This is a genomic window from Arthrobacter sp. Bi26 (assembly GCF_918697925.1).
Classification (GTDB): Bacteria; Actinomycetota; Actinomycetes; order Actinomycetales; family Micrococcaceae; genus Arthrobacter.
Genome location: NZ_CAKKMF010000006.1, coordinates 1 through 55,190 on the forward strand (window position 1 = coordinate 1; position 55,190 = coordinate 55,190).

57 protein-coding genes and 1 pseudogene (1 of these 58 running past the window's edge) are annotated in these 55,190 nt (G+C 65.9%); 35 read left to right on the top strand and 23 right to left on the bottom strand.

The genetic code is table 11. The features are described from left to right. The first annotated feature begins 401 nt into the window (after positions 1-401). The 4 genes from LQV16_RS02360 (at position 402) to LQV16_RS02375 (ending at position 5,845) form a co-directional block, all read left to right on the top strand. Complete coding sequence (locus LQV16_RS02360) at positions 402-908, top strand: sigma-70 family RNA polymerase sigma factor (RefSeq protein WP_229992331.1); 507 nt, start codon at positions 402-404, stop codon at positions 906-908. After that, on the top strand, positions 905-1,630 hold the full coding sequence (locus tag LQV16_RS02365; protein ID WP_229992332.1) for a zf-HC2 domain-containing protein: 726 nt from the start codon (positions 905-907) through the stop codon (positions 1,628-1,630). Before LQV16_RS02360 ends, LQV16_RS02365 begins: the two co-directional genes overlap by 4 nt. 109 nt (positions 1,631-1,739) lie before the next feature. Continuing rightward, entirely contained in the window at positions 1,740-4,445 is a 2,706-nt protein-coding gene (gene hrpB / locus LQV16_RS02370; RefSeq protein WP_229992333.1) for an ATP-dependent helicase HrpB, read from the top strand. A gap of 176 nt (positions 4,446-4,621) precedes the next feature. Further along, on the top strand, positions 4,622-5,845 hold the full coding sequence (locus LQV16_RS02375; RefSeq protein ID WP_229992334.1) for a macrolide family glycosyltransferase: 1,224 nt from the start codon (positions 4,622-4,624) through the stop codon (positions 5,843-5,845). Here the strand turns inward: LQV16_RS02375 and LQV16_RS02380 are convergent. Continuing rightward, positions 5,842-6,531 carry an alpha/beta family hydrolase gene (locus LQV16_RS02380; RefSeq protein ID WP_229992335.1) on the bottom strand — a complete coding sequence of 230 codons (690 nt, stop codon included), beginning with the start codon at positions 6,529-6,531 and terminating at the stop codon, positions 5,842-5,844. The two genes, LQV16_RS02375 and LQV16_RS02380, sit on opposite strands and share 4 nt — an antisense overlap. Positions 6,532-6,702: 171 nt before the next feature. Here LQV16_RS02380 and ligD point away from each other — a divergent pair, with 171 nt between their 5' ends. From ligD to LQV16_RS02405, 5 genes are all read left to right on the top strand, one after another. Then, a complete protein-coding gene (ligD, locus tag LQV16_RS02385) occupies positions 6,703-7,728 on the top strand; it encodes a non-homologous end-joining DNA ligase (RefSeq protein ID WP_229992336.1) in 1,026 nt (341 codons plus the stop codon). Positions 7,729-7,839: 111 nt separating this feature from the next. After that, entirely contained in the window at positions 7,840-8,253 is a 414-nt protein-coding gene (locus tag LQV16_RS02390; protein WP_229992415.1) for a MarR family transcriptional regulator, read from the top strand. A 230-nt stretch (positions 8,254-8,483) separates the two neighbouring features. Continuing rightward, the gene (locus LQV16_RS02395; RefSeq protein WP_229992337.1) at positions 8,484-8,987 is read left to right on the top strand and encodes a GNAT family N-acetyltransferase; all 504 of its coding nucleotides are present in this window, start codon (positions 8,484-8,486) and stop codon (positions 8,985-8,987) included. Positions 8,988-9,218: 231 nt separating this feature from the next. Beyond that, complete coding sequence (locus tag LQV16_RS02400; RefSeq protein WP_229992338.1) at positions 9,219-9,653, top strand: SRPBCC domain-containing protein; 435 nt, start codon at positions 9,219-9,221, stop codon at positions 9,651-9,653. Between the two features lie 281 nt (positions 9,654-9,934). Beyond that, positions 9,935-11,371: an MFS transporter gene (locus tag LQV16_RS02405; RefSeq protein ID WP_229992339.1), complete on the top strand. Its 1,437-nt coding sequence runs from the start codon at positions 9,935-9,937 to the stop codon at positions 11,369-11,371. A 128-nt stretch (positions 11,372-11,499) separates the two neighbouring features. Here the strand turns inward: LQV16_RS02405 and LQV16_RS02410 are convergent, their stop codons facing one another. Both LQV16_RS02410 and LQV16_RS02415 read right to left on the bottom strand, forming a co-directional pair. Beyond that, positions 11,500-11,754 (bottom strand): hypothetical protein, encoded by a 255-nt coding sequence (locus LQV16_RS02410; protein WP_229992340.1) that lies wholly within the window; start codon positions 11,752-11,754, stop codon positions 11,500-11,502. A 243-nt stretch (positions 11,755-11,997) separates the two neighbouring features. Next, the gene (locus LQV16_RS02415; protein ID WP_229992341.1) at positions 11,998-12,666 is read right to left on the bottom strand and encodes an alpha/beta hydrolase; all 669 of its coding nucleotides are present in this window, start codon (positions 12,664-12,666) and stop codon (positions 11,998-12,000) included. Between the two features lie 418 nt (positions 12,667-13,084). Here LQV16_RS02415 and LQV16_RS02420 point away from each other — a divergent pair, with 418 nt between their 5' ends. After that, positions 13,085-13,237, top strand: a complete 153-nt coding sequence (locus tag LQV16_RS02420) for a hypothetical protein (protein WP_229992342.1) — start codon at positions 13,085-13,087, stop codon at positions 13,235-13,237. Between the two features lie 129 nt (positions 13,238-13,366). Continuing rightward, on the top strand, positions 13,367-13,969 hold the full coding sequence (locus LQV16_RS02425) for a glycoside hydrolase family 15 protein (RefSeq protein WP_356815663.1): 603 nt from the start codon (positions 13,367-13,369) through the stop codon (positions 13,967-13,969). Between the two features lie 61 nt (positions 13,970-14,030). On the opposite strand, the gene LQV16_RS02430 is transcribed toward LQV16_RS02425, so the two are convergent. The 6 genes from LQV16_RS02430 to LQV16_RS02455 all read right to left on the bottom strand — a co-directional run bounded on the left by LQV16_RS02430 (position 14,031) and on the right by LQV16_RS02455 (position 18,520). Beyond that, positions 14,031-14,501, bottom strand: a complete 471-nt coding sequence (locus LQV16_RS02430) for a group II truncated hemoglobin (protein WP_229992344.1) — start codon at positions 14,499-14,501, stop codon at positions 14,031-14,033. 184 nt (positions 14,502-14,685) lie between these two features. After that, positions 14,686-15,291 (bottom strand): glyoxalase, encoded by a 606-nt coding sequence (locus tag LQV16_RS02435; RefSeq protein WP_229992345.1) that lies wholly within the window; start codon positions 15,289-15,291, stop codon positions 14,686-14,688. Positions 15,292-15,443: 152 nt separating this feature from the next. After that, positions 15,444-16,079 carry a LysE family translocator gene (locus LQV16_RS02440; protein ID WP_229992346.1) on the bottom strand — a complete coding sequence of 212 codons (636 nt, stop codon included), beginning with the start codon at positions 16,077-16,079 and terminating at the stop codon, positions 15,444-15,446. 112 nt (positions 16,080-16,191) lie between these two features. Next, positions 16,192-16,482 (bottom strand): hypothetical protein, encoded by a 291-nt coding sequence (locus LQV16_RS02445; protein ID WP_229992347.1) that lies wholly within the window; start codon positions 16,480-16,482, stop codon positions 16,192-16,194. 383 nt (positions 16,483-16,865) lie between these two features. Continuing rightward, a complete protein-coding gene (gene ppk2, locus LQV16_RS02450) occupies positions 16,866-17,801 on the bottom strand; it encodes a polyphosphate kinase 2 (protein WP_229992348.1) in 936 nt (311 codons plus the stop codon). A 131-nt stretch (positions 17,802-17,932) separates the two neighbouring features. Continuing rightward, entirely contained in the window at positions 17,933-18,520 is a 588-nt protein-coding gene (locus LQV16_RS02455; protein WP_229992349.1) for a ferritin, read from the bottom strand. 472 nt (positions 18,521-18,992) lie between these two features. Here LQV16_RS02455 and LQV16_RS02460 point away from each other — a divergent pair. Beyond that, a pseudogene (locus LQV16_RS02460) lies at positions 18,993-19,346 on the top strand (transposase); the annotation flags it as partial. Between the two features lie 93 nt (positions 19,347-19,439). Here the strand turns inward: LQV16_RS02460 and LQV16_RS02465 are convergent. After that, positions 19,440-19,874, bottom strand: coding sequence for an SRPBCC family protein (locus LQV16_RS02465; protein ID WP_229992350.1), 435 nt, complete (start codon positions 19,872-19,874; stop codon positions 19,440-19,442). A gap of 184 nt (positions 19,875-20,058) precedes the next feature. Next, entirely contained in the window at positions 20,059-20,421 is a 363-nt protein-coding gene (locus LQV16_RS02470) for a metalloregulator ArsR/SmtB family transcription factor (RefSeq protein ID WP_229992351.1), read from the bottom strand. Between the two features lie 344 nt (positions 20,422-20,765). On the opposite strand from LQV16_RS02470, the gene LQV16_RS02475 reads away from it, so the two are divergent. The 6 genes from LQV16_RS02475 to LQV16_RS02500 all read left to right on the top strand — a co-directional run bounded on the left by LQV16_RS02475 (position 20,766) and on the right by LQV16_RS02500 (position 24,794). Beyond that, positions 20,766-21,230: a DUF1508 domain-containing protein gene (locus LQV16_RS02475; RefSeq protein WP_229992352.1), complete on the top strand. Its 465-nt coding sequence runs from the start codon at positions 20,766-20,768 to the stop codon at positions 21,228-21,230. Between the two features lie 91 nt (positions 21,231-21,321). Next, on the top strand, positions 21,322-21,999 hold the full coding sequence (locus tag LQV16_RS02480) for a PAS and ANTAR domain-containing protein (RefSeq protein ID WP_229992353.1): 678 nt from the start codon (positions 21,322-21,324) through the stop codon (positions 21,997-21,999). Between the two features lie 146 nt (positions 22,000-22,145). Then, positions 22,146-22,763 (top strand): TetR/AcrR family transcriptional regulator, encoded by a 618-nt coding sequence (locus LQV16_RS02485; RefSeq protein ID WP_229992354.1) that lies wholly within the window; start codon positions 22,146-22,148, stop codon positions 22,761-22,763. Positions 22,764-23,061: 298 nt separating this feature from the next. Beyond that, positions 23,062-23,433: a metalloregulator ArsR/SmtB family transcription factor gene (locus LQV16_RS02490; RefSeq protein ID WP_229992355.1), complete on the top strand. Its 372-nt coding sequence runs from the start codon at positions 23,062-23,064 to the stop codon at positions 23,431-23,433. Then, on the top strand, positions 23,430-24,410 hold the full coding sequence (locus tag LQV16_RS02495; RefSeq protein WP_229992356.1) for a TIGR03086 family metal-binding protein: 981 nt from the start codon (positions 23,430-23,432) through the stop codon (positions 24,408-24,410). The genes LQV16_RS02490 and LQV16_RS02495 overlap by 4 nt, the downstream gene beginning before the upstream one ends. A 45-nt stretch (positions 24,411-24,455) precedes the next feature. Further along, positions 24,456-24,794, top strand: coding sequence for a hypothetical protein (locus LQV16_RS02500; RefSeq protein ID WP_229992357.1), 339 nt, complete (start codon positions 24,456-24,458; stop codon positions 24,792-24,794). Positions 24,795-24,946: 152 nt separating this feature from the next. On the opposite strand, the gene LQV16_RS02505 is transcribed toward LQV16_RS02500, so the two are convergent. Beyond that, entirely contained in the window at positions 24,947-25,885 is a 939-nt protein-coding gene (locus tag LQV16_RS02505) for a LysR family transcriptional regulator (RefSeq protein ID WP_229992358.1), read from the bottom strand. 240 nt (positions 25,886-26,125) lie between these two features. Here LQV16_RS02505 and LQV16_RS02510 point away from each other — a divergent pair, with 240 nt between their 5' ends. From LQV16_RS02510 to LQV16_RS02520, 3 genes are all read left to right on the top strand, one after another. Beyond that, positions 26,126-27,244, top strand: coding sequence for a PrpF domain-containing protein (locus LQV16_RS02510; RefSeq protein WP_229992359.1), 1,119 nt, complete (start codon positions 26,126-26,128; stop codon positions 27,242-27,244). Between the two features lie 10 nt (positions 27,245-27,254). Continuing rightward, positions 27,255-28,703 carry an SLC13 family permease gene (locus LQV16_RS02515; protein WP_229992360.1) on the top strand — a complete coding sequence of 483 codons (1,449 nt, stop codon included), beginning with the start codon at positions 27,255-27,257 and terminating at the stop codon, positions 28,701-28,703. Positions 28,704-29,332: 629 nt separating this feature from the next. After that, positions 29,333-30,283: an alpha/beta fold hydrolase gene (locus tag LQV16_RS02520; RefSeq protein WP_229992361.1), complete on the top strand. Its 951-nt coding sequence runs from the start codon at positions 29,333-29,335 to the stop codon at positions 30,281-30,283. Here LQV16_RS02520 and LQV16_RS02525 read toward each other — a convergent pair. Continuing rightward, on the bottom strand, positions 30,280-30,459 hold the full coding sequence (locus tag LQV16_RS02525; RefSeq protein ID WP_229992362.1) for a hypothetical protein: 180 nt from the start codon (positions 30,457-30,459) through the stop codon (positions 30,280-30,282). The two genes, LQV16_RS02520 and LQV16_RS02525, sit on opposite strands and share 4 nt — an antisense overlap. A 171-nt stretch (positions 30,460-30,630) precedes the next feature. Beyond that, on the bottom strand, positions 30,631-30,828 hold the full coding sequence (locus LQV16_RS02530; protein ID WP_229992363.1) for a hypothetical protein: 198 nt from the start codon (positions 30,826-30,828) through the stop codon (positions 30,631-30,633). Between the two features lie 373 nt (positions 30,829-31,201). Here LQV16_RS02530 and LQV16_RS02535 point away from each other — a divergent pair, with 373 nt between their 5' ends. From LQV16_RS02535 to LQV16_RS02555, 5 genes are read left to right on the top strand one after another with little or no spacing between them, the layout of a single operon-like run. Further along, positions 31,202-32,257, top strand: a complete 1,056-nt coding sequence (locus tag LQV16_RS02535; protein ID WP_229992364.1) for an ABC transporter substrate-binding protein — start codon at positions 31,202-31,204, stop codon at positions 32,255-32,257. Then, positions 32,254-33,177: an ABC transporter ATP-binding protein gene (locus LQV16_RS02540; protein ID WP_229992365.1), complete on the top strand. Its 924-nt coding sequence runs from the start codon at positions 32,254-32,256 to the stop codon at positions 33,175-33,177. The genes LQV16_RS02535 and LQV16_RS02540 overlap by 4 nt, the downstream gene beginning before the upstream one ends. Continuing rightward, entirely contained in the window at positions 33,177-34,082 is a 906-nt protein-coding gene (locus tag LQV16_RS02545; RefSeq protein WP_229992366.1) for an ABC transporter permease, read from the top strand. The genes LQV16_RS02540 and LQV16_RS02545 overlap by 1 nt, the downstream gene beginning before the upstream one ends. Before the next feature lie 45 nt (positions 34,083-34,127). Further along, positions 34,128-35,075, top strand: a complete 948-nt coding sequence (locus tag LQV16_RS02550) for a TauD/TfdA family dioxygenase (protein ID WP_229992367.1) — start codon at positions 34,128-34,130, stop codon at positions 35,073-35,075. Next, the gene (locus LQV16_RS02555; protein WP_290369315.1) at positions 35,072-36,463 is read left to right on the top strand and encodes an LLM class flavin-dependent oxidoreductase; all 1,392 of its coding nucleotides are present in this window, start codon (positions 35,072-35,074) and stop codon (positions 36,461-36,463) included. Before LQV16_RS02550 ends, LQV16_RS02555 begins: the two co-directional genes overlap by 4 nt. A 315-nt stretch (positions 36,464-36,778) precedes the next feature. On the opposite strand, the gene LQV16_RS02560 is transcribed toward LQV16_RS02555, so the two are convergent. After that, a complete protein-coding gene (locus LQV16_RS02560) occupies positions 36,779-36,949 on the bottom strand; it encodes a hypothetical protein (RefSeq protein ID WP_229992368.1) in 171 nt (56 codons plus the stop codon). On the opposite strand from LQV16_RS02560, the gene LQV16_RS02565 reads away from it, so the two are divergent. After that, on the top strand, positions 36,948-37,403 hold the full coding sequence (locus LQV16_RS02565; protein ID WP_229992369.1) for a VOC family protein: 456 nt from the start codon (positions 36,948-36,950) through the stop codon (positions 37,401-37,403). The genes LQV16_RS02560 and LQV16_RS02565 overlap by 2 nt on opposite strands. A 382-nt stretch (positions 37,404-37,785) precedes the next feature. On the opposite strand, the gene LQV16_RS02570 is transcribed toward LQV16_RS02565, so the two are convergent. Continuing rightward, positions 37,786-38,697 carry an EamA family transporter gene (locus tag LQV16_RS02570; protein WP_229992370.1) on the bottom strand — a complete coding sequence of 304 codons (912 nt, stop codon included), beginning with the start codon at positions 38,695-38,697 and terminating at the stop codon, positions 37,786-37,788. A gap of 69 nt (positions 38,698-38,766) precedes the next feature. Here LQV16_RS02570 and LQV16_RS02575 point away from each other — a divergent pair, with 69 nt between their 5' ends. The 4 genes from LQV16_RS02575 to LQV16_RS02590 all read left to right on the top strand — a co-directional run bounded on the left by LQV16_RS02575 (position 38,767) and on the right by LQV16_RS02590 (position 41,574). Beyond that, a complete protein-coding gene (locus LQV16_RS02575) occupies positions 38,767-39,651 on the top strand; it encodes a LysR family transcriptional regulator (protein ID WP_229992371.1) in 885 nt (294 codons plus the stop codon). A 134-nt stretch (positions 39,652-39,785) separates the two neighbouring features. Further along, positions 39,786-40,088, top strand: coding sequence for a DUF4193 domain-containing protein (locus tag LQV16_RS02580; protein WP_229992372.1), 303 nt, complete (start codon positions 39,786-39,788; stop codon positions 40,086-40,088). A gap of 94 nt (positions 40,089-40,182) precedes the next feature. Beyond that, on the top strand, positions 40,183-40,935 hold the full coding sequence (locus LQV16_RS02585) for a lytic transglycosylase domain-containing protein (RefSeq protein WP_229992373.1): 753 nt from the start codon (positions 40,183-40,185) through the stop codon (positions 40,933-40,935). 60 nt (positions 40,936-40,995) lie between these two features. Then, on the top strand, positions 40,996-41,574 hold the full coding sequence (locus tag LQV16_RS02590; RefSeq protein ID WP_229992374.1) for a histidine phosphatase family protein: 579 nt from the start codon (positions 40,996-40,998) through the stop codon (positions 41,572-41,574). An 83-nt stretch (positions 41,575-41,657) separates the two neighbouring features. Here the strand turns inward: LQV16_RS02590 and LQV16_RS02595 are convergent, their stop codons facing one another. Genes LQV16_RS02595 through LQV16_RS02610 form a run of 4 tightly spaced genes read right to left on the bottom strand, consistent with a single transcriptional unit; the run spans position 41,658 to position 47,106 of the window. Continuing rightward, entirely contained in the window at positions 41,658-43,316 is a 1,659-nt protein-coding gene (locus tag LQV16_RS02595) for an NAD(P)/FAD-dependent oxidoreductase (protein WP_229992417.1), read from the bottom strand. A 51-nt stretch (positions 43,317-43,367) separates the two neighbouring features. Then, entirely contained in the window at positions 43,368-44,198 is an 831-nt protein-coding gene (locus LQV16_RS02600; protein WP_229992375.1) for a nitrilase-related carbon-nitrogen hydrolase, read from the bottom strand. After that, positions 44,195-45,586, bottom strand: a complete 1,392-nt coding sequence (locus tag LQV16_RS02605) for a M20 family metallo-hydrolase (RefSeq protein ID WP_229992376.1) — start codon at positions 45,584-45,586, stop codon at positions 44,195-44,197. Before LQV16_RS02605 ends, LQV16_RS02600 begins: the two co-directional genes overlap by 4 nt. Next, entirely contained in the window at positions 45,583-47,106 is a 1,524-nt protein-coding gene (locus LQV16_RS02610; RefSeq protein ID WP_229992377.1) for an amino acid permease, read from the bottom strand. Before LQV16_RS02610 ends, LQV16_RS02605 begins: the two co-directional genes overlap by 4 nt. A gap of 184 nt (positions 47,107-47,290) precedes the next feature. On the opposite strand from LQV16_RS02610, the gene LQV16_RS02615 reads away from it, so the two are divergent. Further along, on the top strand, positions 47,291-48,439 hold the full coding sequence (locus tag LQV16_RS02615) for a PucR family transcriptional regulator (protein ID WP_229992378.1): 1,149 nt from the start codon (positions 47,291-47,293) through the stop codon (positions 48,437-48,439). Between the two features lie 74 nt (positions 48,440-48,513). Here LQV16_RS02615 and LQV16_RS02620 read toward each other — a convergent pair whose 3' ends face one another. Then, positions 48,514-49,431, bottom strand: coding sequence for a C2 family cysteine protease (locus LQV16_RS02620; protein ID WP_229992379.1), 918 nt, complete (start codon positions 49,429-49,431; stop codon positions 48,514-48,516). A 249-nt stretch (positions 49,432-49,680) separates the two neighbouring features. Then, complete coding sequence (locus LQV16_RS02625) at positions 49,681-50,412, bottom strand: hypothetical protein (RefSeq protein ID WP_229992380.1); 732 nt, start codon at positions 50,410-50,412, stop codon at positions 49,681-49,683. Between the two features lie 593 nt (positions 50,413-51,005). On the opposite strand from LQV16_RS02625, the gene LQV16_RS02630 reads away from it, so the two are divergent. From LQV16_RS02630 to LQV16_RS02640, 3 genes are all read left to right on the top strand, one after another. Then, entirely contained in the window at positions 51,006-51,638 is a 633-nt protein-coding gene (locus LQV16_RS02630) for a dihydrofolate reductase family protein (protein ID WP_229992381.1), read from the top strand. A 734-nt stretch (positions 51,639-52,372) separates the two neighbouring features. Next, a complete protein-coding gene (locus LQV16_RS02635) occupies positions 52,373-53,089 on the top strand; it encodes a hypothetical protein (RefSeq protein WP_229992382.1) in 717 nt (238 codons plus the stop codon). A 178-nt stretch (positions 53,090-53,267) separates the two neighbouring features. After that, entirely contained in the window at positions 53,268-53,954 is a 687-nt protein-coding gene (locus LQV16_RS02640; protein WP_229992418.1) for a DNA alkylation repair protein, read from the top strand. Between the two features lie 70 nt (positions 53,955-54,024). Here the strand turns inward: LQV16_RS02640 and LQV16_RS02645 are convergent, their stop codons facing one another. Then, on the bottom strand, positions 54,025-55,190 hold the 3' portion of the coding sequence (locus LQV16_RS02645; protein WP_229992383.1) for a VWA domain-containing protein. The gene runs 838 nt beyond the window's last position; only the last 1,166 of its 2,004 coding nucleotides appear in the window; its start codon lies off the right edge, out of view; the stop codon is at positions 54,025-54,027.

Below are 55,190 nucleotides of genomic sequence, written 5' to 3' on the forward strand. Positions count from 1 at the left end.
CTGAGCGGGGGCTGGCGGTGCAACGGCGGGTGGTCGAGCCGGGCTGGGGCTTGCGTGGACGTTGGGCGACGGTGAAGGGCTCCGCGTCGCGGGCGCCGGTGTGACCGTGCCAGGGGCAGGTGCCGGCATTGCTGTGTGCCCGGCGAAGCAGGCTCCGAGCAACAGCGTCGTGCCCAGCGCAGCCGCAGCATACGCCGGGCGGGAAATCTTCATGGTTTCGCTCCTCGGGGAAGGCCGGCCGCGTTCAGCCGGGCTGTCCCTAGAACGGTCCCGGCTGCCCGCGGGTTCAATACGGCCCCAACTTCCGGCCGCGGACGGGACGAAGCCGAGAGCGGGACGATGCCGGCGGGGCCGGTGAACGGAAAGCGGGCCGGCGTCGTAGTACATGCAAGGAGGCGGAAATGTCCGATCAGGAGGCCGAGCTGCTGCGTTCCTTGCAGGAGGCCTACGGCCCGGCGCTGTGGCGATTCGTCATGGGAATGACCGGTGACAGTACCCTGGCCGACGACGTCGTGCAGGAAACGCTGATCCGCGCCTGGCAACACCCGGCGGTTCTGCAGCGCCCGGAGACGGCGGTGCGGGCCTGGCTCTACACGGTTGCCCGCAATCTGGTCATCGATGACCGGCGCAGCGCCCGGCGACGGCACGAGACTCGGACCGAACAGCTCCCGGAGATTCCCGAAGCGGACCGGGTCGACAGGATCCTGGACGGGTGGCTCGTGTCGGATGCACTGGCCGGACTGTCCGCTGAGCACAGGGCCGTCGTCATCCACGCGTATTACCGCCGGGAGACAACGGCCGAAATCGCGCAAAGCCTTCAGCTGGCGGAAGGAACCGTAAAGTCGCGGTTACATTACGCGCTGCGGGCGCTGCGACTGGCCTTGCAGGAAGGAGGCGTGACGCCATGATCCAAGACGCAAGGGATGAGTACCGGAGCTGGGATGCCGCGTATGTGCTGGGAACTTTGGTGTCCTCCGAGCGCCACGAGTTCGAGGAACACCTGTCCGGTTGCGCCGGGTGCAGGGCCGCCGTGGCAGAACTGGCCGGAATACCGTCACTGCTGGCCGCACTTTCACCCGAGGAGGCAACCGCCCTCGGGCAGAGCGACCGCGCCAGGCCGACGCCGGGAGTGCTTCCCGGGTTGGCGAAAACGGTCCAGCGCGGACGCCGGCGCGTGCGCCTGGCCGTCGCAGGACTGATGGTAGGCGCGGCCGCCGCGTCGGGCGCTGTCACCATTGCGGTCACGGCCCCTGCCCCGCAGGCCGTGCAGGCGCAGGCCGTATCCCCGACGGCGCTGAACTTCACCCCTGTGGTCGACAGTTCGCTGGTTGCGAAGGGCTCCCTTACCCTGCAGCCGTGGGGAACACGGATCGACTGGGAGTGCACATACACGGCTGCACCGGCTGACGCGCCAGGGCCGGAGGGACCCGGCGGTCCGCGCTCCCCGGAGGAGTACGGCTTGGTGGTTGTCGACTCGCACGGCGTCACCACACAGGTGGCCACCTGGGCGGCAACACCCGGGACGGTGGCCACGCCGACGGCGACCACCGTCGTCCGGCTTGCCGACATCCGCCGTGTCGAAATCCGAGCCATCGCCAGCGGAAGCACAATCCTGACCGCGAGCGTGTAGCTCCGGGGACGTCGGGCGGCCGGCGGACCGGACTCCCGCATGTTTGCCCAGGAACGCGGCGTGCGGATCAACCGGCGCGCCCGGGGTGAATTGCGGAGACAATGGAGGCGTGACCTCCGCGACCGCACCCCTCGACCCAGCCTACTCCAATGGCCTCTTCGACCTCGGCGTCATCGGGGCTGGCCTGACTTTTGCGGAATCGCTGGGGGCTCTCGCGGCGGCCCTGCAAGGCGGAGGCGCCGGGGCGTCCGCGGTGGTGCAGGCTCCTCCTGGCACGGGCAAGACGACGCTTGTGCCGCCGCTGCTGGCTAACATCGCGAACAGCAACACCGCGACCCGCGGGAGAGATGGGCGCGGGCGCCGTCCGCGGATCGTGGTCACCCAGCCGCGCCGCGTCGCTGCCCGTGCGGCCGCCCGGCGCCTGGCAACCCTGGCCGGCACCCGGCTCGGTGACCGGGTGGGCTACACGGTCCGCGGGGAACGCCAGACGGGTCCCGGAACCGTAATCGAGTTCGTTACCCCCGGCATCCTGCTCCGCCGCCTCCTCGCGGAACCGGGGCTCGAGGGCACCGACGCCGTGATCCTCGACGAGGTCCACGAACGCGGGCTGGAGACCGACCTCCTCCTCGGCATGCTCATCGAAGTCCGCCAGTTGCGCGGTGACCTCACGCTCGTCGCCATGTCGGCGACTCTCGACGCGCCCCGTTTCGCCGCCCTGATCGGAGACACCCTGATCGGTGAAGCGGCGGCCGGAAACGACGGCGGCGGCCCGGCACCGGTTGTCGACTGTCCGTCCGCGCTGTTCCCGCTGGACGTGGAATGGGCCCCCGCGCCGGTGCCGCGGCTGGACGAACGCGGCGTGGCCCGGGCCTTCCTGGACCACGTGGCCGACGCGGCAGCGGCGGGGCACGCCGCCGCGCTGGCCGGCGGACGGGACATTGACGCGCTGGTGTTCGTTCCTGGCGCGTGGGAGGTCTCCTACATTGCCGCGCGGCTGCGCGGCCGGAGCCGCGCTGAGGTCCTGGAACTCCACGGCCAGGCCGGTCCGTCGGAGCAGGACCGCGCCGTCTCCGGGCGTGAACCCGGCGGGGCTGCCCGGATCATCGTTTCCACCGCACTCGCCGAGTCCTCCCTCACCGTCCCGGGCGTCCGGCTGGTCATCGACTCCGGGCTGTCCCGCGAGCCACGGCGCGACGCCGGCCGCGGGATGTCGGGCCTGGTGACTGTGTCCTGCTCCCGGGCGTCCGCGGAACAACGCGCCGGCCGTGCCGCACGCCAGGGCCCGGGCACGGTGATCCGCTGCTATGACCAGAGGGCCTTTGGCGCCGCGCCGGCCCACCCGACGCCGGAGATTGCGGCAGCTGACCTGACCGGCGCCGCCCTGGTTCTGGCGTGCTGGGGAGCCCCCGGCGGCCGGGGACTGGCCCTGCCGGACGCGCCGCCCCAAGCCGCCATGGACGAGGCCGTTGAAGTGCTGCGGGAACTCGGCGCCATCGCTCCGGACGGTCACGCAACCGAACTGGGCAAGATCCTGGCCCGGGTCCCGACGGACCCCCGGCTTGCCCGCGCCCTGCTGGACGGCGCCGCGACGGTGGGCCACCGCACGGCGGCCGAGGCTGTCGCCCTGGTCTCGGGGGACCAGCGTGCCCCGGGCGCAGACCTGACCCGCCTGGTCGCCGCGCTGCGGACGGGCAGGGATCCCGGATCCCGGCGGTGGGCGGAAGACGTCCGGCGGATGGAGTCGATCGCGCGCCAGGAGTCCCCTGGCGTCGGGCCCCAGAAGTCAGCCGGCGTCGCGCCGGCTGGGGCGGTGGGCGCTGCGGAAGCGGTCGGGTTCGTCGTCGCGCTGGCCTTTCCGGACCGCGTGGCGCGCCGTGTACCGGGGGAGGGGCCGGCACAATACCTGCTCACGTCCGGAACGCGCGCCGGATTGCCGGCCGGCAGCCCCCTGTCCGGGCACGAGTGGCTGGGCGTGGCCGAAGTATCGCGCGCGCAAGGGCGCGACGCCGCGGGGACCGGCGCCGTCATCCGCTCCGCGGCGCCGCTGACGGCGGGCACCGCGGAGGCCGCCGCCCGCAACCTCCTCAGCGAAACCCTGCAGGCGCGGTTTAGCCAGGGCCGCGTCTCGGCCCGGCGGGAGCGCCGCCTGGGCGCGATCGTGCTTTCGTCCACCCCGGTACGGCCTCCCGCGGACGAAGGCCGCGCAGCTGTGGCCCGCGCCCTGGCGAGCGAGGGGCTGGCGACCATCGGATGGTCGGCGGCGGCGGATGGCTTGCGCCGCCGTCTTGCCCTCCTGCACCGGGAGCTGGGTGGGTCCTGGCCCGACGTTTCCGAGCCGGCGCTGCTGGCCCGGCTGGACGAATGGCTGGCCCCGGAACTCGCGGCGCTGGCCGGCGGGGCATCCACGGGCGGGATCGACCTCGCCGGCCCGCTGAGCCGGCTGCTGCCGTGGCCTGAGGCGGCCCGGCTCGGTGAACTGGTACCGGAGTCGTTGGCGGTCCCCAGCGGGTCACGGATCCGGATCGATTACCCGGACGCGGGCGACACCACCGGCCGGCCGGTAGTGGCCGTCAAGTTGCAGGAGTGCTTCGGCTGGGCCGAGACGCCGCGGCTGGCTGAAGGGCGCGTGCCGGTGCTGTTCCACCTGCTCTCGCCGGCCCGCCGGCCGCTGGCCGTGACGGACGACCTCGCATCGTTCTGGTCCGGGCCCTACGCCCAGGTCCGGGCGGAAATGCGCGGCCGCTATCCCCGGCATCCCTGGCCCGAAGACCCGTGGACCGCGCCCGCGACAGCCCGGACCAAGCCCCGGAACTGACCGCCGGGACCAGCAGCCCGGCGCTGCCGGCTGACCACTCGCGCCGCCCGGGCAACAGGGGCATGATGAAGTTGCACGACGCCGGCGGAGCGCCAGGCCCGCGAGACGCCGGCAAACAGGCCGGTCAAACGGACCGGCCAAACGGGAATTTAGCCCAGCGATGAAGAGTGATGGCCATGCATCTTGCGTTCGTCTCCATTCCCGCCCACGGACACGTGAACCCGACCCTGCCGCTGGTGGCGGAGCTTGTAGGCCGGGGGAACAGGGTCACGTACTTCACGTCGGCCGACTTCGGGCCGCGGATCCGCAACGCGGGCGCGGCCTTTCACGCCTCCGGCGGGAACTGGATGGCGTCGATGCCGGCGCTGGGGACCGGGCAACGGGCGCAGGCGCAGCTGATGCTGCCGATCATGAACCGGGTTTTCGAGGACCTCAGATCCAGCTTTCCGGCGCTGGTGGATCGCCTGCGGCAGGACCCGCCGGACGCCGTCTGCTTTGACGCGATGACGCTCAGCGGCAGCATGGCCGCAGAAAAAATCGGGGCCCCGGCCATTGCCCTCATGCCCACCTATGCCAGCAACGAACATTTCTCGCTGAGATCGCTGATGCCCGCCCCGCCACCGGAAGGCGCCGACGAGATGGCCAAGGTTGCGCTGGCCATGGGCAAGTTGCTGGCGGAGTTCGCGGCCGAGCAAGGTGTGCGGACGCCCCGGCTGTTCGACGGCCCGCCAGCGCCGTTCAACATCGTGTTCCTTCCCCGCGAGTTCCAGCCCATGGGGGCCACCTTCGATGACCGGTTCCGGTTTGTGGGGCCCAGCGTGGGCGGCCGGGACAGCGACGGTGCATGGGTCCGTGAGGGAACGGGTCCGTTGCTCTTCATATCGCTGGGGACCACTCCACTGAACCGCCGGCCGGACTTCTTCCGGATGTGCCTTGAGGCCTTCGGTGGCAGCGAGTGGGACGTCGCCATGGCCGTCGGGGACCAGACGGTCCTCGCCGATCTGGGGACGATTGCACCAAACGTCCAGGTCCGGCCCTTCTTCCCTCAACTGCTGATACTGCGTCAAACCGCTGTCTTCATTACCCACGCCGGCATGAATTCGACCATGGAGGCACTTTATTTCGCCGTCCCGCTAGTGGCCGTGCCACAGCAACCGGAGCAGGTGGCCACCGCCCGCAGGCTTGAAGAACTGGGTCTCGGCCGGCACCTTGCGGCGGAGGACGTCGGGCCCGACGCGCTCCGGGCCGCGGCCGCCGCGCTCCACACCGACGCCCAGGTCCGGCGGAACGTGACCGCAATGAGCGATATTGTCCGCAGCGCGGGAGGGGCCGTCGCTGCGGCCGACGCCATCGAAGCGCATGTGCGCCACGGGGCGGGGCGGTTCGGCAACGTCGGTTAGGGGAGCACGCTCGCGGGATATTCGCCGTGTGTCTTCAAGAACTCAGCTACCGTGGCCGCCAGGGACGCCCCCGCCTCGTCGGCACTACGCTTCGCGCCGGCAACGGCAAAGGAGTGGTCTCCGCCTTCGCGCCACTCCAAGGTCGCGGAAGGTCCGATTCTGGCGACCACGGCCTCCAGCAGTTCCGGGGTGGCGAACGTATCGCGCGTGCCCTGCAGGAAAAGCATCGGCAGAGTCAGCCCGTAGAGGTGCACGTCGCGGAGTTTTTCCGGTTTGCCCGGCGGGTGCAGCGGATAGCCCAGGTAGACCAACCCGGCAGCCGGCATTCCTTCCGCCACCGCCATTGAGGCCATGCGCCCACCGAACGACTTCCCGGCGGCCCACAGCGGCCGGCCGGCGGACCGGGACGCAGCGGTCTCCATGGCCGCCCGCCAGGCCGCGATTGCCGCCGGCGGCCTGTCAGGGAATTTCCGTCCCGCCTCCCGGTAGGGGAAGTTGAAACGCAGGGTGGCGACACCCAGAGCGTTCAGGGCGCGGGTGAAGCCCACGAGAAACGGATGGTCCATTCCCGCCCCGGCGCCGTGGGCAACAACCAAGGTTGCGTAGGAGCCGTCGGGCTCGGCAAAGACGCCCGACACTGTGGCGTCGCCGACCTCAAAGGTGATCGGGAACTCGGGCGTTGTCATGCGTCCATCATGCCGCTTCCAGGGCAGTTCCGCTTCACGGCCCCTGCCACACCGTTCTCCACTAGGGCCCTCCACTTCCGTGACCACGACGCCGCCCGCCGGTTCGCGCTCTCCGCTCGCTGTGGCGGCTGCGCCCTTCAACTGTCCCCGCCGCCGGGGTAGGTTGTCCCCATGGCCAAGGAAGAAGTCCACCTCACTGTCAGCGGTCCGCACGGCGACCGGGAGTTGCGGGTGTCGAGTCCGGCGAGGGTCGTCTGGCCCAAGCTGGGACTGACCAAGCTGGACCTGGCGCGGTACATGGTGGACGTCGGCGATGCCTTCCTGGCGGCGAACGGGGACCGGCCGGTGACCCTCCAGCGGTTCAAGGACTCGGTGGACGGCGAGCAGTTCTTCTCCAAGAACCCGCCTAAAGGCGCCCCGGATTTCATCCGTTCGGTCGACGTCGTCTATCCCAGCGGACGCTCGCACCCCCAGCTGGTGATCGACGAAATCGCCGCAGCGGTGTGGGCGGTGCAGATGAATACCGTGGTCTTCCACCCTTGGCCCTCCCGGGCCGGCAACCCGGATAATCCGGACGAGTTGCGGATCGACCTCGACCCGCAGCCTGGTACGGGGTTCGCAGAGGCCGTTCCGGTGGCGCTGGAGTTGCGGCGCGTCCTCGCGGAGGCCGGGCTGGACGCCTTCATCAAGACTTCAGGCAACCGGGGGCTCCATGTCTTTGCCCCGATCGAGCCGACCCGGGAGTTCCTGGATGTGCGGCACGCGGTCATCGCGGCGGCGCGCGAACTCGAGCGGCGCCTGCCCGAGGAGGTAACCACCGCCTGGTGGAAGGAAGAACGCGGCGCCCGCATCTTCGCCGACTTCAACCAGGCGAACCGCGACCGTACGATAGCGGGGGCCTACAGCCCGCGCGCACTCGCCAATGCCACGGTGTCCTGCCCGATCCGCTGGGAGGAGCTCAAAGCCGTCGATCCCGGTGCCTTCACGATCGTCACCGTGCCGGAGCGGCTCAAAGCCTCCGGCGATCCGTGGGAGGGCATGCATTCGGGCAGAGCGGGCACCGTCGATCTCCTCCTGGAATGGTGGGACAGGGATGTCGAGGCCGGGTTGGGGGAGCTGCCGTTCCCGCCGGACTTTCCCAAGATGCCCGGGGAACCGCCGCGGGTCCAGCCCAGCCGGGCGCGCAACAGCGGCTGACCACTTCAACCACGAGGCGACCCTAGCGGGGATGATCCCCGGAAATCCGGAGTCGGGCTCCGCCCGCGACCTTGCCCGGGATGAGGCTCCTGCGACGATGGCAAGGTGAACATGCCCATTGGCTACTGGGTCCGGCGCCTGGATGCGTCGCTGCAGGCACAACTCGATTCCACGCTGGCCGGTGTCCATCTGTCCAGAAGGCAGTGGCAGGTCCTCGATACGTTGGGCTCCGCCCCCGTCACACCGGCGGAAATGCGGGATATTCTTCGGCCTTTCAACGCAGCGGACGGCGGCGGAGGGCAGGAACGGGACCTGGCCGCGTTGGTTCGGCGGGGGCTGGTGCTCCTGCTGGATGGGCGCCTGGCCCTGACCGAGGCCGGCGCCGCTCTGCATTCGGAGGCAACCGGGCTGGCGGAAGCTGCCCGCCGTGAGCTCACGGCAGGCATCGGAGCGGATGAGTACGCCATGGCTGTCAGCGTCCTCGAACGCATGAGCAACAACGCGGACCTGCTCGCCTCGCGATAGGAGCGGTTGGATGTGCCTCCGCACACGCTCACTCACGCCCGGCGCCGCCGCCGTCGGGGAGGTCAGGAACCCGCCAGGGTGATCGGAGCCCTGCGACAGGCAGCACTACACCCAACAGTTGGCCCCTCCATCGGTGTGCCTAGGAGGAACTGTCTGAATCCCTGCGGCGGGGCTGGCACCACAGAGAGCATTAGTCGCAAGCCCCTGGACCTTCATGGAATGCTGGGGTCATGACCTCCCGTTCCTCCGCTGTCCCCGCTTTAGTGACTGCCGCCGTCGGCTCTGAAACCTTCAGCCTCCGGCACGCGACCAAAGCTGACCTGCCTCAAATTCTGCAGCTACTCGCCGATGATCAGCTGGGATCAACCCGAGAAAGGGCCGACGCTCCGGACCCGTACGAGCTGGCTTTTGACGCAATCGAATCCGACCCCGCCCACCTTTTGGTAGTGGGAGAACTCGGCGGTGAGGTGGTGGCCACGTTCCAGCTCAGCTTCATCCCCGGCCTCTCCCGCAGGGGATCCTGGCGTGCACAGATTGAAGGGGTGCGAGTAGCCAAGCAGTTGCGAGGCCAGGGAACTGGTGCGGTCATGATGCGATGGGCCATTAAGCATGCTCGTGAGCGCGGCTGCTCCCTCGTCCAGCTGACCACCGACAAATCCCGCCTCGCGGCCCACCGCTTTTACGAGCGCCTGGGCTTTGTCTGCAGCCACGAGGGCATGAAGCTCACCCTCTGACCCATTGCCGGGGCGCCAGAACTTGCGTTCTGCGGCAGCCAGCGCCGCAGCCTTCCGCGCAGCATGCGGTGTCGACATGAGCCGGGCCATCAGTCACCTAGGTTGCCCCAAAGCCACTCGGAGTACGTCTCCCAGGCCTTTGGCCTATGCCGTGGACGTGGGCTGATGTTCACCAGACAGGTGCCCAAATCCTCTGGCGCCTCCCCGGGACGCGGCGGATACGGTAGGTTCATGCATTCCGTCGAGGCTGAGGCACTTATCAAAGCCCGAGACTCCACCGTCTGGGACATCATCACCGATGCAGGGAACTACACAGTTTGGGATTCCGGTATCACGCACGTCACGGGCGAACTGCGCAACGGTGGCACCATCAAAATCCGGACCCGCACCTGTGGGAGCCGCATCTTCCGGCTGCGTGTCCAGCAGAGGCCCGGCGAGGTGATGACCTGGACCGGGGGCCTGCCCCTGGGTCTGATCACCGGCGTATGCACGTTCACGCTTGAACCCCACGACGATGGCAAGACGCACCTGCGCGTGAAGGAGGAGATCACCGGCCCACTGCGCGGGCTAGTCGGGAAGGCCATGCCGGACGCGCGGCAGCCTCTCATCGATTACGTCAACGCCGTCAGGAAACGCTCAGAAATCCTCGGCCGACACGCTCAATGAGGTGATGGGCGGCGCCCCCGAGGCCGGCTCCGGACTTGGACGCGGAGCCGGCCTGTCAGGAAGTCGGCAAGAGGCGTGTGCCGAAGGCCCGCGTTCGCTAGGCGGGCCGCATCCGAGCCTCAAAGTAGACGATAATAAGCAAGCTTGCAATAGTCCGGACCATCGCCGCGATTATGAGGCAGGTCCGGGACTAATTCGGTGACGGGTGCCGTTATGCAGTCGGGGGTGGAACCGGTTCTGCGCACAACGCCGCCTTTGAGCACCGATGGGAATGAGGTCACGTGACGACTACGCCTGCCGAGGGAGTCGGCTTCCGCTCCGAACGCGGACCTGTCCTTATTGCCCTGATGCTCTCTACAGGTCTGGTGGCGATTGACGCGACCGTTGTGGCGACAGCCGTGCCTGCGATCGTGCATGACATTGGCGGGTTCACGTCGTTCCCGTGGCTGTTCTCCGCCTACCTGCTGGCGCAGGCTGTGTCAGTCCCTGTCTACGCGAAGCTCTCCGACACCATCGGCCGCAAGCCGATCATGCTGATCGGAATTGGACTGTTCCTGCTCGGCTCGGTCCTGTGCGGAGTCGCGTGGAGCATGCCGGTGCTCATCACCTTCCGCGTGGTCCAGGGCCTGGGCGCCGGAGCGGTCCAGCCGATGGCCATCACCATCGCCGGCGATATATACACCCTGGCAGAGCGGGCAAAAGTACAGGGCTACCTTGCGAGTGTGTGGGCGGTCTCCTCAGTGGTGGGCCCGACGCTCGGGGGAGTGTTTGCCACGCTCGGCATCTGGCGTGGCATTTTCCTCGTGAACATCCCGCTGTGCCTGGTGGCAGGATGGATGCTGGTCCGGTCGTTTCACGAGAACATCGAGCGCGTGAAGCACCGGGTCGACTATCTGGGCGCGGGGCTGCTCACGGTTTCGCTCACCCTGCTCATTCTCGGGGCCCTCGAGGGCGGCCAGGCCTGGGCCTGGAACTCCGCCATCAGCAGCGCAGTGTTCGCCGGCGGTGCGCTCTTGTTCGCCGCGTTCATCCTCGCCGAACGGAGGGCAACGGAGCCTGTCCTGCCGCCGTGGGTGGTGTCCCGGCGGCTGCTGGCGACGACGGCGATGGTCGCCTTCGGCGTGGGAGCAGTCATGCTTGGCATCACCTCTTACGTTCCCACCTTCCTCGTAGGAGCCCTCTCGACCTCCCCGATCCTGGCCGGGCTCGCCCTGGCGGCGCTGACCATCGGCTGGCCGATCAGTGCGTCCCAATCGGGCCGCCTGTATCTGCGGATCGGGTTCCGGAACACTGCGATGATCGGTATCACGGTCACCGTCATCGGCACGGCGGTCCTGGCCCTCACCGCTTCCGTCCCGAACGTTGCGCTGGTCGCAGGCAGTTGCTTCATCGTCGGACTCGGACTCGGGCTGGTCGCCACGCCGACCCTCATCGCCGCCCAGACGAGCGTCGAATGGAACGAGCGCGGGGTGGTGACCGGCACCAACCTTTTCGCCCGATCAATCGGCAGCTCCATCGGCGTCGCAGTGTTCGGGGCGATAGCAAACGCCGTCTACGCCGGCACTCCGCACGGTGACACGGATCCCGGTACCATCGTGGCGGCCTCTTCCGCCGTGTTCCTGGCGGTAATGATCGTCGCGCTGCTCACCGTCGTCGCCGTTATCGGGATGCCTGCCACAAAACCCGTCAAGCAGGTCCCCGCCGCCGTGCGGGGGTGATCCCAGGGTCCAAGCCCTGGTGCGGCCTTCTGCCATCGGACTGCGGCCTGATGCCGCATTCAGCGTCTAAGCCGCATCGTTCGTCCAGCACGCCGGTCCAGCGGTCCCACCGTCCGTTTGAGGTGCGTTTACGCCAGGTCGGGGGAGCTGTACACGATGTAATCCAACGCGGCGGGACCGGACATGGCCAGAGTGTTGTCGTCAGGCTTGATCCGGCGGCCTTCGAGGGCCGCCCAAAGAGCCTCGGCGGGCTCCGGCTCGGTGTGGTTTATCAGGCACCAGCTGGTGTACAACCCGTACAGCTCTTCCTCGTCCAACCCGCCGTCGGTTTCCCGGTCACTGGTCACGGCCTCTGCGAGGAACCGATCAAAATGCGCGCTCATATCCGTTCCCTTATCTCGTGTGCATCGCTGGGACGCTCAGTCACCGACACTGGGCAGGTGGGTCACCGCCCGACTGCCAACGTTGAATTTATGCCAGGAAGACAACCCTGTCCAGTTCGGCTCAACCCGGCGGGTCAGGTGTTGCTCGGACGCGTGTTGAAGGACCCCGGGGCCGAGATCGTCCACCGTTTCACCTGTCAACGGAACGATCATCGAACCGGCACCCATTCCGGTTCCCCAAATTCAACTGCGCAGCAGGTAGCTGGCCACGCCGTCGGGGTTTGCTAGGGCGAGGAGGTGGCCGCCGGGCACGACGTCGGGCTCCACACCGAGGCGTTCGCGGGCGACCCGTCGTTGGAAATCCAGAGGAAAGAACCGGTCTGCCTCGCCGGTAAGCACGCGGGTTGGGATCTTGGGCCATTGCGTGAAGTTGCATACCGAACCGAAAACCGCGTTTGCTTCCGGGCGCTGATGCGGTTCCCCTTCCGCCGCGATTTCCGGCGGAACATCGTGCAGGAAGTAGGTGTCAATGTCGAACTCGGCACTGTACCCGTGGGCCTTGGCCGCGCTTTGCTGCGCTGCAGCCCAGCCGGTGTTGTCCCACCATGCGCCGGGGGTCTCGCCCGGTATAGGGATCATCGCATTCACCAGGATGAGCTTTCGGACGGAAGCGCGCTCACACACGAGCGGGGCGGTGAAGCCACCCAGCGACTGCGCAACAAGCACGACGTCGTTGCGCCCACCGATGGCGTCGAGAACCAGCCGCGCGTACTCCGGCAGCCCGGCGCTTTCATCGTCGCCGGGCAGATCGACCGCCACGGCGTCGTGGCCGGCCCCCTGAAGCAAAGGAACGACGTGGCTCCAGTACCAGGCTGCGCCGCCCGCTCCCGGGATCAGCACGAACGTATTCACCGCAGTACCAGCCAAACGCCGACGACGGGACCCCGGTTCCGGACCAGCAGGTGGCGGCCGTTGGGCTGCTTTCGCTTCATCACGGATCTCATCTCCCCATCTTCTCCCCGCCCTTATGGACGCCGGCAACCCCGGCAGCCGCTAACGGACCATTCGCATCTCGGGCAGTTCGTTCCAGTCAGGTGGAAGCAGTTTACGTTTCCCGTCGGTAACCGGACGATCGAATTGTCTCAGAGACCGTCGTCCTGGACTCGAACACATGACAGGCTTCGTCCTCGCTTCACCCCATAGATAACGAGCGACAGCAGAGCCGCGGCCACCGCAGGGTCACCGTCCGATGCCCTGGCCAGCGCCAAAGCGGACGTGGAGCGCGGTCCCGATGGCGCCGTCGGCTACTGACGTGGCATAGGCTTCCGGTATGGGACTAATAATCACACTACTTATCATTTGGCTTGTACTTTCGATCCTTGGCTTCGCCGTGAAGGGCCTACTTTGGTTGGCGATCATTGCTCTGGTGCTGCTGGTGGCCACGGCTGTTTGGGGCTGGGTGAAGCGCAAGGCCAAAGCCTGACGCTCAACCTGATCGCTCAACGGCGGCGGCCGGTCCCACACGGGACCGGCCGCCGCTTTCGTGCGCCCTGACTGCTTGAAACCTGAAAACAACTCTTGCCTGTGACATCGAAAAGCACAGATCTGGGTGATGGTCCCACCCATCATCACTAGTGGTTGTCCCGCACCAAGAAGTGTTTGGGGCCACCTGCCTGCAGCCCGGCTCACCTTAACGGGCTCGAGGTTCTTTTTTCACGGCCGCGGGAACCGGGTGGACAAGCAGCTTTGGGCGGCACTGACGCCCATCGTGGAAATGGCGATAAGGAGATGGCGCGTCCCGGATTCGGGCCCTTGGGAAATCCGCACCCCAGGCCGTGCGTACTCGGCGGCGCTTTGCTTCGTCGCCATTGACCGCGCCATCCGGATCGACCGCAGGGACGGGCTTCCGTACCCTAAGCGCCGCTGGGAAACCACAGCCAGAGAGATCCGGAAAGCCGCGTTAACTCAGTCCTGGGACGACGAGAGGCGTACTTTGACAGAGCATCTGGGCGGCAGCAGCCGTGCCGACCCACTGGGATTGCTTCCTGAACAGATCCATCCCGATACCGGGGAAATCCTCGGAAATTTCCCTCAGGCGTTCAGCCATGTGGGCGTGTTGGCCAGCGGGCTGCGGGCTGCGGCTGCTGAAGGCCCAGCGGAGGGACACAAGAAACCAGCTCCCCTCCTGGGAGTCGATCAGATATCTGGCTCATGAAAGGCACCGTCGGCGGAGACAGGGGCTCCGGGTAGGGGACAGACGTTCGGCTCGCATGCGATCAGGAGTCTTCTGAACCCGCCCCTCCGACGGGACCGTCCCACGACCAGTGTTGGATGGGCAGGCCGTTCGGAACGTCCTCTACGGAGCGGTGGTACCGGGACATCGTGGTGGTGGTCGACCACGCGAAGTAGTCGTGCAGCACCTTGAAGAGAGGGTTCTCATCGGTGAGTCCGACGTCGGTCAGTGCCTGATCGAAGCAGGCGATCGCTCTACGGTCCATATCCTCGTGCGGCCCGTTGCCGCTGTGCATCCGCACCACAGATGTCTCGTCGCCGTAGGAGTCTGAATAGGTTGTCGGGCCACCTAAAGCCTCCGCCCAGTAGGCGGCCAGCCGCCGCCTATGCTCGGGATGGAAGCCATGGCTGAACGCGTGGCCGACCACCTCGTCGGCCGTTGCCCTGGTATGCCATGCGCCGGCCAGCGCCAGGAAAAAGGGGGCTCCGCCGGCGGCTTCGTACACCGTCTGCATCCTGCAACGATGGCATGCCCCACCCTTGTACGGAAGGGGCCGGCTCAGCGAAGGACGCGGTAGCGGATGAGGGTCGCCTCCGTGGAAAATTTTCGACGACAGGTGCGGTGTCTTTTCACCCGAACAGCCGCATCACCTGGTGGAACACAAGCGGCTAAATGACCGACGGCCTCCCGGCTCATACTCATGCGGGCTCCCACGCGAACCCGTCCGGGTCGGTGAACGGGCCGGCGTCGCTGCCTATCGTGAGCCGGTGCGAACCGGTGCCCTCCGGAGGGACGCCGGCATCCTTGGCGAGAGCGCGGCGCCCGTAGAGCCCCAGCTTGATGGGACTCGCCGGCATGGCGAACTCGACGTACTTGCCGAAGCTTTTCCCGACGGCGAGTCCGTGGTCGACGTAGAACCGTTTGCTCGCAGCAACGTCGGTGGCCGCTACCAGCAGCACGATCTGGTCAATCTGTCTGGTGGCCGGACCGGTGTCCTTCCTCGCCGACGTCGCGACCTTCCAGATCGCTCCATCGGGAGCCTGAACGACGCCGCCATAGCCCCACAGTGACTTTTGGGCCGGCTTCAGCGTCGTGGCACCAGCCGCCAGAGCAGTGTCGATCAGGCTGCTGACGGTGGACGGCTGCGACACTATGAGCGACATCGTGAACCCGCGGAACCCGGCCGTCGGGGCATCCGAAGTTCGCACGCGCACCTGCGTTCCCAATCCGAAGGCAGCAGTGTAGAAGGCGGTGGCGGCCGCGGGGTCAGGTACTTCGAGGGTGACTGATTCGATGGAGGTCATGGCAGGTCCTTCGGAAGGGTGGGCAGGTCGTGTTGATGACTTTATGCTGTGGCCTCCCTGATCGCTTCTCCGATCCTGATCGATCCGTCCCGCATGTGGCCGAACATCCGGCTCGGCCTGCGGTTACCTTCGGGTTGGATGACCGGCACTGGCTACGAGCTGGTGCTCGATGCCAGCACGCCCAGCCCGAGTGCGGCGATGATGCCGCTGCTGCCGCGTTCGAGCCAGCTGCTCACTCGCGGACGCTGCAGCCACGCCATTGCCTTCGCTGCCGCGATGGATACGGCGGCCAGATAGAGGAAACCGATAATGCTCTCGATGGCACCAAGCACCATCGCGGTGTCCAGAGTGTTGCCGCCGTGCGGAATGAATTGCGGCACGACGGCGAGGTAGAACAGGCCGACTTTGGGGTTGAGCAGTGTGGAGAACGCGCCTGCGCCGAACCCTGTCATTCGGCTGTAGCTCCGGCGGGGAGCGTGTCCGGCCGTTGCTGAGGGTGTTGTGCGGCGGGCCCGGATCAGCGACGAGATGCCCAGGTACAGCAGGTACAACCCGCCCGCGACCTTTAGCCAGCGGAATACTTCGGCGGAGTCCTCCAGCACTGCGGCGAGACCCACCCCCACCAGCCCGGCCCAGACCAGGGATGCCATTGCCGAGCCGAGTGCCGCGGCAAGGCCGGCCACGGCACTCTGCAGCGAGATCCGCAGCACCAGGAACGTATCTGGGCCGGGGGTGACGGAGAGCAGCAGGCACAGGCCGGCAAAAGCCAGCAGGGTTACAGCGGTCATGCGCACCATTGTCCGGGTGCAGCTTGCCTGGTTGCAATTGCAGCGAGGCACGGCCGGGGAGGCAGTCAAACGCGACCCGACTTTCTTTTCGAGGGCAGCGAGCTGCGCTGCATCAGAGGAGGATGGCCATCAGCGCGATCAGGTACAGGATGGTGGCAATGCCAAGAAGGTAAAACCATAGGGTGTCCTTCGGCTCCTCGTCTGGGTCGGTCCGCTGATAATCGCGGTCATCCGGCCCATCTTCGGGCATTTCTCGGGCGTTGCCGGGTTCGACGATCCTGACGGGGGTCACGTCGTTGGTTGCGGGTTGCCGCCGCGGATTCTGGGCGTGTTCATCATCCAGCCCGCGGCGCATAAACCGGTTTCGGAGAGTGAAAGCAACGGAATGTGCCTTGAGCTTCATGATTGGTTCCTCCTTCCTCCCTGGTGGTACCTGAAGGGGCGGCGGCCATCCACGAGGTCGCTTCGGTATGGACACCGGCTCGATATGTCGTTAGCCGCGAGGAGGCCGGGGCCATCTGCAGGCTGGTGCCCCAAGGGCCGCACCGGCCCCAGCCCGGCGGTTCCGCGCGCGCCGTCGGCTCGGTACGAGCCGTCCACGGCCGCGAGTATTGTTGGGGCCCTCTGGCATTGATCCGCCTTAAACGATTACCCCTCTGTTTTGGGTCTATTTCAAGGGTGATCGACGGTCTTTCTGGAGAAGAATCCGTTCAGAGCAGGGATCTGCGCAGCGAGGGCGGCTGCGCCGTGCCCGTTGCGCGGCCTTCGCCGGGCTTGACCGGCCCGCTAGTCGCCGGCGGCGTCGCGGCCGCGGCGCACGATCAGCCGGTCGGGGCCGTGGACCACAGTTGTGTCCTTGTCCTCGTAGTCGAACTGGTTGAGGAAGAAGCGCATGGCGTTGATCCGGCCCCGCTTCTTGTCGTTGAACTTGATGGTGATCCATGGCGCATGGTCCGTGTCGGTCCGCAGGAACGTCTCCTCCTTGGCTGCCGTGTACTCCTCCCACCGGTCCAGGGAGGCCAGGTCTATCGGGGAGAGCTTCCAGCGCCGCACCGGGTCTATCTGCCGGATCGCAAAGCGGGTGCGCTGCTCGTGGCGGGTCACGGAGAACCAGAACTTGGTCAGGTGGATTCCGGAGTCCACCAGCATCCTCTCGAAGAGCGGCGCCTGAATCATGAAAGTGTCGAATTCCTGCTCCGTGCAGAAGCCCATGACCCGCTCCACATTTGCCCGGTTGTACCAGGAACGGTCGAACATCACGATCTCCCCGGCCGTGGGCAGATGCTGGATGTAGCGCTGGAAGTACCACTGGCCAAGTTCACGGTCCGAGGGTTTGCTCAATGCCACGGCCCGGGCCGAGCGGGGATTCAGGTGCTCGGTGAAGCGCTTGATCGTTCCGCCCTTGCCGGCCGCATCCCGGCCCTCGAATACGATCACGTGCCGGAGCTCCTGGTCCTGGCCCCAGTACTGGAACTTCAGCAGTTCAACCTGGAGCCGGTATTTCTCCAGCTCGTACTCCTCACGGGACATCCGCTCGTCGTAGGGGTAGTCTTCCCGCCACGTCTGCACGGCCGAACCGCCCGGGTGGATCAGCTCCGGATCCTCGCCTTGCCCCCCGCGCACGGTGTACCCCATCTCCACCAGATGGTCGATGGCCTCCCGCAGGTTTTCCCGGAGCCAACCTTGATCCTCGGGTGTCCACGTCCTGTCCGCATGCGCCATCCCCAGCCTCCTTCCGGCCCCGCTGAACCGTCGCCGGCTTTCTAGGGTGCCGGCAGCGTTCGATGCTCAACTGAGTTCATAGAATGCGACCAGCCTAAGCCGACAAGTGGAGCTCACGATAGGGATGGGCTTCAAAGTGATCCTCCGGCCGCTTCCGGCGTTCCGGAGTCGTGGCCCCCTCCGGTCTGGCCGGCATGATGCCCGCCGGATCCCCGGTAGCCACCGCCACCTCCTTGGTCGCCGAGGCGTTCACGGGCCAGGAAGTTTTCGACGTCGAAGAGGTTGTCCGCGCGCCGGGCAATGTTCAGCAGGGTGGTCATCGAGGCAACCTCTTCGACCTGTTCCTTGAGAAACCAGAGCATGAATTGCTCGCCCAGGGCGTCATTCTCAGCCCTGGCTGCGGCGAAGATGCCCTTAATGTTCTCGGTGACTTCCTGTTCCTGCGCGAGGGCCAGGGCGAGGGGCTCCTCGACGTCAGCGAAGTCGTTGCGGACCGGATCAATGCCAGGGATGGCGACTTTGAGTCCGCGGTCCAGGATGTAGCGGACCATCATCATGGCGTGGTTGCGCTCTTCCAGCGACTGGCGGTAGAAGTGTTTGGCCAGCTGCGGAAGGTCCTGCCCGTCAAACCATGCGGCCACGGCGACGTATTGGTGGGAGGCGGCGAATTCGTTGCCAACCTGGCGAGTGAGCAGTTCAGTAAATTTAGCGGATTCCATCGGGAGCTCCTTACGGGGGTCTGTGTGGGCGACTGCGGACAGAGCTGGCCGGGGTCGGCCGCGCTGTCGATTTGCAGGGGGTCTTGCTTCGAGCGTCCCGGATGCATGATGGCCGGTCAATAGCCTGCGGTTCCTGGTCGCGGAAGCTTGCCCACAAACAAGAACTGTGAGGATTGGTGTGGCTGGTCTGGGACTGCCTGGCAGAGTAGGTGCTGGCCGTTCCGCCCTGTGGTCGCGACTCAAACAAGAACTGGCCCCCGTCGGGTGCCCTTCCGTCGACTCGTCCGTCCATGGGGTGGGCGGCCGGTACCTGCCCGGCCCACATCGGTGACTTGATCAGAAGGTTGCCCGCCCTGTTTGACGGGGCGTGGCTCGTCACAGTGCTGTTCCGAAGTGACCTCTACCCGGATTGGTACCGGCCGTGCGCGGCCCTGATCATATCCGCGAAATTGAGGAAGGTGCCTGAACCGCTATGCCTATCGTTGCGCATTCCCGCCCGTTTGTCGTCGGCGTCGACACTCACGCCAGGAACCATGTCTACGCCATCATCGCCACCTCAACCGGCGAACTGCTTCAGACCCGGGACTTCCCCACCACCAGCGCCGGCATCAACCGGGCCATCGCCTGGGTCGCTCGGCGCACCGGCGCCGACCTGGCCACCTTGTGGGTAATCGAGGGCGTCGCCTCATACGGCGCCCTGCTGGCCGGTGCTGTCGGCGGCGCCGGATACCCGATCGCCGAAGCCACACGGACGGACGCCCGGGCCCGGCACGGGGTCGGGAAGTCCGATCCGTTGGACGCGCACCGGATCGCCGCAGCCGTCCTGCGACCAGTTCTCGCTGCGGGTTGTCGTATTTCTCCAGCCACAGATCCACATCGGGATTCCGGTTTTCCATAGTTGCCACCCTGTGAGGCCTCGCTATGCGGATTCGAGAACGCTTTTGAGGTTGGTCAGTTGCGCGACTTCGGCATTCATGGTGCGGACAATCACCGGACCCACGAGTTTCATGAGTCCCTTGGGCTGCAGATCCAAGGTGAACAGGACAGTCGTTCCGCCGGACGCTGCACTGAGCCGGTAAGCGCCGGCCGGGCGGGCAGGGCCGGCCACGACCTGGAAGCCCAGATGCTTTCCGGGGTCCGCAGCCGTGATTTCGTAGTCACCGACGATAGGCCGGCCGCCCGGACCCGTGAGAGTCTGGCTGTACACGGCACCGAGGTCCCCGGGTGTTCCACTTTTCAGTGTGATGTCCTGCACCCCCGAACGCCATGCCGGGTTGTTCAGCCCATCGGCGAGGAACGCATAGACATCCTCCGGCGAACGGTTAATGGTGGTCTCGTTCTCGGCGTGAGCCATGCATACCCCTACTGGTTCTTGGTCCCGGCCGATTCCCGGCCAGCCGATCGATGTTGTCCATACTGTACGTCGTGCGGCCCTGGCCGGCCCGCGCCCGGTCCAGGTGTCCTCCGGATCGTGCCGTCGCGGCCGACGTCGACCGCTGTGAGAGGGAGCCGTCTAGCGGTCCACCGGGCGCCGGCACCTAGCGGATTGCCTCTTCCCGCTCTTCAGCCATGGGACTCAGCGTCAAGCCGCTGGTGTGGATGAGGGTGCCGAGCAGGGATCGTGCGGCCGCGAGCAGGACGTTGACCTCAGGGCTGGCCAGTTCATAAAACAGCCGCCCGTCGCGTCGCGAGGGGACAATGAGGCGCTGGCGGCGGAGCAGGCTCAAATGCTGGGAGAGGTTCGACGGCTCCAGACCCGTGTTGTCGCGCAGTCTGCTCACGGCAACGGGCCCGTCCGCGAGCATTTCCAGGAGCTGGATTCGAGCAGGGTGGCCCATGGACTTGAAAAGTTCGGCCTTAACATCGGTCAGGACCATACTTGTGGGAAGATCATCCGGCATCGGGACCTCCCTCCTTCACATTCAAATATTCTGGGCCGCGCATCTGTGCAGAACCCGCCGACAGGAAAACTAACACGCGCGAGACAGAAAAGTCTGTCTCGCATCGCCCACGATCGGTCCGCCCGCACATTTATCGTAGCGCCGGACCGCTGCCGTGTCGCCGCCGCCGGAAGACAAAGTGGTACCTCTTGCGCAGATGAGAACCGTAGTTCAGACTTTCATGAATTCATCAATTCGATTCCGGCCTTCTATGAGTGGCCGGCATTGTTCGGGTGGATTCGGATTGTTCCCGGTGACAACGGCGTCACCGGGAACAATCGGGTCCCGGCTTCCAGGAGGGTTCTATGACAGGCATGTTCGAACTGTTCACCGATTCCGACACTTCCTACCGATTTCGACTGACCGCCCCGGATGGGACTGTCATGGCCCTCTCCAGGTCCTTTCCTGACCTGCCATCGGCGGTGGCCGGGATCGCCGCAGTAAGGGAGTACGCCGGCATGGGGCTGGTGACCGAAATAGAGGCACCGCAAATTGTCGCCCTGCCCCAGCCCGTGGCCGACGCCATTCCGGTGGAGCCCAGCGCGCATAACCGTCGAGCCCATGACACGCACGCCGGCGAGCCCCGCGCACGTGCGGGGTCGGCCCGTGACCGAGCGCCCAGATCCCCGGGACGTCCGCCACGCACCGGGATCCCGTCCGCCGCGCGCTTCTTGGGCGGCCGGGCCGTCGTCCGGAATCAGCAGCTAATCGTACGGTGGCGGCAGGCCCTGGAGGCGCGGAGCGCCCACGTTGGGCTCAGCTCGTGCTGACTGACGCCGTGTCCCGTGTTGGCACCCCGGGGCGCTCTCCTCGGGCCGGGTGCGGGGCGTCTGCCGTTGGGCCGGACAGGCAGGGATGGCCATGACCGAGTTGAAGGCGTTGCGGGCCTACTCCAGCGCGCTGGTCGCCGAGGACTGCCTCGCTGGGACCTTTCGCTACGATGTGGTCTCGGGGGAGCTGCAGTGGTCCGAGCAGATCTATCAAATCCATGGCTATCACCGGGGCGAGGTGGTGCCGACGGTGGGCGTCCTGATGTCGCACCTGCATCCTGACGACCGGAAACGGTGCAGGGAAATTTTTGAGGATGTGGGCCGTGGGGGAGGGTTTTTTGCCAACTACCACCGTCTCTTCGACGCACGCAGGCGGGAACGCCGCGTCCTGACAGCGGGGGAGGGCGTGCCGGATCGTGACGGGAATCTGCTGTTCATCGACGGATTCATGCTCGACCTCACCAGAACAGTTCAGCTGGAGACGGACCGGTCCGCCCGCGAGGCCATTGCCGGAGCCATTGGCACGCGGGGCCTCATTGAACAGGCCAAGGGCATCCTGATGGGAATTCTTCACATCGGTTCCGACGCCGCCTTCGAACGGCTCTCTGCCTACAGCCAGCACCACAACATCAAGCTTGCCCACACGGCCTCGGCCATCGTTCGGCTGGCCAGCAACACGCAGGAATCCGCCACCCTCCGCAGCTTCGTCCACGCACTGGACAGCCGTTTCTCGGCACGCCGCGATGGGGGCCGCGTTTTTCATCCCTAGGGGACCAAAGGCGCCGGCGGGCCGTTGGCCGGCACGCCCGGCACGCTGCCCTGACCGAATGCTCCGGGCATACCCGGCGGACATTCATAGCACACTCCGAGGCAGACCGGTCTGTACGCCTCAGCCCAGTGTAAAATTCTTTCATCATGACTGTCGACGACGCCGCGGGCCCCACACTGTTGCCTGCCACAGCCATGGCCGGACGTGATGAGCCGGTGGACCGTATTCTCGCCACCGCCTACGAGTTGTTCTCCCGCCGCGGCATCCGCGGAGTGGGGGTCAATGAGCTGATCAGCAGTTCCGGGGTTTCCAAAGCAACCTTCTACAGGCACTTTCCGTCCAAGGACGCCCTGGTACTGGCCTTCCTGGAACTCCGAGACCAGGTGTGGACCGTGGACCTCATCGTGGCAGAGGCCAGCCGGCGCGGCGACACCGCCGAAGAACGGCTGCTCGCCGTATTTGACGTGTTCGGCGACTGGTTCCAGCGCGAGGATTTCGAGGCGTGCTCGTTCATTAACGTCCTGCTGGAGATGGGGGCCGGGCACCCTCTGGGGAAGGCGAGCATCGATTACCTCAGCCGCATCAGGGGCCACATCCAGGCCCTGGCTGAGGAAGCCGGGCTGGACCGCCCCGAAGAATTTGCGCGGTCCTGGCACATCCTGATGAAGGGCTCCATCATTTCGGCCACCGAAGGCGACACGCTGGCCTCCAAGCGCGCCCAGCAGATGGCGCGCTGGCTCATCGAGCACCACCGAAACCTGTAGCGGCTGTGCCGGGGGAGTGCCCGCATTCGATGCTGGCTCCTCCATGACCCTGCGCAACGCCGCAGCTTCCTCAACGCAAACAGACACACCTAACAGCGCGGGCGCGCCGCCGTCAACATAGCGCCATGCCCCGACGCCGACGCCGCTCCCGATTCCGACGCCGACACCGACGCCGGCTCCTGATTTCAATGCTGACGCCGGCTCCCTGCCGACCGACAGACGCGCCGCACTCCCATCACCTGACCCTCGAACAACTTTGCCCTTGCGAAATACGTTAGTCACCACTAACGTATTATCTGTGTTGGATGCTTTGGAGATTGCTGCGGAGCCGAATCGGCGACGCCTGCTGCATCTTCTCGCCAGCCACGAACAGGCGGTCGGGGAGCTGGCCGCCCATTTCACGGTGAGCCGCTCCGCGGTGTCCCAGCACCTGCTGTTACTGGAGCAGGCCGGCCTGGTATCTGCCCGCAAAGAAGGACGGAACAGGTATTACAGGCTCGACCCGGTGGGAATGGGCCGGCTCCGTGAACTTGTCGAACAGTTCTGGACCTACGAACTGGATCTGCTGGCATCGGATGCGGCCGCACTTGCCGCACAGCGTCACGGCCCTCCGCAACATCACACGACCAATTCAGATACTTCGCCTCAAGACAAAGGACCACTCTCATGATGTTCGATAAGACCATTCACCTGCCCGTCGGCGCCGACGAGGCCTTTGCACTCATCACCGAGCCGGAACGTCTGCGCCGCTGGCAGACGGTGGCGGCCCGGGTTGATCTTCGGATTGGCGGCGAATACCGATGGACCGTCACTCCTGGCCACCACGCAGCCGGCACTTTCACGGAGATCGAGCCGGGCAAGCGCGTCGTCTTCACCTGGGGCTGGGAAGCCGGAATGGACCTGGCGCCGGGCTCTTCCACCGTGTCGATCACGCTGGAGCCCGACGCCGACGGCACCACGCTCCGTCTGGTCCACGATGGCCTCAACGCCGAACAGGCCGCAGCACATGCCGAGGGCTGGAACCACTACCTGGACCGCCTGATCGCCGAAACCTCCACCCCGGCCGGCGCCGGTCCGGACGAGTGGTCAGCGGCCCCGGATTCGATCGATCACATCAGCTCTGCTGAGGCATCCCTCGCCGTGCTCCTGGGCGTGCTGCGAAAGCTCACTCCGGAAGACCGGGAGAAAGCCACTCCCTGCGAAGACTTCACGGCCCACGGGTTGCTGGAGCACCTGGCCGGTTCGCTGAAGCAGATCGGCGGAGCACTGGGCGCGGACGTGAGCGACGACGCCGGGGCAGGCCCGGAAGTGCGCATCGCCGGACTCGCGCAGGCCACCCTGGAGGCGTTCAGCCGCCGTGGTGTCGAAGGCACCATCGACATGGGCTTCGCTGAACTTCCCGCCACCGTCGTCGCCGGAATCATCAACCTCGAGCTGCTCGTGCACGCGTGGGACTTCGCGAAGGCCACTGGCCAGGAACTCGTCGTCTCCGACGTCGTCACCGATCACGTTGAGGCGCTGGCCCTGCTGACCATCTCCGACCAGGTCCGCGCCAGCGGCAGCTTCGCCGCCGCCCAGCCGGTCGCGGAGACAGCCGGCAGCCTGGAGCGCCTGATCGCGTTCACCGGCCGAACCATCGCCGTCTGAAGTTTCCAATACCCGTCAGAGACACCCCAGGAAAGCAGGAACAGTATGTCCAAGTTCGTCTTCATCTACCACGCCCCGATGACCCCCGCCGAGGCCGCGCCGCCCGCACCGGAGGACATGGCAGCCGCCATGGAACAGTGGAACGCGTGGGCCGCTAAAGTCGGCAACGGACTGATCGACTTCGGAACGCCCCTGGCCAACGGCGTCCGCGTTTCCGCCGGCGGAGCCACGGCACCGAGCCAGCGCGAGGTCGCCGGATACAGCATCATCGAGGCCGAAAACCTTGAGGCGGCCGTCGAACTCGCCAAGCAGCACCCGCACCTGAACATGCCCGGCGGCTGTGAAATCGAGGTTCACGAGGCCCAGCAGATCCCCGGGATGTAGCAGCGGCTCGACCCGATGCTCGTGGCCTGTTCGCCGTTGCCCAAACGGCAGCGGCGAACACGCTTTAACCGGCCCCGGACCATCCTCCGTGGCTGTGGCCGGAGCGCCGGAGCAAGGCGGCCTGCCGCCGCTTTCCACTCTGGCCTCGTGGTCTAGAGATAGTCGCTAGCTCGTTCGCGGGCGATTTCCAACAGGGTGGAGTGGAAGGCCACCTCGGCCGGGGCGTAGACCTTGTCCTCGCGCTGCGCCAGCAGTATCCGCCGCAGCGGGGCGGCGGAACCCAGGCTCAGCACCTTCACGTCGGGATGCTGAAGTGCCACGGCGGTCTTGGGCACCATGGCCACGCCCATCCCCACACTGACCATGGCCTGGGCCTCCTGGTAGTCGTTGGCCAGGAAGGCAATCTGCGGTTCGAATCCGGTGTCGTGGGCGGAACGCTGCAGAACCTCCACTACGGGGTGGGCCTCGGCGCGAACGATCCAGGACTCGTTGCGCAGGTCCTCCATGCTTACCTGCTCACGGTCGGCGAGTGGGTGGCTGCGGGCCACCAGGATCACGGTGCTCTCCCGGAAGACTTCGGTTACGCGGATGGAGTCGTCCCGGAACGGATTCCATGGGTAGTCCCAGAGCAGGCACAGCCCCGTGACCCCGGACTGCAGATCTGCCACGAGTTCATCGAAGCGGGCGCTGCGCAAGGAGAGACTGATGGCCGGGTACCGCTTCTTGAAGGTCCGGATAACGACGGGCAGGAAGGACCCTGCCAGTGTAGGAAAGGTGCCCACGGTCAGGGAACCGCGTTTGAGGCCGGCAATCTGGCCCAGGTCGGACCGTGCTGCCTGCATCTGCCAGACGATCTTGCGGGCGTGGCCGGCCAGCACCTGGCCGGCCTCGGTGGGCACCACCCCGCGGGAGCGGCGGGTAAGGAGCGGCTGCCCCACTTCTTGTTCGAGCTTTCGCAACTGCTGGGAGACGGCCGAGGGCGTGTACATCATGAGCTCGGCCGCGGCGGTGATCGAGCCCTGCTCCACCACCTCCAGCAGTAGCGCCAGCCGCCTTATGTCGAACAAGCCCTGACCTTCGTCGTTAAGCAACGCTTCACCCTTCTCCGAATTTGGTTCATTCCCTATCAGGATGTGGCCTCCGCTCAGCCTATCGGAGCTAATCCGGCCAAGGGAGGCTGGAAGGACGGGAATTGATCTTCCCGGGCTCAATGAATGAAGCAATTCTAAATCCCCCCACAAAAATCCAACATTGTCTAAAGATGTGATCTGGCTCAATCTTTTTACAGATCCTCATCTAAATCTGAGGCACGAGGAGAAACGGGAAAAATCATGGAGATCGAAGCCCGATGGATGCGCGGAGGCACCAGTAAATGCTGGGTGTTCGATGCGGAGCATCTTCAGGAGGGCGGCACCAGCCTGGATGTGCTGCTGCCGCGGCTGTTCGGCAGCCCGGACCCCCGCCAGATCGACGGCGTCGGCGGGGCGACATCGACGACCAGCAAGGCCGTGATCCTGCACCGGCCCGTCAGCGACGACGTTGACGTTGAGTACACCTTTGCCCAGGTGGGTATCGAAGAGGCCTCGGTGGACTGGGGCAGCAATTGCGGGAACGGTTCGGCAGTGGTGGGACTGTACGCCATCGAGAGGGGATGGGTGATCCCCACCGCAGACGTCACCCGGATCGTCACCCGCAACACCAACACCAACCAAATCATCGTCCAGCGGGTGGCCACCCCGGCCGGAGCCCTGGCATCGGTTCCGGAGGCCCAGATGCCCGGCGTGCCCTTCCCTGGCTACGCGGTGGGGCTCGGCTTCCAAGACCCTGCCGGCAAGACCACCGGTGCGCTGTTGCCCACGGGCGCGGCCACCGACACCATCACGGCAGGCGGAACCCGTTGGACCGTGTCAATGGTCGACGCCGGAGCCCCCGTGGTGATGGTCCGCGCCGAGGAGCTGGGCCTGGACCCGGCCAGGTACGACAGCTGGCGCGCCGGGGTGGAGCTGCAGCTGGATACGCTGGAGCAGATCCGGAGGCAGGCAGCGGTGCGGATGGGGCTGGTCCCCACGGCAGCCGAAGCGGCCCGGGCCATCCCGAAGCTCGCCATCGTAGCCGCGCCAGCGTTGGCCGGCCCCGGTGCCGACGCCAGCGTCATGATGCTCTCCATGGGCAAGCTCCATCCGGCGCTGGCCATCACAGGCAGCATTGCCCTGACCTTGGCCGCCCGCACCGCCGGCACCGTGCTGCACACCATCACGGGCGACACCTTGGGGAGGACGCTCCGGCTCCGCACCCCCGCCGGGGTGATCGAGACGTGGAGCGAGGAGCACGACGCGACGCTCCTCGTAGGCGTCGACCGCACCGCCCGCACCATCGCCACAACCATCATCCATCTCCCCGAGGTTCCCGGCAGCGCCGTCGCTGCCTCCCTCGCGGGAGCCACCCGCTGAGGAGGCCATCATGACCAAGACTGAGCACCGCACCGCTGTCGCTGCGGACGAGACCCGGGGCAAAGAGGCCCCGAGTCCAACCCGTCGCCGCCGTATCCTACTGGTGGCGGTGGGCGCCGGTTTCGCGATCCTGGCTTTGATTGCCCTCGTGCTGGGGGGTGATATCTTCAACCCCTCGGCCACCCCGCAACCGGAGCACTCCATGACCGCTGTCCAAATCATCCCGCTCGTCATCCTCGTCATAATGTTCATCGTCGCCACGAAATGGCCGCTGAACATCGGCGTGATGGGGCTGGTCGCCTCCTTCGGCGTCGGCTATTTCATGCTCGGAATGACGGACAAACAGATCCTCGAAGAGTTCCCGGCCAGCATCGTCCTGACGATCATCGGAGTCACCTACTTCTTCAGCATGGCCCAGAGGAACGGCACCATCGACATCATTGTCCAGACCTGCGTGCGCCTCGTCAGGGGCAAGACGATGCTGCTGCCCTGGGTGTTCTTCCTGATCGCTGCTGCGCTCACGTCACTGGGCACGTTCTCGCCGGCCGCCGTCGCGCTGCTGGCGCCTGCTGCCATCGGATTCGCCTACGAGTCCCGGATCCATCCTGTACTGATGGGCGCGTTCATCATCAACGGAGCCCACGCCGGCGGCTTTTCCCCGCTGTCCGTGGCCGGCGTGCTGGTGCACGACATCGCCCTCAAGAACGGATTTCCCATTTCCCAGGGCGCACTCTTCATTGCAAGCTTCGCCCTGAATCTCATTCTCTCTGTGCTCACCATCGTCCTGTTCGCCCTCCTGGGCAGGCTGCGCGACGGCGAAGGCGGCCAGCATGCCGACGTCGACACCGCCCGCACCAGCCGCCCCCGCGGGCAGCAGATCCTCACGCTGGCACTGATCGCGGTGATGCTCGTGTGCACCCTGGGCTTCCACATGCCGATCGGATTTGTCGCACTCTCCGCCGGACTTCTGCTGGCCCTGGTCAACATCAAGGAACACCAAACGTTCATCGGTGGCGTCTCTTGGTCCACGGTCCTGCTGGTGGCGGGCATGATCACGTATGTCTCCCTGCTCCAGCACGTTGGCGTCATCGACACCCTCGCCGAGCAGGCGCTGGCACTGGGTGCACCACTGCTGGTGGCACTGGTCCTCTGCTACGTCATTGGCGTCGGCTCAGCCTTCGCCTCCTCCACGGCGTTGCTGACCGCGTTCATTCCCTTGGCCGGTCCGCTCCTGGCTACCAGTTCGCTGAGCGCCTCCGGCACGGTCGCGGCGCTGGCGATCGCTGCCACAGTGGTGGATGTCTCGCCCTTCTCCACCGACGGTGCGCTGGTGGTCGCCAACGCCCGCGGGAACGACCGGCAGCGCGTCTACCGGCAGCTGATGGCCTATGCAGGCGGCGTGGTTCTGGTGGCTCCCGCCCTCGCCTGGGTCCTGCTTGTACCCACCGGCGTCATGTAACCGGTCCCGCCACGGCGATTCCGCATGGCTAACAGCGAGGCAGCTACCTCAAGGACCACGCTGAATTGAATAAACGGCCCGGACATATTGAGTCCGCCGGCACCAGACCGCAGTGGGGCGGCGAATGATGATCACCGGGATCATCGCCTATTCGCAACGCGCGCCGCCCCACTGCGCTGACCCCAGAAGAGCAACCGCAGGACCTGGGCCCAGACCGTTCAGCCCGGCTCGCAGAGCCTTTTAGCTTTCGCTTCCTGGCGAGGAACAAAATCCAACTGCAGAAGCCCTGCCGGGCCCAAGCAGGCAGAGTTCGGCGGTGTGAATCGCAGTGGTCAGTGGCGGTGTTGTTGCAGCGCTACATGGCAGCCCCGGCGCCCGTAAGCCGATGCGCTTGTGGGGGTACCTTCGATCCAATCGCCCCCGCCTAGCCGGTACCCGGTGCCGGGTGCCGGGTGCCGGCTAGGCGGCCGAACGTCCGAAGGCGCTGCGTCCAGGCCTGAAGGGAAGGCCCGCGCTGGGATTCTAGGGAACTCGGCCGTGATGTCGCATGAGGCGGTTCGCGAGAACGGCTCATCAGAAAGGCGCCGCTGGCGGGTGCAAATCAGTGCACTTGCAATACTGTGTAGCGAGTGACGGACGAGCCAACAAATAGCGGCTGGGTGAACGTTCCCCATGCCAGAATCTACTGGGAATCGACCGGTGAGCCCTCCGGCGTTCCGGTCCTCTACCTTCATGGCGGCCCCGGCGGTTCCCTCGGTAAGGGCGGGTACCGCAAACGACACGACCACACCCGCTTTAGGATCATCGGGCTGGATCAACGAGGGTGCGGCAAGAGCACTCCGACGGTCCAGGAGGATCTCGACCACCTATCCGAGAACACCACGCAGGCCTTGATCGAAGACATTGAGGCGGTGCGCGAGTTCCTCGGTATCGAAAGGTGGATCGTCACCGGTGTTTCCTGGGGCAGCACGCTCGCTCTCGCTTATTCCCTCAGTTACCCCGGCCGGGTCCTCGGCATCGCTCTCGTAGCCGTGACATCAACTAGCCGCGACGAGGTCCGATGGATCACTGAAGACGTCGGACGCGTCTTCCCTGAAGCGTGGAACGAGTTCTCCGAGGCATCCAGCGCAAACCCGGGCGAGCGGGTGGTCGAGGCTTACGCCCGGCGGCTGGCTGGGGAAGACCGCGACGACGCCAGACGAGCCGCCTTATCCTGGGAGCGCTGGGAATCCACGCATGTATCCTTGGACCCCAACTGGGTGCCCGGCGCGTTGTTCGAGAATGAGCGAGAGCGGATGACGTTCGCCCTTCTGGTTTCGCACTACTGGGCCAACGACGGATTCCTGACCAACGGGCAGAAAATCATCCCCCGGATTCACGAGCTCAACGGCATCCCCGGTTACCTCATCCACGGCCGGCGAGACATTAGTGGACCTGCTGCAACCGCATGGCAGCTGCAACGGAGATGGCAATCAAGCCAGCTTGTCATTATCGAAGACGAGGGACACGGCGGCCCTGCATCCATGGCGGCATTGTCAGAAGCAGTCGAAGAAATTGCTGCCATGATAACCACCGCCTAGGGAATGAGCGCTTCGTCGTCGGAAAGTTGTTGGACTTCGATCCGCGCGTCTCTGAACCTGGAGAACAGAAGCACGAGGGAGGCCAGGAGGAGGAAGGCGGCGGCGGACCAGAGCGCGGAATCGGTACCCGCGACGGTGGCTATGACGCCGCCCAAGGGGGCTCCGATGACGATCATTCCGCGGTTCACCGAACGCCACTGATGAGCTGATGGGTGTTTGCCGCTCGCTCAGCGGGTTGGCGAGGGTGCGCATGAGGGTGACGTCCCCGGTCCTCGCGGCACGCCGGACGAGCGAGACCGCCATGATCGGGGCGAAGTTGCAGCACCAAAGCCACTGCCGGTCGGCGTTCAGGAGCAAGTTCTTAGGAAGCTCGTGGCACCAGGCCGTTCATGGAAGGTCACGGTGTGGCCGCTGTCGTCACGGAAGACCGCGCTTTGGCCCGCCACGGTGATGGTGCCTGACTGGTAGGGGTTGCCCCAGCCTGTAGGGGGATTGCCGTGGCTGCCGTCCAGCGGCCGCGCGGCGGCGAAGAATGTGTCCTGCACTCTCGCCTCATAGATGCCGCCGGGAGCGCAACATTCGGCCACATCCCCAGGAAATCTTTCGTCCCATGTACGACGGCGGCGCGATGCCGGCTCCGTCACGCGCGGTCGCCGGGCGTCACCGAGACTTCACAGCGCGGGGTCCGGCGGGGCGCGGAGGCGTCCCGGGATGGCCTCTGATGACCGCGTGAGTCTGCCCTGTTACGGACTGCGTCCGATTGGGTAGCGAGTGGCGTCCGTGGCTGTTTTCGTCGCCGGATTACGCGCGGTTTCGTCGGGTGTCGCGGCACCTGCCGGCTCGGATTCAACTCTGTTCTGATGGTGGACACGGTCCGGTAACCCCGGTCCGCACCATCGAATCCAGAAAGAATCCGCTATGAAAAACCGACTCTTACCCGCAGGACTTTTCCCCACCTTGGGCGTTGCTGCCGCCCTGGCGGTCTCGCTGGTGGTATCCGGTTGCGGCGGCCCTGCGAGCGCCCAGTCCTCGGCCGGAAATGCCCCTGGGACGCCCGAGGTGACCGAACTCCGCTACGAGGGCTGGGCCAACAGCGTCACGTTGCCGGAGCTGGCCGAGGACCTCGGTTACCTAGGCGATGTGAAGCTGAACTGGGTAGGCAACACCATCAGCGGGCCGGCGAGCATCCAATCAGCCGCGACAGGAGCCACCGACTTTGGCGGCGCCTTCTCGGGTGCCGTGGTGAAGCTCATCGAAGCCGGCGCACCGGTGACTGCGGTGATCAATTACTACGGCGAGGACGAGAAGACGTTCAACGGCTTCTATGTCACCCAGGAGAGCCCCATCCGGTCGCCACGGGATCTGATCGGCAAGAAGGTTGCGGTCAACACCTTGGGCGCCCATGCGGACGCCGTGATCAATAGCTACCTGAAGAAGAACGGTCTGTCGCAGGAGGAGATCAAGCAGGTTCAACTCGTCGTCGTTCCGCCCAATGACACCGAGGAGGCCATCCGCCGCGGACAGGTCGACGTCGGGTCGCTCGGCGGAGTGCTGCAGGATAACGCTGTCGCCAATGGCGGCCTGCGGTCCCTGTTCAACGACTTCGAGCTCTTTGGAACCTTCGCTGGAGGCCAATACGTTCTGCGCAAGGACTTCGTCGAAAAGAACCCGGAAACCGCGAGGATCTTTACCACCGGTGTGGCCAAGGCCATCGAATGGGAACGCAGTACGCCCCGCGACGAGGTGATCGCACGGTTTACGAGCATCATCAACAAGCGCCAGCGTTCTGAAAGTACCGCGGCCCTGAAGTACTGGAAGAGCGTCGGTGTCCCGTCCAAGGGCGCCATCAGCGATCAGGACTTCACCCGCTGGTCAGCGTGGCTGAACGACACCGGAATCGTGTCCGGCGACATCACCCCCTCCAAGTACTACACCAACGACTTCAACGACCTGCTGAAGGGGGCGGCATCGTGACCCGTGCTACCGGCCAGGCGCCGAAAATCAGCCTCCGGGACGTCGGGAAACAGTTCACTGTCCGGCCCAGCAAGGACCAGCCGGAGGGCACCACCCTGACGGCGCTGGAGGGCATCACCCTGGACGTCGCCGCGGGCGAGTTCATCACTCTGGTCGGTCCGAGCGGATCCGGCAAGACCACCCTCCTGGACCTCCTTGCCGGGCTCACCCGGCCGGACACCGGCCAGGTGCTGGTGGACGGCAAGGAGGTGACCGGACCCGGCCGCGACCGTGCCGTCGTGTTCCAGCAGTACGCACTCTTTCCGTGGCGCACCGCGGCCGCCAACGTCGCCTTCGGCCTCGAAGGGCCCGGCAGCGACGGGCGCCGGCTCAGCCGCAAGGAACGTACCGACAAGGCCCGCCACTATCTGGAGCTCGTTGGCCTGTCCGGCTTCGAGGACCGGTATCCCCATGAGCTCTCCGGGGGCATGAAGCAGCGCGTTGCCATCGCCCGGAGCCTCGCGTACGAACCCGACGTCCTGCTCATGGATGAACCGTTCGCGGCGCTGGATGCCCAGACCCGGGAACAGCTCCAGGAGGAACTCCTGCGCATCTGGCGGTCCACGGGCAAGACCATCATCTTCATCACGCACGGCATCGACGAAGCCGTATACCTGGGCCAGCGGGTGGCCGTGCTCAGTTCCCGCCCCGGCCGGCTCAAGCAGATTGTCGACATTGACCTGGGGGAGCGGAGCGGTGACGGCGACGTCCGTTCCGACGCCGTCTTCGTCGAACACCGCCACCAAGTCTGGTCCCTGCTGCACGACGAAGTCCGGAAGGCCCAGGAAGCCGGGCACGCCAAAATCCGGCCCGACGGGTCAGCACCCGACGAGGCACCCCAACTCAGCAAGGGACAGCTCAGCAAGGGAAGGGCAGCCTGATGACCGCACCAACACTGACCAAAGACGCCGCCGCGCCTGCCGCCCCTGCCGCACGCGCGGCCGACGCCGGGCGGACCGCGCAGCCCGCGGGAGCCCGACACCTCCCCTCCCTGGTCCGGTCCAGCGCCCGCAGGGCCGGACGCGGGATCTGGGCCTCCGGCGCCATCCTGCTGTTCCTTCTGCTCTGGGAACTGGGGCCCACGTACCTTGCCTCGCCATCCACCAGGGTGTTCCTCCCGCCGCTGCACGAGGTCCTGCGTGCCCTGGGGTCCCTCCTCGCCAAGGGTCAGCTGCAGAACCATTTGGCGGCAAGCCTCACCCGCTCCGCCAGCGGCTTCGGCATCGCCGTCGTCTCCGCCGTCGCCCTGGGCCTGCTGGTCGCCTGGTACCGGTCCCTTGACCGGTTCTTGAATCCGCTGCTGGAGGTCTTCCGGAACACGGCGGCGCTTGCCCTGCTCCCGGTCTTCACCCTCCTGCTGGGGATCGGGGAGACGTCCAAGATCAGCATCGTGGCCTACGCCGCGTTCTTCCCCGTCCTGCTGAACACCATCGCCGGCGTCCGGACCGTTGACCCGCTCCTGATCCGTGCCGCCCGCTCCCTGGGGCTGTCCAACTTCCGGCTGTTCCAGAAGGTCATCCTGCCCTCGGCGGTACCGACCATTTTCACGGGAATCCGGATGGCCGGAACGTCCTCGATCCTGGTGCTCATCGCCGCGGAAATGGTCGGGGCCAAGGCGGGCCTCGGGTACCTGATCGTCAATTCCCAGATGAGCTTCCTGATCCCGGACATGTACGCAGGGATTCTGACCGTCTCGCTGCTCGGCCTGCTGGTCAACTACCTGCTGGTCGCCGTCGAACGGCACTTCTCCCGGTGGCGGACCGCCGTCGGATCCCAATCGAACTAGACCAGCCAACCTCACCACCCCCCACAGATCAAGGAGACCACCACCATGTCGATAGCTACCGAAACCCGCCTCAAATTCCGCAAACTCAGCGCGCGCATCGGCGCCGAGATCCGCGGCCTGGACCTCAACAGCGAGCTCAGCGACGCCACGATCGCCCAGATCCGTGAAGCCTTGAACACGCACAAGGCCCTGGTCTTCCGGGACGCCAACATTCGCGACGACGAAGCCCAGGTGCGCTTCGCCAGCCGCTTCGGCCCGCTCACCCAGGCACACCCCACGGTGGCCTCCGTAGAGGGCAAACCGGCGGTCCTGCCGGTAGACAGCGAAAACGGCAGCGCGAACAACTGGCACACCGACGTCACCTTTGTCGTGAACCCGCCGCAGGCCTCCACCCTGCGCAGCATCACCCTGCCGGCCTACGGCGGGGAGACCCTGATCGCCTCCTCGGCAGGTGCCTACCAGGACCTGCCGGAGGAACTGCGGAACTTCGCCGACACGTTGTGGGCCGTCCACACCAATGACTACGACTACTCCGTGCCGAAGAACCTCGAGCACGCCAACGCCGATGAGCGGCGGAAGGAATTTACCCGGATCCACTTCGAGACCGCCCACCCCGTGGTCCGGGTCCACCCACTGACAGGGGAGCGCGGCCTCTTCATCGGCGGCTTCGCCCAAAGGTTGCGGATCGTGGGATTGTCCAACACCGAATCCAAGGACATCCTGCGGCTGCTCCAGGCCTACGTCACCCGCCCGGAGAACGTGGTCCGCGTCAACTGGGAACCGGACCAGCTGGTGCTCTTCGACAACCGCATCACCCAGCATTACGCCCCGGACAACTACGACGGCCAGCCCCGCCAGCTGAACCGGGTCACGGTGGCCGGCGATGTTCCCGTAGGCATCGACGGACGCAGCAGCTCGTCCATCCAGGGCGATTCCTCCGTCTATTCCGAGACGGTTGTTCTGCCCGCAGACTTGCCCGGAGACGGGCTGTGAGCGGCGCACGGCAGCTGCACCTGAACGCGTTCCTCATGAGCACCGGGCACCACGAAGCCTCGTGGCGGCTGCCGGAAAGCGACAGCTTCGCCGGGACCGACGTCGCCCACTTCCAGCGGCTTGCCCGGACCGCGGAACGCGGAACGTTCGACTCGATCTTCTTCGCGGACTCGCCAGTACTGCACGGCGACGTCGGACAGCGCCCCTACGGCAGCCTCGAGCCGACCGTGCTGCTTGCGGCCATCGCCGCCGTCACCGAACGCATCGGGCTCATAGCGACGGCTTCCACCACCTACAACGACCCCTATAACCTGGCCCGGCGGTTTGCCTCCGTGGATCACATCAGCGGCGGCCGGACCGGGTGGAACGTCGTCACCACCGCCGGGGACGCGGCGGCAAGGAACTTCTCGCTGCAGGACCAGCCGGCCCACGCGCTGCGGTACGAGCGGGCCGCGGAATTCCTGGACGTTGCCCGCAAGCTCTGGGACAGCTGGGAGGACGGCGCCGCCGTCGGGGACAAGGACGCCGGGATTTGGGGGGACAACACCCGCGTCCATCCGGTCAACCACGCCGGCACGTATTTCAGCGTCCTGGGCCCCCTGGATGTGCCGCGCTCCGTCCAGGGCCACCCGGTGATTGTCCAGGCGGGCTCCTCGGAAGACGGCAAGGACTTCGCCGCCCGCTACGCCGAAGCGGTTTTCACCGCCCAGCAGACGCTGCCAGAGGCACAGCGCTTCTATGCGGACCTGAAGCAGCGAACGGCCGCAGCCGGCCGGGACCCGGAGACGATCAAGATTCTTCCGGGCATTGTTCCGGTCATCGGGTCCACGGAGGCCGAAGCCCGGCGCCTGGAACAGCAACTCGACGAGCTCATCCACCCCGACCACGCTAGACGGCAACTCGCCGGGGTCCTGAAGGTCTCGCCGGAGTCGCTGGCCCTGGACGCCGAACTGCCGGAGGACCTGCCCTCCGAGGACGAGATTGAGGGCGCCAAGAGCAGATACACGCTGATTGTGGACCTCGCCCGGCGGGAACGCCTGACCGTGCGCCAACTCATCGGCCGTCTCGGCGGCGGCCGCGGACACCGCACCTTCTCCGGGACCCCCGAGCAGGTGGCCGACGCCATCCAGGAATGGTTCCTGGCCGGGGCGGCGGACGGCTTCAACATCATGCCGCCCGTGCTCCCGTCCGGCCTCGACGCCTTCGTGGACCACGTCATCCCGATCCTGCGGGACCGCGGACTCTTCCGGCGTGAATACACCGGACGGACCCTCCGCGAGCACTACGGGCTGCCCCGGCCGGCCAACACTTTCGCTGCCGCCGGACGGTCCAGCCATGTGGACAACGTCGGTGCGCAGAGAGGCGGACTGCTGGTCTCGGAACGATGACCTGAGTGGGTCCAGGGTTCGGCTCACGACCCGATGGAAGCCCCGGGCAGCAACAGCTGTCCGGGGCCTCCTCACTTCAGGGGCGTGACTGTCAGCGGAAAGTGGTGTGCAAATCACTGCTCTGTTTGGCGTTGCCACGTCCCGTTAAGGGACCCTAAACGGCAGTGCGGTAGCTCTTCGCGGGCTGAAAATAATCGGTCACGTCCGCCTCTTCCTCTTGGGGAACTGCTTCGCGTACTCCTCGGCCGTGCCGAAATCGGCTTCCGCCGCAGTCCCTGCAACGGCCCCGGCCCTTGGCCTTGGCCTTGGCAACCTTCATCCCTTCCCGGGTGCGGGCTCGGAAGAGGCCCCTTCGAACTCTGCGACCAGCGCCTGGACGTTGAAGAGCAGGGTATCCCCGATTCCATGGTTCTCGGACCGGTTGAGCGGGAACCGGCAGCCCAGGGACCTGAACGGATCGCCCCGACGCGCTAGCATGTGACTCATGCCCATCAAACTCGAGAACGTAGGCATAGCCGTCCGAGACCTCGAAGCAACGATCGACTTCTTCACCGACCTCGGTCTGACCGTCGTCGGCCGTGACACCGTCAGTGGCGAGTGGACCGACACCGCCGTCGGCCTCGACGGCAACCACGCCAACATCGCCATGCTCCAGACGCCAGACGGCCACGGTCGCCTTGAGCTCTTCGAGTACATACACCCCGACGCAATCGAGACGAAGCCAACCCGTCCCAACGAGATCGGCATGCACCGTGTCGCCTTCTCTGTCGACAACATCGACGAGGCCCTCGAGATCGCCGCGAGGCACGGCTGCCACCCGCTGCGCGGCGTGGCGACCTACGGGGACGTCTACAAGCTCACCTATGTCCGCGGACCAAGCGGCATCATCGTGATGTTCGCCGAGGAGCTGAAGAAGACCCACGTAGCGTCGACGAGATGAACGGTTAAAAGCCCATGTCGGAGTCGAACGGCCGAGCGAAGAGAAGCCGGGGCGCGGCATTCCTGCCGATCGGGATCGTTTTCCTGGCCGTTGCGATCGCAATGATATTTCTAGGAACCACGGCCTGGATTGCGTTCTTCACTATGGGTATCACGTTCCTCATCCTCGGGATGCAGAAGCCCGCAGGCAAAGATGTGCGTCCCCCCGGCGAGGCTTCGCAGGGCTGACCTCGACCGGCATCATCCCCGCCGAATGCTTTTGTGCCGCTTCTGGAGAAAAGGGACATGCTTCCCACTTTGACACTCTCACGCCCGAAACCGTTGACGCAGCCTGAGGAACCAAGCGCTGCTAATTCACTGCCAGCTCTGCGGTTTTCATAACCTCAGGGGCGTGATGCGCCCGGCTTGATGCTGGCCAGCAGGATGGCTGCCGCGTTGGTGGCGACAATGATGCCGATACCCAGCAATTCATGAACGGCGAGGATCTGCCCCAGCACGATCATCCCCGAGAGGGCCGCAAGAAGGGGATTGATGCTCATATATACGCCGAAGAATGCCGGACGCACGTGGCGGAGCGCCACCAGGTCCGCGGCGTACGGGATGACAGAGCAAAGCACTCCGGCGATCACCGAATACAACAGCGCCGGACCCGTCAGAGACCCCGCCGAGATCAGATAACCGACCACCGGCAGGTAGAACACCATGGAGACCAGGGTTGCGGCTGCCGGGCCCTGCAGCCCAGGCAGCCGCTGACCCACGACTCCATTCAGAATGATGTAGGCCGCCCAGCAGGCGGCCCCGGCCGCGGCGATTCCAATGCCAAGGAAGTCGCTCGAAGGTCCCGGCATCACCAGGACGTAGACGCCGGCACCGGCGCACAGCGCACACAGCAGGTCGAGTTTGGACCTGGACCGCATGAGGGCGATTGCAAGCGGGCCAAGAAATTCCAAGGTGACGGCCAACCCCAGCCCGATGCGCTGGATGGCGACATAGAGGCAAATGTTCATGAGGGCGATCGTTCCGCCCAGCAGGAGCGCCGGCCACCACTGTTTCCACGTGAACCGATGGAGGGGCGGCCGGGCGGCCGACAGGAGGACGGTCGCGGCCACGAGTTGCCGGACGGCGACCACACCGGCGGGTCCGAGCACCGGAAACGCGTGGGCTCCAATGCCCGCCCCGATTTGATTGCTGACCCCGCTGCCCGTCATGGTCAGCAGGCCACCGAATATCCGGGGCTGGGTTTGAGCTGACGGACGGCGGTCTTGGCCCGAGCCGTCCTCTGTGTATGCCTCCATAACCCAAAGTGTGGGGCGAAATCTTCAAACCAATAAATGCTTGCGGTGACCGTTCTATACGATGACCGTATGAATCTTGAGCTGCGCCATCTTAGGGCACTCGTGGCTGTCGACGACGCCCGGACCTTCACCGACGCGGCCATCAGTTTGGGAACGTCCCAGGCAAGCGTCTCCCGGTCGGTCGCGACCCTGGAACGCACCCTTGGAGTCCGTGTTTTCCAGCGAACGACGCGCAGCGTGACCCCGACCGCCGCCGGGCAGCGGATCATAGAACACGCACGGCGGGTCCTGGACGAAGCCCGGCTGCTGGAAGAGGCCGCGAGGGATCACGCGGGCGAGCTCAGGGTCGGCTACGCCTGGTCCGCGCTGGGCAGCCGGACCATAACCGTGCAGCGCCGCTGGGAAGAGGCGAACCCGGGAGTGCAACTTATCTGGGTCCAGTCGAACTCGGCGACGGCCGGCCTGGCCGGCGGATCCGTGGATCTGGCCGTTGTCCGCCGCGGGCTCAATGACCCGCGCTTCACTGAGACGCTGATCGGAACAGAGTTACGCTATGCCGCGGTGGCCACGACTGATCCGCTGGCCCGCAAACGGTTCCTCCGCATGGCGGACTTTGCCGGGCGGACAGTCGCCGTCGATAGCCGGACCGGAACCACGGTCGAGGATCTTTGGGAACCGGAGGCCCGGCCTTCATCCCTGCGCCCCATCCAGGGAGTAGACGATTGGCTGACACTGATTTCGACGGGTAAGGCCATGGGCATGTCCTCGGAAGCGACCGCCACGCAGTACCAACGTCCCGGGGTTGCGTACAAACCGGTCCGTGACGCCCCTCCCATACCGGTCTTCCTTGCATCTTGGAAGGATGACCCGTCAGTTCTCCTTGCCGCCTTCACGAGCCTGGTCCGACAGGTGTTTACGGAAAACCGTGGGACCGGGTCCGGCGGGAACGATTAGGCAAAATCGCGGAATTTGGCACAGCGGGAACGACGAGCTTGTGGCCTGTCCCTCGTTCACATGAGGCAGGGAAGCGTGGAATGGTGTACGTTGGCTTCCCGTCAGAACTAAACATAGGAATGAGAGTCACCCCCGTGGCAACCGATTACGACGAAGTCCGATCCGACGTCAAGGAATCGCAGGATAGTTCCCTGCAGGCGCTGCAATCCGCCAACGCCCCGGATGCCCGCAGTGTTGTCCGCGAGATGGATGAGACTGACGCATTTGACGATGCGATCAGCCCCGGCGGGGAATTCGTCGCCGAGGAACTCGTCGTGCAGGTCATCCCGCAGGCGCAGGACGAATTCACCTGCTACTCCTGTTTCCTGGTCCGGCACCGGTCCCAAGTGGCACGCGAAAAGAACGGCCACACTTACTGCATCGACTGTGAAGGCTAGGACAATGGCCCCGCGTGTGTGCGGCGCGGGGGCGGTTTTCCGCACCGCTCCGGGTCAGCGGACCAGCATCGTCCACGGCAGGTCCAACTAGTCCATGCTCCGCCTGAAACGCCTGGCAGTGCTCGGCCTGTTCGCGTTTTGCGTCATCACCGCGTTCTTGTTTTGGGCACTCCGCTACACCGGCGCGGAGACCCGCGCCGCCCTGCCACCACCGCCCCGGGCGGAGGCGAAACTCGAAACGCTGTCCACCGGAATCACCTCCGCCGTGAACATAACCCGGAGCACGGACGCCCAATGGCTCATCGATGCCGCCGCGCAGACGGACATCCCAGCCCGTGCGCTCCAGGCCTACGTGGCCGCTGCCGGCGCGGCCAACGAGTCGGCTCCGGCGTGCGGCATCGGCTGGAATACGGTGGCAGGGGTCGGCTTCGTCGAATCCGGCCACGGAACCTACGGCGGCGGGAGCCTGACCAGCGCCGGCCAGGCGAGCGGGCCAATTGTCGGTCCGAGCCTCAATGGCGACGGTTTTGCCGCGATCCCTGATACGGACGCCGGCGCCCTGGACGGCGACGCCCAGTGGGACCACGCAGTCGGACCCATGCAGTTCATTCCCTCCACCTGGCAACTGGCAGGGCGGGACGGGAACGGTGACGGAAAAGCCGACCCGCTCAACATCGACGACGCCGCCCTAAGTGCCGCCTCGTACCTGTGCGCCCGAGGCGGTGACCTCACGACCGCCGGGGGCTGGGCGGATGCCATCTACTCCTACAACCAGTCGGATACGTACGTGGCCAACGTACGCGACCGGGCCACTGCCTACGCCGCGCGGGCGGGCACTACCGGATAAGTCCGCGGCGTTGACGCGCTGATTAAGGCGCCCGTCCGCCCGCAGGGCAGAATGGGAGCCATGACCTTTACGACGTTTGCCCTCGTCCGCCACGGCCAGACGGACTGGAACGCGGAGCGCCGGCTGCAGGGATCCACCGACATTCCGCTGAACGCCGTCGGCCGCGGCCAGGCGCGCAACGCCGTCGCCGCCCTGTCCGGCTATGGGTGGGACGCGATCGTGTCCTCGCCGCTGAGCCGTGCCGCGGAAACAGCCGACCTCATTGCCGCCGGGCTGGGGCTCAGCGTGGCCCGGCGCGTGCCGGAGCTCGCCGAGCGCAGCTTCGGACCCGCGGAGGGCCTGCAGGCCGGCCCGGAACTGGACGCACTGCGCATCCCCGATGGTTTCCGCGGCGCGGAAAGCGAGGACGAGGCGGCCCGCCGCGGGTTGGCCGCGCTGGAATTGCTGGCCGAGGAGTTCCGCGGCCGCCGCGTCCTGGCCGTCGCCCACGGGACGCTCCTGCGCGTGAGCCTCAGCCGCGCGATCGGCCGCACCCTGGAAAGCATCGACAATGCCGTGCTGAACCTGGCCCACCACCATGCCGTCGACGGCTGGCAGCTCGAATACTTCAACGGCGAGCGCGTCATGGCTGCCGTTTAGGGCTGCAGCCCACTCGACGGAGTGACGACAGGGGAGCAGGGGGCCGGCAGTAGTGTCCCCTGCCGGCCGCCCACGCCTGGTGACTAGGGGAGCCGCATCGGTTTGAGTTCGTCGAAACGGTCGCCGGGTCCCGGGTTCTCCGGATGGGTCTTGCCGCCGAGCTGCGTCATGACGCCCCACACTGCGTTCAGGCCTGTGGTCACTGCGCCGTCGGCCCAGCCGCCGGTCCAGGAGACGCCGTCCCCGGCCAGGTAGATCCCGCGGTGGGCCGCATCCATTCCGTCCTGCATGAAGTGCGTGTACAGCCGTTCCTGGTAGCGGTAGTGGCCGGGCAGGTTGTCGCTGAACGCTCCCATGAAGTTGGGGTCATCCTCCCAGGAGACAGTGATGGGGTCGCCGACGATGTGCGAGGCGATGTCCACGGTGGGGTAGATCTGCTTCAGGGAGTGCAGCATGAGCCGGACGCGTTCGTCGGCGTCCAGCGGCAGCCACTTCAGGGCATCATCGTTCCAGGTGTAGGACAGGCAAATCAGGGCAGGCTGGTCCGGGCCGTTGTCCAGCAGGTAGGTCCCGCGGGTGAGCCGGTCCGTGAGCGTGGTGCTCATGACCTGACGGCCGGTCTGCGGGTCGAGGTCCTTCCAGAACGGCCGGTCGACGACGACGAACGTCTTGGAGGACTGCATGTAGTGGCTGCGCTCGATCGCGGTCCAGAGCTTGTGGCTGAAGAGCGATTCGCCGACGTCGATCCGTGCCGAGAGCAGCCAGCTCTGGCACGTCGCAATGACGGCCGCGTACTGGCGCGTCTGTCCCCATTTGTCGGTGACGGCGATGGGTCCCTGGCTGGCTGCCGTTCCGTCCTCACTGCCGGGAACCCGCCGGATGGCGGCGACGCCGGGCCGCGGGTGCCCGCCGTGCAAGGAAGCAAGGCTGGTACCCTCCGGCCAGTACGCCAGGCCCGACGGGGCATGGTTCCAGAGCCGTTCGGGCAGGAGCTGGGCGCCGCCGATGATCCGGTGCTGGTCGGCGTCGGCGTCCACGTAGACGACCCGGAGGATCTCCAGGATGCTGTCCGGGAAATTGGTGTCCCAGCCGCCCGTGCCGAACCCCACCTGGCCGAAGGCCTCCCGGTATTCAAACGGCAAGGAGGAGAACGCCTTCGACGTGGCCAGATAGCCCGAGAAGGAGATGTCATCGAAGCGCGGAACAAGGTCGTTCCAGAGCTTCTTGATGGTGGCCAGGTCGCGGGTGCGGATGGCTTCCTGCATGGCGCTGAAGTGGGCGCGTTCCTCCAGACAGTCGTTCCAGGCATTGGAGACTTCCCCGAAGAAGCCGGGAAGGTCGGCGGCTGTCTCGGCGTAGTGGGCCTGGCCTCCGAGCTCGATCACCGTGCTGCCCGCTGCGGGGGTCAGCGGGTTGGGGAACGGCTGGGTTTCGATGCCCACGAGGTCCGCGTAGTGGAAGAACGAGGCACCGGACTTCGGGAAACGCATCCCGCCGAGGTCAGCGACGGGGCCGGACTGGCCCGGCTGGGTTCCGCCGCGAAGCCGTCCGCCGATCCGGGAGGACTCGTACACAACGGGCTTGAGCCCCATTTTCATGAGTTCGTAGGCTGCGACGAGCCCGGACATCCCGGCGCCCACCACGGCCACTTCCGTGCCGTGCATGTCGGCGGGGACGCTGCCGATTCCCGCGGTGTGGGTGATGTAGTCGTCATAGGGGAACGGGAAGTCGGGGATGAGCATGCTCAGGTTTGCAGTCGGCGTGCTGGTGGCTGCGATGGTCACGGAGGTCCTTTACTGGGGGTGGGCGCTGGCTGCGCTGTGCTTGAACGGGGAACTGTGAACGAAGGTGGAAAGGTAGCCGGTGTCCCGCCGGGCCTGGCGCACGGTGGCAACCGCAATGTCCGCGACGATGAGTGCCGCGTCGTCGCCGGCCGCCGCGAGGCGGCGGCCGTACGGATCAGCGACCGTACTCAGGCCGGCGAAGTCCGGGCCGGCGTGGTTGGCGTACGCGATGAACAGTTGGCTTTCCAACGCGCGGGTGGGCACCACCATCGCCGGGACCAGCCGGGTGTCGAAGGGGTGCGCGTCGGTCTGGCCGCCCGCGCGCAGCGGGACCGCCGTCGGAACGCAGAGCAGTTCCGCGCCCGCGAGGGCCGCGGCGCGGACAAATTCGGGAAACTCGATGTCGAAGCAGATCCCGAGGGCAACGTTGACTCCGTTGAAGGGGACGACGGCGGGTGCCTCCTCCCCGGCGTCGAAGGCGCCCTTCTCCGCGGCCCCGAAGAGGTGCTGCTTGCGGTAGCGGGTCAGTTCGCCGCCATCGCGGTCGAAGAAGGACGCCGAAATGTAGTGCCGGTCCCGGTCGTGTTCGACAGTGGAGCCCACGATCGCCAGGCCCGCGGATACAGCAATGTCCGCGAGCTGCCTCCGCTGGGCTGCGCCGTCGGTGGTGTGGACCAGGCTGGGCGCATAGCCGCTGACGTACAGTTCGGGCGTCACCAGCAGATCCGCGCCCTGCGCCCGGGCTTCCTGCGCGCGGGAGGCAAGCCGGTCCAGGTTCTGTTGCGGGGAGTTGACCAGCCCGGTGCCCTGCACGACGGCCACCCTGATTCGGCCGGTCACTGGACGCCCTCAGGCCGGGCGCCGGACCCGGGAGCCGCGGTGCCGGACCCGGGGGCCGCGGCGCCGTCGAGGTCCCCGTTGCACAGCCGTTCCACCACGCGGGTGAGCATGTCCACGCCGGCGCAGGCGTCGCCGTCGTTCGTGTACTCACGTTCGTTGTGGGAGATGCCGTCCACGCTGGGAACGAACAGCATGACCGTCGGGACGACGTCCTTCATGTTGATGGAGTCGTGTCCGGCCAGCGTGAACACCTGGCGGTGGCTGAGGCCCAGTTCGGCTGCGCACTCGGCGGCCAGGGCCACACCGGCGGGCTGGTAGGGGTTGATGCCCCAGGCATGGGACTCCGCGACTTCAATGCTGACGTTCGTCTCCGCCTCGATACTGGCGATGCCGGCGCGGAGCAGGGCCTTGGCTGAGGCCAGGATCTCCTCGTCGGCTGTCCGCAGGTCCATGACCAGTTCCACCCGGGACGGTACCACCACGGGCGAGTTCGGGTAGACGGTCAGCTGGCCCACGGAGGTGTGCAGCACGGCGCCGCTGAAGTGGTCCGCGATTTCGCGCAGGAGCACCACCAGTCGGGATGCACCCAACAGCGCGTCCCTGCGGTCGGCAATGACCGTTGAACCCGTGTGCGCCTGTTCGCCGTGGACGGTCACGCTGTATTTCGCGGCGGCCCAGCAGGCGTGGACCAGACCGATGGTGGTGCCGGAATCCTCCATCGAGCGGCCCTGTTCGATGTGGATCTCTGCGTAGGCGGCGGCCGTGGGGCCCTCGCCGCTGCCGAGGTGCCCGATTTCGGAGAGGGCCTCGCTCACGCTGGTGCCGGCGGTGTCAGTGACGGCGAGCGCGACGTCGGCCGGGAGCTTTCCGGTGTAGACGGAGCTGCCCATCATGGACGGGGCGAAGCGGCAGCCTTCCTCGTTGAACCAGTCAACGACGGCGAGGTTGTATTTGGGCGCACCGGCCGCGCTGCCGCCGTCGGAGGGTGCGGAGGCTGACCGGTCCGCCAGCCGGCGGCCGGCGTGTAGGGCTGCGGCGACGCCGTAGGCGCCGTCGTACTTTCCGGCCGTCGGCTGGCTGTCCAGGTGCGATCCCACCAGCACGAAAGGCGCGCCGGGGTTCCATTCGATGAGTGCGAAGAGATTGCCGATCCTGTCCGTCTCGGTGCGGAATCCGTACTGCGAGGCGAGCGAGGTGAACCAGGCACGTGCCTGCGCGTCCGCCGCAGTGGCGGCCTGGCGGTCCACGCCGTGGCCGGGTGTTTCCCCGATGGCCGAGAGGCTGCGGAAGTCGCGGAGGAACGCCGCGGCCTCGTCAGATGTTTCCTGGCGGGTGCCGGCGGAGGGTCCGGCCAGCGTATGGGTGGGGCGTGTAGCTGCGGCAGTCATGGTGTGTGCTCCTCGTTGTTGAACCGCGTGGATGAATGCTGGGTGGATGAATGCTGGGTTGCTGGTACTTGTACCGGGATGGCGCCGGTGAGCGGATGGGTCGTGGCGAGCTCGTTGACGCGTTTCCGCACCGAATACCAGCCGGCAACCAGGGCCGGGATGATGATCGCCAGGGAAGCGACCGTGTAGGTTCCGATCGGGAAATCAAACAGCATCAGGACCAGCACCGCGGCCAGGAAGGCCAGCGTGAGGTAGGAGGTCCAGGGCGCACCGAAGAGCCGGAAGGCGGGCCGGGGCATGAGCCCCGCCTTGGACAGTTTGTACAGTTTGAGCTGGCACAAAATGATGGTGGCCCAGGTACAGAGGATGGCGAGGGCGGTGGCGTTGATGGTGATTTCGAAGGCCATCTTGGGAACAACGGCGTTCAGGCCCACGCCGAGCAGTGTGAACGCGGCGGTGAAGAGGATTCCGCCGTAGGGCACACCGCCGCGGCTCATGCGTTCCATGAACTTCGGCGCTGTCCCGGTCTGGGCCATGGAGCGGTAGATCCGCCCGGTGGAGTAGAGCCCGGCATTGAGGCTGGACAGGGCGGCGGTCAGGACCACGAAGTTCATCACGTCACCGGCGCCCGGCACCCCGATGCTGGCGAAAAAGGTCACGAAGGGTGACTCACCGGCCTTATAGGAGCTGTACGGAAGCAGCATCGCCAGCAGCGCCGTGGAACCGACATAGAAGATGGCGATCCGGAAGATGACGGCATTGACCGCCTTCGGCATGATCTTCCGGGGGTCCTTGGTTTCGCCCGCGGCGACGCCGATCATGTCGATGCCTGCGTAGGCGAACACGATGCCCTGCACAATGACGATGGCAGGCAGGAGCCCGTTGGGCAGCAGGCCACCGTGGTCAGTGATCAGGGAGAGCCCGGGCTGGTGCCCCGCGACCGGGAAGTTGCCTGCGAGGAAGATGCCGCCCACCAGGAGGAACGCCACGAGGGCGCCCACCTTGATGACGGCGAACCAGAATTCCAGCTCGCCGAACAGCTTCACGGAGATGAGGTTGACGCCGGTGACCACGATCAGGGCTGCCAGCGCGAGGATCCATTGCGGCACGCTGCTGAACGCCGTCCAGTAGTTCAGGTAGACCGCGACGGCGGTGATGTCCACGATCGCCGTGAGCGCCCAGGACAGCGAGTAGACCCACCCGGAAATGTAGGCGGCCTTTTCGCCGTAGAACTCCCGAGCGTAGGAGACGAACGAGCCCGACGACGGGCGGTGCAAGACCAGTTCGCCGAGGGCGCGAAGAATGAAGAACGCGAACACTCCGCAGATCGCGTACACAACAGGGAGTACGGGCCCGGCTGAGGCCAGGCGTCCGCCGGCACCCAGGAACAAGCCGGTACCGATTGCGCCTCCGATGCCGATCATCTGGACCTGGCGGTTGGAAAGGCCCTTCTTGTAGCCGGACTGTTCGTCGGGGCGGACGGCCGTTGTCCGCTCCTCGACTGGGTCAATGATGGTCATGGAATCTCCTGGCCGGTGAAAGTCTGCTTGCCGCCACGATGCGGCTGACTTCGATCGTCCCAAGGCGCGGGGCCATTGCCCATGACGGCGGAAGACAGAAGAGCGGGCAAAAAATGTACGAACATACATCCCTGTGGTGGTCCGCTTCGGGGATGATAGGAGCGGCGAGTCTGGGAGGACTGATATGACCGAGGACGAACGATGGCGTGGTCTGATTGCCGCCGTCGGCACGCAGCTGCCCGAACTCGTGGAAAAGTTCCTGACCCGGATCCTTCCCGACCCGGCCTACGCAGACTCGGGTCTCACCCTTGAAGATCTGCGCCGCAGCAGCTTCCGTTCCTTCGCTGCCATGCTCGCGGCCCTCGGCGGGAAGGCCTCGGAAATTGACGCGCTAGCCGACATTGCCTCCGAACTTGGTGCCCGCAGAGCCCGGCAGGGAGTGCCTTTGGACAGCCTGGTGCGGGCTATCAGGCTGGATTTCTCGGTGCTGTGGGATGCCCTGGCCGCCCCTGCGCTCGGCGCAGACCCGGCGCTGCTGGTAGAGAAGGCAGAAGTCGTCTGGGCGACGGTGGACCGGTTCGCAGCCAGCGTCCAGGAACGGTACCTGAGGGAGCTGCAGGAAATTGAGGGCGCCGATGCCGATCTTCAACAGCAGTACCTGACGCAGCTGTTGGCGCCGGCCGAGCCGTCCCCAACGGATCTGTCACGGATAGCCGGCGCCCTGCGGATTAGCCCGCACGCAGTGTTCCTGGTGGCGGCCATCGACCGGAACGACGGTCTGCTGGTCCGGCGGCGGATCCGGGCGCGCCCACCCCGGGACGTTCCCGTGCTGACCTATGACCAGGGCCACCACACCTTGGTCATCCGGCCCCGGACGGCATCTTCCGACGAAAAGTTGAGTTTCCAGGAGGCCGCATTGTTCGACGGCGTGGCCGTTGCAGTGGCACCGCACGCCGCCGGGATCGCAGGAGTGCGCACAGCCGTCAGCGCTGCCAGGGAAATCATGAAGGACCTGCCCATGGGCAGCAGGGGAGTGTTCACGTTGCGGGACCGCTGGTTGTCCATCACGGCCCACCGGCTCTCGCAAGTGGGCTGCAACCCTGAAAGCCTCATACTTTCGGCGCTTGGTCGGTGCAGCGAGGCGGAGCGGGAACGCCTCTTGGAAGCAGCACGGACGTTCCTGGAACTCGGCAGCCTCGTGGCAACGGCCGACCGGCTCGCCTGCCACCGGAACACCGTTGTTAATCGGCTGGCGGCGTTCGAGGGCTACACCGGCCTGGACCTTCAAAAACCACGCGATAGCGCGCTGGCCCTGCTTGCCATCGGAGGCTAAGCAGCCTTGAACCGCAGCATGAGCGATGGGGGAGGCGTGCGCCAGGGCGCGTCCTTCGTTCACGAGCTCGGATCTCAAGGATAGGTCGGTATCGCGATGTACTGGTTGATGTTCGTGGACTGGAAAGTCTCAAATGTCAGCCTATCTTGGCCGCCTTGCGGATCTCCGACCACGACGGTTTGGTTGGACGAATCCACGCCCAGCAATGCGTAGGAATGATCGGATACCAACTTGCCGTCGTCGTTGGAGGTCCCAAGCGTTATGAGGCCGTTCGTGAAATCCTGCTCGATTTGCGCGAAGCTTACTCCCGTCATGGGGCCGCCGGGATTGCGGTCGACGCCCTCCATGCCGGTGATCGCATAAAGGGCATTATGCACATCGTGATCCTCGGCGTTGCTGAGATCGGTGCCATCGATGCCGGCATAGCGGTTGCCGTTCGCGGCCGCCCACCCTTTCTCGATAATGGCGGCCCATGAAACGTTCTTGCCGTCGATATATTCGATGCCATTTTCAAAGGGTTTGCCGTGGCGATACGGAAGGTCACCATTAACCGTCACTGTCACCGGATTGGGCGCGCCGTCATACTTGCTGTGGAATGAAATGGTGTAGGTGCCGTCAGCATTATCGTGAACCATGTTCAAAACGGTCTCCGGCGAGCGCGCTGCCACTGTCATCAAGGCTGCCAGGAAATAGCAATCGCCGGCATCACCCTGCTTGATATTGTCCAGGTCTTCGGAGATGTCAGGTTGGCCGGCACTATCAAGCGCGAACAACACCCGGTTCGGGACTTTTTGGAACGTTGCGCGCCCAGTCGCGGCAGGATTACTCACTGGTCGGCCGGATTGTCCCGGAATCGGCGCAGGGCCGGAAAACGGCGCAACTGTCGACCGGGAAATAGAAACAAACGCAATTCCAAAAATTACCACCACTGCAATCAGTGAAGAAATGATAAGTGCGCGAAATTTGGCCGGCCTGGATACTGCACGTTGCATGCTGCGTGCCCTCCCGTTCTGCGGGCTCCTGCCCGACGGCGGACTCGCTGCGGCAGGGGTCCAACGGCACCCCCGCCGTCGGACACTTCTCAGTTGCTTAATTCACCACCTGACCAACAGCTTGCCCCAGGCAACCAGAGTCATGAAAGGGCCGGCAAACGATTCACAGGCAAGTCCATCGAAGTCACTGCTGTGTCGCGGCATTCCTTGGCGCTACACGGAATTGCATGGCCGTCTTCCGCCCGGGAGCTAGCCCTCCGACTGGACCGGGAGGCCGGCGTGTGCCGGGGTTGGCAGGGGCAGCTTGAGTTTCGAGGTCGCGATGGCGCTGTCCATGACGACGCGGGTCAGGACACCAAGGTCAAATTGGCCCTTTGCCATCGCGAACAGGTTCTGGACGGCAAGGCCATAGGCCACCGGCCACTGCTCCGGCCGGGGCGCAGCCTGCCGGACGGGTGCCTGCAGGGGTTCCCACATGGCCAGATAGCTCCGAGGCGTGCCACCGGCATTGGTTCCCGGAGCGAAGCGCGGCAGGCCGAACTCCGCTCCGCCAAGGGTGCTCGCGCTGTGGTGGAAGAGCTCGTTGAGGTCCGGCACCTGGGCGCCGTGCTGCTGGGCTGCCCCAGCCACCAGACTCCAGACGGAGTGCGTGGACTCCGCGAGCGGACGGTTGATGGCATCGCCAACGAAGTATTCATCGCCGTTGGCGCCACCGACTGTCAGCAGTGACAACCCCCGGTACTGTGCCGCGCCCGAGTTGAGCCCTTCCAGTGCTGCGATCTGGCACGCCCGGCCGGCCAGCGCACCCAGGGCGGTCGCCAAAGACTCGACATGGACGCCACGCTCATCGCGCATTGCTCCGAGCAGCCGTTCCAGGACGATCCGGCCCGCCAGTTGCGCTCCCGGAAGGGGATCGAATGCCGGGGATGGCGCTGCCGCATCGCGGGGCAGGCCGTTCTTGCGGTTGGACTTACCGAACATGTTGTCCCCCAAAGTGAAGTCGTGCCGGACAGTTTGTAGTTGACGCCCGGCAAAGAACCGTGAATCGGGACAGCATATGCGCTCTGGAGGAGATCTCCTAGGCCCTGCGCACATCGCCCGCCAACGGTGCCGGTTGGGCCGGATCACCTCAAGCGCCTGCTGCAGCGGGGGAGCGCGGTCTGCCGGCGAGGACGGAAGGGGGCCGGCGTCGGCGGCTTTTTTGTGGATGACCTCATGCCGCGTTGAGGCAGCGGGGTGCCGGGGCATTGCTGGGGACCATGGACAGCGGCCGCGGGCGGGCCGGGCGGTGTACTTGTCAATGCAGGCGCTCCATCTCTTGTTCAGTGGTCTGGTTTGGTCTGTGCTGTGGTTCCCCGCCGTCGTAAATGTTGGTATCTACATCAAGGGATTCGCCGGTCCCGTACTCGTGGCACTGTTCTGCATCGCAGGTTCTGCTCTGCGACTTCTACGCCCAAGGTCCCTGAGCAGCGCATAGTCCCCGCTGTGCACCACGCGACGCTAGGCCGTTGATAAGCAACTGCAAGTGTGCTTGTTTAGCAAGTAGCGCAGATCCAGAAGGGGTGTCACTCGACATGAGATTGACGACGACGACCAACGTCTCGGTGGACGGCGTGATGCAGGGGTTGGGCGGACCTGACGAAGACCGCAGCGGGGGCTTCAACCGCGGGGGATGGGCCATACCTCTTCTCGATTCCGAAACCGGGGACTATCTCAACCAGGTCTACGGCGGTGCGGCCGCGTTCCTCTTCGGCCGCCGGACGTACGAGATCTTCGCCGGCTACTGGGGAACGATGATCGATCCGACCACGAACCCGATCGCCGCCGCACTGAACAGCCGGCCCAAGTACGTGGTATCGACCAGCCTCACCGACCCTCAGTGGGCGGGCACGAGTGTCCTGAGCGGCGACGTCGCCGCGGCCGTCCGTGATCTGAAGGCGCAGCAAGACGGCGAACTGCTGGTGCCCGGCAGCGGTGCCCTCGTCCGATGGCTGCTCGCCAACGACCTGGTCGACCAGCTCGACCTGCTCACCTACCCCGTCGTCGTCGGCCAGGGCACACGGCTGTTCCCCGATTCCGGCCCCGACATCGCGCTCGAACTGGTCAACACGCGGACCACTTCCCGCGGCATAACCATCCAGACCTATCGGCCTCTCGGGCGTCCGGAGTACGCAACGTCCACTGTGGACCCCGAACACGTGTTCTAGCTGCGCCAACCCGACATCGCGGTGACCCGGAAGCTCAGGGTGTCGTCATTGGCGAGGCAGGCCTTGAGCATGGCTAGCCGTTGGTCCTTCTCAGTACTGGCACGTTCTTGCATTGGCCGTGCCCGGCGCTCAAGAACCGCATCACCGATCGCGGGACTCCAGGAAACTTTGAGGGGAGCGGATGGGCCTTCCTATGGCGGGGCGTGATTGTGATGGCAGGAAGGACTAACCAGCGCTCGGAGCCGCTGGCGCGAGAGTAAAATGTTCCTTCAGATTTTGTTCGTTCAATTTTTGGTCGCGTTTGTAACCCTCGAACGATCGATCGCAAAGACATCGTTGTCGTGGAGCCATCTCTCACATTTCGGCTTCAAGCGACGTGATACTGGGTGGCAATGGGCGGAGGAGGAGTGATCGTGCATCGGATACAACAATCACTGTTCTACTTGACATAATGTTGATTATCGGCGTTGTATAATCAGTCGATAGGGGCTGAATTTCTACCTAAACTAGTTGGTGGCAATCACCATGCAGCAGCGACGCTGACCTGGTTACCAACGCGAGCTTAGATCGGAGCCGCTGACAGAGATCTGGGCGCGTATGGCCGCCTGCTTCTGGATGGACTGCTCCGACACTGCAGAATTCGCCAAGTTTCCGCTCGTGCATCGGACGAATATGTCCGACACTAAGAGGCGCGCCTGCTCGTCTCCACCTGACTGCCTGCGCATGATATGGGTATGACCGAAAAATCCCTGCGCGTGCTTTACTCGATCGGCCTGGGCATCATCCTTGTGCTCTTCGTTGGCCTCGGCATCGCCACCTTCTATCCGGCCCCTGAACTGCTATCGCTGGCTAGTCTCGACGCGGCGGCCAGGCAGTCAGCCATCGACGCCCACCAGTCCGCGATGCGCGACTACAACCGCAACGTCACCATTGCGGCGCTCGTCTCGGCTCTCGTGATCCTGGGGGCCAGTATCTGGACCGAATCGAGGAAGCCACTGTTCGCCGGCGGGTTCCTTATCGGCGGCCTGCTGACGCTCGTCTACGGCCTCATGCGTGGCCTGACGTCCGGAGTGACGGCAGTTGCGTTCTTCTCCGTCGCCGTCGGCCTCTTCGTGGTCGTATATCTCGGACACCAGAGGTTCTTCTCCGCCCGGGCCGTTGAGGCCCGGGCAAAGGCGCGGGCGGAGAATGCGCAGGCCGCCTACGCTCGGATGCCCATGCAGCCGCCGTACGTCCCGGTACATCAGCCCCAGGGGCCGGCTCCGTCCCCGTACGCCCAGGGCCAGACCTACCAGCCGACGCAAGCCCAGCCGGGTCAGCAGCAGGGCCAGCCCTACCAGCCCCAGCAGGGTCAGTATCCGCAGCAGGGTCAGTACCCGCCCCAGGAGCAGCCAATGCAGCAGCCGTACCCGCCGTACCCGCCATCGCCGGGAGATCCCGGACGGCGTTAACGCTCACCATTTACAGAGGCCCGTCGACCCCCATGGTCGCCGGGCCTCTACCGTTCCCTGCTGCTTCTTGACTGTGCGCTTGCTGCTCCCCCGGTTGAGCGCGCTTCCCCAGTAGGCTGAATCCCACAAGTGTGGACAGGAGGCTGATGTGGCAGAGACGACGATGGCAGAGACGACGATGGCAGAGACGACGATGGCCGAGACGACGATGGCCGAGGTGATGGCCGAGCTGGCCGGGCTCGAGGACCCGAGGGCGCGGGAGGTGAACGAGAAACACGGCGACGATCACGGTGTGAACCTCAGCAAACTGCGCGCGCTCGCGAAGCGGCTGAAGACGCAGCAGGAACTCGCCCGCCAGCTTTGGGAGACGGGTGACGCCGCGGCGAGACTGCTGGCGATCCTGATCTGCCGCCCGAAGGCGTTCGAGCGTGACGAGTTGGACGTCATGTTGCGCGAGGCGCGCACCCCCAAGGTGCACGACTGGCTCGTGAACTACGTGGTGAAGAAGAACCCGCACGCCGAAGAACTGCGCTTGGCCTGGTCCGCCGATCCGGACCCAGTGGTCGCGAGTGCCGGCTGGGCGCTGACCACGGAGCGGGTGGCGAAGAATCCCGAGGACCTCGACCTCGCAGGACTGCTCGACGTCATCGAGACGGAGATGAAAAACGCCCCGGATCGCCTGCAGTGGGCGATGAACCACTGCCTGGCTCAGATCGGGATCGAGCACGCCGAGCACCGGGCCCGTGCACTCGACATCGGTGAGCGCCTAGAGGTGCTCAAGGACTACCCGACTCCCCCGAACTGCACGTCTCCGTTCGCGCCTATCTGGATCACCGAGGTGGTTCGCCGACAGCACGACAAGTAGCACGGTTCGCGCACTGCTACTCCCCAGGACGCGGCGCCCGATACGAACCGGCTGCGAGGGGCCTCGCCGCCTATGGAACCCAGTCGGCGTCGTCGTAGGGGCGGCCGCGGAAGTGAGCGCGGAGGTACTCCCCCACAACGGCAGCCCCCAGGTCCCCGGCTTCGGGCGCGACCACCCGGCCGCCAACCCGGCGGACCATCTGCTGGACGAACTGCTCGAGCCCAGGGTCGTCGCCAAGCCGGAAGAACGTTGCCTGGGCGCCCGCACGCCCCAGCCGGTCAAGTTCGGCGACCGTGACGCGGATGGTTTCCCGGTCCGGCGGCCAGCAGAACCACGACTCGCCGTCGGCCAGCAGGTGCGCGGTGGGTTCGCCGTCGGTCACCACGAGGAGGACGGGTTGCATCGACGGGTGCTGGCGGAAGAAGCGGCCGGCCAGCAGCAGACCGTGATGCAGGTTGGTTCCCTGCTCCCGCAGGGCCGGCAGGGCCGTGAGCTCGCCGATGTCCATGGACTGCGCGTAGCGGCCGAACGTGATCAGCTGCAGCCGGTCCCCGCGGAACCGGGTGGAGACCAGGTGGTGCAAAGCGAGCGCGGTGCGCTTCATCGGCACCCACCGTCCCTCGGCGGCCATCGAGAACGACACATCGACCAGCAGGACGACGGCGGCCTGCGTGCGCGCCTCCGTCTCCGTCACCTCGATGTCGCCCACGGCGAGGCGCAAGCCGCGGCCCGGATCGCCGCCGTCGGCCATGGTGCGGCGGATCGCATTGGTCATGGTGCGGGTGACGTCCCACGGCTCGGCATCGCCGAACTCCCACTGCCGGCTGGAGCCGGTCTGCTCGCCGGCCGCCCCGGCGACGCGTGTGTCCCGGCGCCCCTGACGCCCGGAGAGCTGCTTGGCGGTATCCCGCAACAGTGACCTGCCGAGCCGCCGCATGGCGGCCGGCGACAACCGGAGGTCTCCGTCGGCCCCGCGCCGCAGGTAACCGCCGTCCTGCATCGCCCGCTCGATGTCCGTGAGCGTACGTGCGGTCACGGCGGCATTCTGCCCGAGCTGGCGGGCGAGGGCGTCCAAGTCCAGGTCGTCGAGGCGTGAGCCGTTATAGGACTGGGAGAGCTGTTCGGCCAGCTCATCGAGTTCGGCCACATCTTGCAGCACGCCGGTGCCATCGCCCAGCCCGAGCCCCTCCTGGCCCTCGAAGCGTTCGGAGCCGGCCCAGTCCTCGCCTGGCCGGA

Bases quoted from the DNA above. Each gene is read 5' to 3' on its own strand.
- LQV16_RS02360 (WP_229992331.1), top strand. From the start codon at position 402: ATGTCCGATCAGGAGGCCGAGCTGCTGCGTTCCTTGCAGGAGGCCTAC.
- LQV16_RS02365 (WP_229992332.1), top strand. From the start codon at position 905: ATGATCCAAGACGCAAGGGATGAGTACCGGAGCTGGGATGCCGCGTAT.
- LQV16_RS02375 (WP_229992334.1), top strand. From the start codon at position 4,622: ATGCATCTTGCGTTCGTCTCCATTCCCGCCCACGGACACGTGAACCCG.
- LQV16_RS02380 (WP_229992335.1), bottom strand. From the start codon at position 6,531: ATGACAACGCCCGAGTTCCCGATCACCTTTGAGGTCGGCGACGCCACA.
- ligD (WP_229992336.1), top strand. From the start codon at position 6,703: ATGGCCAAGGAAGAAGTCCACCTCACTGTCAGCGGTCCGCACGGCGAC.
- LQV16_RS02390 (WP_229992415.1), top strand. From the start codon at position 7,840: ATGCCCATTGGCTACTGGGTCCGGCGCCTGGATGCGTCGCTGCAGGCA.
- LQV16_RS02395 (WP_229992337.1), top strand. From the start codon at position 8,484: ATGACCTCCCGTTCCTCCGCTGTCCCCGCTTTAGTGACTGCCGCCGTC.
- LQV16_RS02400 (WP_229992338.1), top strand. From the start codon at position 9,219: ATGCATTCCGTCGAGGCTGAGGCACTTATCAAAGCCCGAGACTCCACC.
- LQV16_RS02410 (WP_229992340.1), bottom strand. From the start codon at position 11,754: ATGAGCGCGCATTTTGATCGGTTCCTCGCAGAGGCCGTGACCAGTGAC.
- LQV16_RS02420 (WP_229992342.1), top strand. From the start codon at position 13,085: ATGGGACTAATAATCACACTACTTATCATTTGGCTTGTACTTTCGATC.
- LQV16_RS02425 (WP_356815663.1), top strand. From the start codon at position 13,367: ATGGTCCCACCCATCATCACTAGTGGTTGTCCCGCACCAAGAAGTGTT.
- LQV16_RS02430 (WP_229992344.1), bottom strand. From the start codon at position 14,501: ATGCAGACGGTGTACGAAGCCGCCGGCGGAGCCCCCTTTTTCCTGGCG.
- LQV16_RS02435 (WP_229992345.1), bottom strand. From the start codon at position 15,291: ATGACCTCCATCGAATCAGTCACCCTCGAAGTACCTGACCCCGCGGCC.
- LQV16_RS02440 (WP_229992346.1), bottom strand. From the start codon at position 16,079: ATGACCGCTGTAACCCTGCTGGCTTTTGCCGGCCTGTGCCTGCTGCTC.
- LQV16_RS02445 (WP_229992347.1), bottom strand. From the start codon at position 16,482: ATGAAGCTCAAGGCACATTCCGTTGCTTTCACTCTCCGAAACCGGTTT.
- ppk2 (WP_229992348.1), bottom strand. From the start codon at position 17,801: ATGGCGCATGCGGACAGGACGTGGACACCCGAGGATCAAGGTTGGCTC.
- LQV16_RS02455 (WP_229992349.1), bottom strand. From the start codon at position 18,520: ATGGAATCCGCTAAATTTACTGAACTGCTCACTCGCCAGGTTGGCAAC.
- LQV16_RS02465 (WP_229992350.1), bottom strand. From the start codon at position 19,874: ATGGCTCACGCCGAGAACGAGACCACCATTAACCGTTCGCCGGAGGAT.
- LQV16_RS02470 (WP_229992351.1), bottom strand. From the start codon at position 20,421: ATGCCGGATGATCTTCCCACAAGTATGGTCCTGACCGATGTTAAGGCC.
- LQV16_RS02475 (WP_229992352.1), top strand. From the start codon at position 20,766: ATGACAGGCATGTTCGAACTGTTCACCGATTCCGACACTTCCTACCGA.
- LQV16_RS02480 (WP_229992353.1), top strand. From the start codon at position 21,322: ATGACCGAGTTGAAGGCGTTGCGGGCCTACTCCAGCGCGCTGGTCGCC.
- LQV16_RS02485 (WP_229992354.1), top strand. From the start codon at position 22,146: ATGACTGTCGACGACGCCGCGGGCCCCACACTGTTGCCTGCCACAGCC.
- LQV16_RS02495 (WP_229992356.1), top strand. From the start codon at position 23,430: ATGATGTTCGATAAGACCATTCACCTGCCCGTCGGCGCCGACGAGGCC.
- LQV16_RS02500 (WP_229992357.1), top strand. From the start codon at position 24,456: ATGTCCAAGTTCGTCTTCATCTACCACGCCCCGATGACCCCCGCCGAG.
- LQV16_RS02510 (WP_229992359.1), top strand. From the start codon at position 26,126: ATGGAGATCGAAGCCCGATGGATGCGCGGAGGCACCAGTAAATGCTGG.
- LQV16_RS02515 (WP_229992360.1), top strand. From the start codon at position 27,255: ATGACCAAGACTGAGCACCGCACCGCTGTCGCTGCGGACGAGACCCGG.
- LQV16_RS02525 (WP_229992362.1), bottom strand. From the start codon at position 30,459: ATGATCGTCATCGGAGCCCCCTTGGGCGGCGTCATAGCCACCGTCGCG.
- LQV16_RS02535 (WP_229992364.1), top strand. From the start codon at position 31,202: ATGAAAAACCGACTCTTACCCGCAGGACTTTTCCCCACCTTGGGCGTT.
- LQV16_RS02545 (WP_229992366.1), top strand. From the start codon at position 33,177: ATGACCGCACCAACACTGACCAAAGACGCCGCCGCGCCTGCCGCCCCT.
- LQV16_RS02550 (WP_229992367.1), top strand. From the start codon at position 34,128: ATGTCGATAGCTACCGAAACCCGCCTCAAATTCCGCAAACTCAGCGCG.
- LQV16_RS02565 (WP_229992369.1), top strand. From the start codon at position 36,948: ATGCCCATCAAACTCGAGAACGTAGGCATAGCCGTCCGAGACCTCGAA.
- LQV16_RS02560 (WP_229992368.1), bottom strand. From the start codon at position 36,949: ATGAGTCACATGCTAGCGCGTCGGGGCGATCCGTTCAGGTCCCTGGGC.
- LQV16_RS02570 (WP_229992370.1), bottom strand. From the start codon at position 38,697: ATGGAGGCATACACAGAGGACGGCTCGGGCCAAGACCGCCGTCCGTCA.
- LQV16_RS02575 (WP_229992371.1), top strand. From the start codon at position 38,767: ATGAATCTTGAGCTGCGCCATCTTAGGGCACTCGTGGCTGTCGACGAC.
- LQV16_RS02585 (WP_229992373.1), top strand. From the start codon at position 40,183: ATGCTCCGCCTGAAACGCCTGGCAGTGCTCGGCCTGTTCGCGTTTTGC.
- LQV16_RS02590 (WP_229992374.1), top strand. From the start codon at position 40,996: ATGACCTTTACGACGTTTGCCCTCGTCCGCCACGGCCAGACGGACTGG.
- LQV16_RS02595 (WP_229992417.1), bottom strand. From the start codon at position 43,316: ATGCTCATCCCCGACTTCCCGTTCCCCTATGACGACTACATCACCCAC.
- LQV16_RS02605 (WP_229992376.1), bottom strand. From the start codon at position 45,586: ATGACTGCCGCAGCTACACGCCCCACCCATACGCTGGCCGGACCCTCC.
- LQV16_RS02610 (WP_229992377.1), bottom strand. From the start codon at position 47,106: ATGACCATCATTGACCCAGTCGAGGAGCGGACAACGGCCGTCCGCCCC.
- LQV16_RS02615 (WP_229992378.1), top strand. From the start codon at position 47,291: ATGACCGAGGACGAACGATGGCGTGGTCTGATTGCCGCCGTCGGCACG.
- LQV16_RS02620 (WP_229992379.1), bottom strand. From the start codon at position 49,431: ATGCAACGTGCAGTATCCAGGCCGGCCAAATTTCGCGCACTTATCATT.
- LQV16_RS02625 (WP_229992380.1), bottom strand. From the start codon at position 50,412: ATGTTCGGTAAGTCCAACCGCAAGAACGGCCTGCCCCGCGATGCGGCA.
- LQV16_RS02630 (WP_229992381.1), top strand. From the start codon at position 51,006: ATGAGATTGACGACGACGACCAACGTCTCGGTGGACGGCGTGATGCAG.
- LQV16_RS02635 (WP_229992382.1), top strand. From the start codon at position 52,373: ATGACCGAAAAATCCCTGCGCGTGCTTTACTCGATCGGCCTGGGCATC.
- LQV16_RS02640 (WP_229992418.1), top strand. From the start codon at position 53,268: ATGGCAGAGACGACGATGGCCGAGACGACGATGGCCGAGGTGATGGCC.